Annotated in this window: 54 protein-coding genes and 1 tRNA gene (2 of these 55 only partly in view); 25 read left to right on the top strand and 30 right to left on the bottom strand. The window is 68.7% G+C overall.

From position 1 onward, the window contains the following. Window positions 1-456 carry the end of a PQQ-binding-like beta-propeller repeat protein gene (locus AB0J95_RS32830; RefSeq protein ID WP_364766606.1) on the top strand. It extends 789 nt beyond the left edge of the window, so only the last 456 of its 1,245 coding nucleotides appear in the window; its start codon lies off the left edge, out of view; the stop codon is at window positions 454-456. 33 nt (window positions 457-489) lie between these two features. Here the strand turns inward: AB0J95_RS32830 and AB0J95_RS32825 are convergent, their stop codons facing one another. After that, window positions 490-1,221, bottom strand: a complete 732-nt coding sequence (locus tag AB0J95_RS32825) for a sulfite exporter TauE/SafE family protein (protein WP_364766603.1) — start codon at window positions 1,219-1,221, stop codon at window positions 490-492. Between the two features lie 61 nt (window positions 1,222-1,282). Here AB0J95_RS32825 and AB0J95_RS32820 point away from each other — a divergent pair, with 61 nt between their 5' ends. Beyond that, window positions 1,283-2,194, top strand: a complete 912-nt coding sequence (locus AB0J95_RS32820; protein WP_364766600.1) for a LysR family transcriptional regulator — start codon at window positions 1,283-1,285, stop codon at window positions 2,192-2,194. Here the strand turns inward: AB0J95_RS32820 and AB0J95_RS32815 are convergent. From AB0J95_RS32815 to AB0J95_RS32800, 4 genes are read right to left on the bottom strand one after another with little or no spacing between them, the layout of a single operon-like run. After that, complete coding sequence (locus tag AB0J95_RS32815) at window positions 2,183-3,298, bottom strand: sulfotransferase (RefSeq protein WP_364766597.1); 1,116 nt, start codon at window positions 3,296-3,298, stop codon at window positions 2,183-2,185. The genes AB0J95_RS32820 and AB0J95_RS32815 overlap by 12 nt on opposite strands. Before the next feature lie 11 nt (window positions 3,299-3,309). Next, window positions 3,310-4,086 (bottom strand): SDR family oxidoreductase, encoded by a 777-nt coding sequence (locus AB0J95_RS32810; protein ID WP_364766594.1) that lies wholly within the window; start codon window positions 4,084-4,086, stop codon window positions 3,310-3,312. Beyond that, complete coding sequence (locus AB0J95_RS32805; protein ID WP_364766591.1) at window positions 4,086-5,249, bottom strand: hypothetical protein; 1,164 nt, start codon at window positions 5,247-5,249, stop codon at window positions 4,086-4,088. Before AB0J95_RS32805 ends, AB0J95_RS32810 begins: the two co-directional genes overlap by 1 nt. A 21-nt stretch (window positions 5,250-5,270) precedes the next feature. Then, on the bottom strand, window positions 5,271-5,741 hold the full coding sequence (locus tag AB0J95_RS32800; protein WP_364766588.1) for a nuclear transport factor 2 family protein: 471 nt from the start codon (window positions 5,739-5,741) through the stop codon (window positions 5,271-5,273). Between the two features lie 21 nt (window positions 5,742-5,762). On the opposite strand from AB0J95_RS32800, the gene cysD reads away from it, so the two are divergent. The 10 genes from cysD to AB0J95_RS32750 all read left to right on the top strand — a co-directional run bounded on the left by cysD (window position 5,763) and on the right by AB0J95_RS32750 (window position 17,748). Next, the gene (gene cysD, locus AB0J95_RS32795; RefSeq protein ID WP_364767013.1) at window positions 5,763-6,692 is read left to right on the top strand and encodes a sulfate adenylyltransferase subunit CysD; all 930 of its coding nucleotides are present in this window, start codon (window positions 5,763-5,765) and stop codon (window positions 6,690-6,692) included. Continuing rightward, complete coding sequence (gene cysC, locus AB0J95_RS32790) at window positions 6,692-8,503, top strand: adenylyl-sulfate kinase (RefSeq protein ID WP_364766585.1); 1,812 nt, start codon at window positions 6,692-6,694, stop codon at window positions 8,501-8,503. Before cysD ends, cysC begins: the two co-directional genes overlap by 1 nt. A gap of 409 nt (window positions 8,504-8,912) precedes the next feature. Continuing rightward, on the top strand, window positions 8,913-10,331 hold the full coding sequence (locus AB0J95_RS32785) for a family 2B encapsulin nanocompartment shell protein (RefSeq protein WP_364766582.1): 1,419 nt from the start codon (window positions 8,913-8,915) through the stop codon (window positions 10,329-10,331). Window positions 10,332-10,669: 338 nt separating this feature from the next. Beyond that, window positions 10,670-12,055, top strand: a complete 1,386-nt coding sequence (locus AB0J95_RS32780) for a family 2B encapsulin nanocompartment shell protein (protein ID WP_364766579.1) — start codon at window positions 10,670-10,672, stop codon at window positions 12,053-12,055. A 33-nt stretch (window positions 12,056-12,088) separates the two neighbouring features. Then, entirely contained in the window at window positions 12,089-13,126 is a 1,038-nt protein-coding gene (locus AB0J95_RS32775) for a family 2 encapsulin nanocompartment cargo protein polyprenyl transferase (RefSeq protein ID WP_364767010.1), read from the top strand. Window positions 13,127-13,137: 11 nt separating this feature from the next. Then, on the top strand, window positions 13,138-14,055 hold the full coding sequence (gene ispH / locus AB0J95_RS32770; protein ID WP_364766576.1) for a 4-hydroxy-3-methylbut-2-enyl diphosphate reductase: 918 nt from the start codon (window positions 13,138-13,140) through the stop codon (window positions 14,053-14,055). After that, window positions 14,052-15,800: a 1-deoxy-D-xylulose-5-phosphate synthase gene (locus AB0J95_RS32765; RefSeq protein WP_364766574.1), complete on the top strand. Its 1,749-nt coding sequence runs from the start codon at window positions 14,052-14,054 to the stop codon at window positions 15,798-15,800. The genes ispH and AB0J95_RS32765 overlap by 4 nt, the downstream gene beginning before the upstream one ends. 2 nt (window positions 15,801-15,802) lie before the next feature. Beyond that, window positions 15,803-16,888 (top strand): flavodoxin-dependent (E)-4-hydroxy-3-methylbut-2-enyl-diphosphate synthase, encoded by a 1,086-nt coding sequence (gene ispG, locus AB0J95_RS32760; RefSeq protein WP_364767008.1) that lies wholly within the window; start codon window positions 15,803-15,805, stop codon window positions 16,886-16,888. Between the two features lie 9 nt (window positions 16,889-16,897). Continuing rightward, window positions 16,898-17,206: a hypothetical protein gene (locus AB0J95_RS32755; protein ID WP_364766571.1), complete on the top strand. Its 309-nt coding sequence runs from the start codon at window positions 16,898-16,900 to the stop codon at window positions 17,204-17,206. A gap of 155 nt (window positions 17,207-17,361) precedes the next feature. Next, entirely contained in the window at window positions 17,362-17,748 is a 387-nt protein-coding gene (locus tag AB0J95_RS32750; protein ID WP_364766568.1) for a VOC family protein, read from the top strand. Here the strand turns inward: AB0J95_RS32750 and AB0J95_RS32745 are convergent. Then, the gene (locus AB0J95_RS32745) at window positions 17,740-19,164 is read right to left on the bottom strand and encodes an amidohydrolase family protein (protein ID WP_364766566.1); all 1,425 of its coding nucleotides are present in this window, start codon (window positions 19,162-19,164) and stop codon (window positions 17,740-17,742) included. The two genes, AB0J95_RS32750 and AB0J95_RS32745, sit on opposite strands and share 9 nt — an antisense overlap. 58 nt (window positions 19,165-19,222) lie before the next feature. Here AB0J95_RS32745 and AB0J95_RS32740 point away from each other — a divergent pair, with 58 nt between their 5' ends. Both AB0J95_RS32740 and AB0J95_RS32735 read left to right on the top strand, forming a co-directional pair. Continuing rightward, on the top strand, window positions 19,223-20,308 hold the full coding sequence (locus tag AB0J95_RS32740; RefSeq protein ID WP_364767005.1) for an MBL fold metallo-hydrolase: 1,086 nt from the start codon (window positions 19,223-19,225) through the stop codon (window positions 20,306-20,308). A 56-nt stretch (window positions 20,309-20,364) separates the two neighbouring features. Then, window positions 20,365-20,441 (top strand) — tRNA-OTHER (locus AB0J95_RS32735). Between the two features lie 87 nt (window positions 20,442-20,528). Here AB0J95_RS32735 and AB0J95_RS32730 read toward each other — a convergent pair. Beyond that, window positions 20,529-20,975 carry an Hsp20/alpha crystallin family protein gene (locus AB0J95_RS32730; RefSeq protein WP_364766563.1) on the bottom strand — a complete coding sequence of 149 codons (447 nt, stop codon included), beginning with the start codon at window positions 20,973-20,975 and terminating at the stop codon, window positions 20,529-20,531. Between the two features lie 107 nt (window positions 20,976-21,082). On the opposite strand from AB0J95_RS32730, the gene AB0J95_RS32725 reads away from it, so the two are divergent. Continuing rightward, a complete protein-coding gene (locus tag AB0J95_RS32725) occupies window positions 21,083-21,730 on the top strand; it encodes an HSP18 transcriptional regulator (protein WP_364766561.1) in 648 nt (215 codons plus the stop codon). On the opposite strand, the gene AB0J95_RS32720 is transcribed toward AB0J95_RS32725, so the two are convergent. Beyond that, the gene (locus AB0J95_RS32720) at window positions 21,690-22,646 is read right to left on the bottom strand and encodes a hypothetical protein (RefSeq protein WP_364766558.1); all 957 of its coding nucleotides are present in this window, start codon (window positions 22,644-22,646) and stop codon (window positions 21,690-21,692) included. The genes AB0J95_RS32725 and AB0J95_RS32720 overlap by 41 nt on opposite strands. Further along, window positions 22,643-23,149 (bottom strand): SigE family RNA polymerase sigma factor, encoded by a 507-nt coding sequence (locus tag AB0J95_RS32715; RefSeq protein WP_364766555.1) that lies wholly within the window; start codon window positions 23,147-23,149, stop codon window positions 22,643-22,645. Before AB0J95_RS32715 ends, AB0J95_RS32720 begins: the two co-directional genes overlap by 4 nt. Window positions 23,150-23,244: 95 nt before the next feature. On the opposite strand from AB0J95_RS32715, the gene AB0J95_RS32710 reads away from it, so the two are divergent. Continuing rightward, a complete protein-coding gene (locus AB0J95_RS32710) occupies window positions 23,245-24,309 on the top strand; it encodes a DnaJ domain-containing protein (protein WP_364766552.1) in 1,065 nt (354 codons plus the stop codon). Here the strand turns inward: AB0J95_RS32710 and AB0J95_RS32705 are convergent. Continuing rightward, window positions 24,302-25,552 (bottom strand): erythromycin esterase family protein, encoded by a 1,251-nt coding sequence (locus tag AB0J95_RS32705; protein WP_364766549.1) that lies wholly within the window; start codon window positions 25,550-25,552, stop codon window positions 24,302-24,304. The two genes, AB0J95_RS32710 and AB0J95_RS32705, sit on opposite strands and share 8 nt — an antisense overlap. Window positions 25,553-25,616: 64 nt before the next feature. Here AB0J95_RS32705 and AB0J95_RS32700 point away from each other — a divergent pair, with 64 nt between their 5' ends. Then, a complete protein-coding gene (locus AB0J95_RS32700) occupies window positions 25,617-26,153 on the top strand; it encodes a helix-turn-helix domain-containing protein (protein ID WP_364766546.1) in 537 nt (178 codons plus the stop codon). On the opposite strand, the gene AB0J95_RS32695 is transcribed toward AB0J95_RS32700, so the two are convergent. Further along, the gene (locus tag AB0J95_RS32695) at window positions 26,150-26,953 is read right to left on the bottom strand and encodes a siderophore-interacting protein (protein ID WP_364766543.1); all 804 of its coding nucleotides are present in this window, start codon (window positions 26,951-26,953) and stop codon (window positions 26,150-26,152) included. The genes AB0J95_RS32700 and AB0J95_RS32695 overlap by 4 nt on opposite strands. Before the next feature lie 247 nt (window positions 26,954-27,200). Between AB0J95_RS32695 and AB0J95_RS32690 the strand changes: the two genes are divergently transcribed. Next, window positions 27,201-28,154 (top strand): sigma-70 family RNA polymerase sigma factor, encoded by a 954-nt coding sequence (locus tag AB0J95_RS32690; protein WP_364766540.1) that lies wholly within the window; start codon window positions 27,201-27,203, stop codon window positions 28,152-28,154. Window positions 28,155-28,202: 48 nt separating this feature from the next. Here the strand turns inward: AB0J95_RS32690 and AB0J95_RS32685 are convergent, their stop codons facing one another. The 12 genes from AB0J95_RS32685 to AB0J95_RS32630 form a co-directional block, all read right to left on the bottom strand. Further along, complete coding sequence (locus AB0J95_RS32685; protein WP_364766537.1) at window positions 28,203-28,601, bottom strand: hypothetical protein; 399 nt, start codon at window positions 28,599-28,601, stop codon at window positions 28,203-28,205. A 139-nt stretch (window positions 28,602-28,740) separates the two neighbouring features. After that, window positions 28,741-28,977: a helix-turn-helix transcriptional regulator gene (locus AB0J95_RS32680; protein ID WP_364766535.1), complete on the bottom strand. Its 237-nt coding sequence runs from the start codon at window positions 28,975-28,977 to the stop codon at window positions 28,741-28,743. 1 nt (window position 28,978) lies between these two features. Beyond that, window positions 28,979-29,830: an ABC transporter permease gene (locus AB0J95_RS32675; protein ID WP_364766532.1), complete on the bottom strand. Its 852-nt coding sequence runs from the start codon at window positions 29,828-29,830 to the stop codon at window positions 28,979-28,981. Next, complete coding sequence (locus AB0J95_RS32670; protein WP_364766529.1) at window positions 29,827-30,711, bottom strand: ABC transporter ATP-binding protein; 885 nt, start codon at window positions 30,709-30,711, stop codon at window positions 29,827-29,829. Before AB0J95_RS32670 ends, AB0J95_RS32675 begins: the two co-directional genes overlap by 4 nt. 242 nt (window positions 30,712-30,953) lie before the next feature. After that, entirely contained in the window at window positions 30,954-32,633 is a 1,680-nt protein-coding gene (gene treZ, locus AB0J95_RS32665) for a malto-oligosyltrehalose trehalohydrolase (RefSeq protein WP_364766526.1), read from the bottom strand. Next, window positions 32,630-34,768, bottom strand: a complete 2,139-nt coding sequence (locus tag AB0J95_RS32660; RefSeq protein ID WP_364767002.1) for an alpha-amylase family glycosyl hydrolase — start codon at window positions 34,766-34,768, stop codon at window positions 32,630-32,632. Before AB0J95_RS32660 ends, treZ begins: the two co-directional genes overlap by 4 nt. A gap of 38 nt (window positions 34,769-34,806) precedes the next feature. Beyond that, complete coding sequence (glgX, locus tag AB0J95_RS32655) at window positions 34,807-36,924, bottom strand: glycogen debranching protein GlgX (protein ID WP_364766523.1); 2,118 nt, start codon at window positions 36,922-36,924, stop codon at window positions 34,807-34,809. A 73-nt stretch (window positions 36,925-36,997) separates the two neighbouring features. Next, window positions 36,998-38,902 (bottom strand): 4-alpha-glucanotransferase, encoded by a 1,905-nt coding sequence (gene malQ, locus AB0J95_RS32650; protein WP_364766999.1) that lies wholly within the window; start codon window positions 38,900-38,902, stop codon window positions 36,998-37,000. Further along, a complete protein-coding gene (locus AB0J95_RS32645; RefSeq protein ID WP_364766520.1) occupies window positions 38,899-39,276 on the bottom strand; it encodes a hypothetical protein in 378 nt (125 codons plus the stop codon). Before AB0J95_RS32645 ends, malQ begins: the two co-directional genes overlap by 4 nt. Window positions 39,277-39,498: 222 nt before the next feature. Continuing rightward, window positions 39,499-40,365 (bottom strand): non-homologous end-joining DNA ligase, encoded by an 867-nt coding sequence (ligD, locus tag AB0J95_RS32640; protein ID WP_364766517.1) that lies wholly within the window; start codon window positions 40,363-40,365, stop codon window positions 39,499-39,501. Beyond that, on the bottom strand, window positions 40,358-41,785 hold the full coding sequence (gene ligD, locus AB0J95_RS32635; protein WP_364766514.1) for a non-homologous end-joining DNA ligase: 1,428 nt from the start codon (window positions 41,783-41,785) through the stop codon (window positions 40,358-40,360). The genes ligD (AB0J95_RS32640) and ligD (AB0J95_RS32635) overlap by 8 nt, the downstream gene beginning before the upstream one ends. 38 nt (window positions 41,786-41,823) lie before the next feature. Continuing rightward, the gene (locus AB0J95_RS32630) at window positions 41,824-42,267 is read right to left on the bottom strand and encodes a hypothetical protein (protein WP_364766511.1); all 444 of its coding nucleotides are present in this window, start codon (window positions 42,265-42,267) and stop codon (window positions 41,824-41,826) included. A 304-nt stretch (window positions 42,268-42,571) separates the two neighbouring features. Here AB0J95_RS32630 and AB0J95_RS32625 point away from each other — a divergent pair, with 304 nt between their 5' ends. Then, the gene (locus tag AB0J95_RS32625) at window positions 42,572-42,976 is read left to right on the top strand and encodes a hypothetical protein (RefSeq protein ID WP_364766508.1); all 405 of its coding nucleotides are present in this window, start codon (window positions 42,572-42,574) and stop codon (window positions 42,974-42,976) included. Window positions 42,977-42,978: 2 nt separating this feature from the next. Then, window positions 42,979-43,758 carry a SigB/SigF/SigG family RNA polymerase sigma factor gene (locus AB0J95_RS32620; RefSeq protein ID WP_364766505.1) on the top strand — a complete coding sequence of 260 codons (780 nt, stop codon included), beginning with the start codon at window positions 42,979-42,981 and terminating at the stop codon, window positions 43,756-43,758. Window positions 43,759-44,116: 358 nt separating this feature from the next. Here AB0J95_RS32620 and AB0J95_RS32615 read toward each other — a convergent pair whose 3' ends face one another. The 3 genes from AB0J95_RS32615 to AB0J95_RS32605 all read right to left on the bottom strand — a co-directional run bounded on the left by AB0J95_RS32615 (window position 44,117) and on the right by AB0J95_RS32605 (window position 47,948). Further along, window positions 44,117-44,428: a WhiB family transcriptional regulator gene (locus tag AB0J95_RS32615; protein WP_364766502.1), complete on the bottom strand. Its 312-nt coding sequence runs from the start codon at window positions 44,426-44,428 to the stop codon at window positions 44,117-44,119. A gap of 131 nt (window positions 44,429-44,559) precedes the next feature. Further along, entirely contained in the window at window positions 44,560-46,722 is a 2,163-nt protein-coding gene (locus AB0J95_RS32610; RefSeq protein ID WP_364766499.1) for a 3-hydroxyacyl-CoA dehydrogenase NAD-binding domain-containing protein, read from the bottom strand. An 11-nt stretch (window positions 46,723-46,733) separates the two neighbouring features. After that, the gene (locus AB0J95_RS32605; protein WP_364766496.1) at window positions 46,734-47,948 is read right to left on the bottom strand and encodes an acetyl-CoA C-acetyltransferase; all 1,215 of its coding nucleotides are present in this window, start codon (window positions 47,946-47,948) and stop codon (window positions 46,734-46,736) included. 131 nt (window positions 47,949-48,079) lie between these two features. Between AB0J95_RS32605 and AB0J95_RS32600 the strand changes: the two genes are divergently transcribed. From AB0J95_RS32600 to AB0J95_RS32590, 3 genes are all read left to right on the top strand, one after another. Next, a complete protein-coding gene (locus AB0J95_RS32600) occupies window positions 48,080-49,255 on the top strand; it encodes a TetR/AcrR family transcriptional regulator (protein ID WP_364766494.1) in 1,176 nt (391 codons plus the stop codon). A gap of 6 nt (window positions 49,256-49,261) precedes the next feature. Continuing rightward, window positions 49,262-50,695, top strand: a complete 1,434-nt coding sequence (locus AB0J95_RS32595) for a cytochrome P450 (RefSeq protein ID WP_364766491.1) — start codon at window positions 49,262-49,264, stop codon at window positions 50,693-50,695. A 167-nt stretch (window positions 50,696-50,862) separates the two neighbouring features. Next, the gene (locus AB0J95_RS32590; protein ID WP_364766488.1) at window positions 50,863-51,087 is read left to right on the top strand and encodes a S1 RNA-binding domain-containing protein; all 225 of its coding nucleotides are present in this window, start codon (window positions 50,863-50,865) and stop codon (window positions 51,085-51,087) included. 36 nt (window positions 51,088-51,123) lie between these two features. Here AB0J95_RS32590 and AB0J95_RS32585 read toward each other — a convergent pair whose 3' ends face one another. Genes AB0J95_RS32585 through AB0J95_RS32575 form a run of 3 tightly spaced genes read right to left on the bottom strand, consistent with a single transcriptional unit; the run spans window position 51,124 to window position 54,048 of the window. After that, window positions 51,124-51,726: a TetR/AcrR family transcriptional regulator gene (locus AB0J95_RS32585; RefSeq protein WP_364766485.1), complete on the bottom strand. Its 603-nt coding sequence runs from the start codon at window positions 51,724-51,726 to the stop codon at window positions 51,124-51,126. Window positions 51,727-51,742: 16 nt separating this feature from the next. Further along, the gene (locus tag AB0J95_RS32580; protein WP_364766482.1) at window positions 51,743-52,900 is read right to left on the bottom strand and encodes an acyl-CoA dehydrogenase family protein; all 1,158 of its coding nucleotides are present in this window, start codon (window positions 52,898-52,900) and stop codon (window positions 51,743-51,745) included. After that, the gene (locus tag AB0J95_RS32575; protein ID WP_364766479.1) at window positions 52,897-54,048 is read right to left on the bottom strand and encodes an acyl-CoA dehydrogenase family protein; all 1,152 of its coding nucleotides are present in this window, start codon (window positions 54,046-54,048) and stop codon (window positions 52,897-52,899) included. Before AB0J95_RS32575 ends, AB0J95_RS32580 begins: the two co-directional genes overlap by 4 nt. Window positions 54,049-54,179: 131 nt before the next feature. On the opposite strand from AB0J95_RS32575, the gene AB0J95_RS32570 reads away from it, so the two are divergent. Further along, window positions 54,180-54,932, top strand: a complete 753-nt coding sequence (locus AB0J95_RS32570; protein ID WP_364766476.1) for a hypothetical protein — start codon at window positions 54,180-54,182, stop codon at window positions 54,930-54,932. 430 nt (window positions 54,933-55,362) lie between these two features. Next, window positions 55,363-56,160 carry a helix-turn-helix transcriptional regulator gene (locus AB0J95_RS32565; protein WP_364766473.1) on the top strand — a complete coding sequence of 266 codons (798 nt, stop codon included), beginning with the start codon at window positions 55,363-55,365 and terminating at the stop codon, window positions 56,158-56,160. A 73-nt stretch (window positions 56,161-56,233) separates the two neighbouring features. Here AB0J95_RS32565 and AB0J95_RS32560 read toward each other — a convergent pair whose 3' ends face one another. Further along, window positions 56,234-56,986: the 3' portion of a sucrase ferredoxin gene (locus AB0J95_RS32560; RefSeq protein WP_364766470.1), read on the bottom strand. Its footprint extends 207 nt past the window's final position; 753 of the gene's 960 nt are visible here — the last part of the coding sequence; its start codon lies beyond the right edge, outside the window; it ends in the stop codon at window positions 56,234-56,236.

The raw sequence follows: 56,986 nt of genomic DNA, 5'->3' as shown, positions 1-56,986 counted from the left end.
GCCGGGATCCAGCCGCTGTCGCCCAAGCTGGTCGCGGTGGACAAGGGTTACACCAGCAAGGCCGACCAGACGTTCGAGATCGAGGACCTGACCACCGGCAAGGCCCTCTACTCGCAGCAGATCGACAACGACTTCAGCTCGCACACCACCGTCGAGTGCTTCTGGGACCAGGCCGATGCGATCGTGTGCAGCGTGGGTTCCAAGGTCCTCGGGTTCGACGTGAACAACGTCGGCCCGAAGCCGCAGTGGGAGATCGCCAAGGACAGCTCGCGGACCCCGCCCAGCGTGACCGCGGCCTACCACGGGCTGGTCTACGGCGAGACGCAGAACGGCCCGCTGACGCTGGACGCGAAGACCGGCAAGGACTCCCCGGACGACCCGATCATCGCGCCGATCCTGGTGGACAAGTACGTCGGCATCACCATCAAGGGCGACACCCACGTGGCCACGAAGTGATGGCGTGGGCGCCGGTCGTAAGGCCGGCGCCCGTCACGCCAGGGCGAACTTGACCGCCGCCGCCAACCCCAGAGTGCCGATCGTGTACCGCAGGGGTGCGGCCGGGATGCGGCGGGACAACCGGGCGCCGATCGGCCCGGCGACCGCCGTGGACAGCCCGAAAACGATGGTCACCGGCCAGTTCACCGGTGCGATGAAACAGAACAACAGCCCGGCCACGCCGTTGGCCAACGCCTGCAACACCGTCTTGACCGCGTTGTGCTGGTGCGTGGTCCCCGGCGTGAACAAGCTCAGCAGGGCGAAGAAGATCACGCCGACACCCGTGCCGAAGTAGCCGCCGTACACCGACGCCACGAAGATCACCAGGGTCAACGGTCCATTGTGGACTTCGGTCGACCTGAGCTTGCGGTTCACCACCGGTTGCAGCAACACCAGCAGGGCACCGAGGCCGAGCAGGCCGGGCACAATGACCGTGAAGATCCGTTCCGGCAGCACGAAAAGCAGCGCCCCGCCGAGGATCGAGCCGAGCGCCGCGGGCAGGACCACCCGGCGCAGCACGGGTTTGCGGGTCCGCAGCTCCTGGCGGAACCCGAACGACGCGGAGATGTTGCCGGGCACGACGGCGATGCTGTTGCTGACGTTGGCCTGCAACGGGGTCAGGCCGAGCGAGATCAGCACCGGGAAGGTCAGCAGGGCACCGGCCCCGGCGATGGCGTTGATCATCCCGGCGGCCAGCCCCATTGCCGCCACAACGAGAAGGTCCACGTTCTTACCCTGATCGAGCAGCGGTCATGCGTCCAATGACAGTTGGCGATGAGATCGATGCGTGGTAGGCATAGGTGTGGAGATCGCCCAGCTCAGGTGGTTCGTCAAGGTCGCGGAGGGGCACACGGTGACCGCGGCGGCCGAGGCGTTGCATGTGTCACAGCCCGCGCTGTCCCGTGGTCTCGCGCGGCTGGAGCAGGAGTTCGGCGCGCCGCTGTTCGACCGGGTCGGCCGGGTGCTGCGGCTCAACACCAACGGCGCGACCCTGCTCGACGCCGCCCGCAAGGCGCTCACCGCGCTGGACGGCGCCGCCCGCACGATCGGCGCCGCCGCCGACCCGACGACCGGCACGGTTCGCCTCGCGTTCCTCAACACCCTGGGCACCGAGTTCGTACCCGCGTTGCTCAGCGGGTTCCGTTCGCGTTACCCCGACGTGGAGTTCGTGCTGCGCCAGGGCGGAACCTCGCGCAACGAACGGGAACTGCTCGACGGCGAGCTGGACATGGTGCTGGCCGCCGGTCCGCCAGACCGCGATGACATCGAGTGGCATGCGCTCGTCGACGAGCCGCTGGCGTTGGTCGTGCCGGCCGGGCACCGGCTGGCGAAACGGCGCTCGGTCCGCCTCGAGGAGGTCAGGGACGAGCCGTTCGTGACGTTCTCGCACGGGTTCGGGCTGCGGCCGATCACCGAACGGCTGTGCGCCGAGGCCGGGTTCAGCCCCACGATCGCGTTCGAGGGCGAGGACCCCAACACACTGCGCGGCCTGGTCGGCGCCGGCTCCGGCGTCGGCCTGCTCGCGCCCGCACCGGCCCCACTGCCCTACATCGTCGAGATCCCCGTGTCGCAACCGCGCTGCGCCAGGACCATCGGCGTGGCCTGGTGCCCGGACCACTACCGGCCCGCGGTCGTGGAGACCTTCCGCCAGTACCTGATCAGCGAATCCCGGCCACCCCGCTCGTGGTCACGCTTTTAGCGCGAAAGCCTGGTCGGCCTGTGCCTCGGTGAGCCCGAAGTCGGCCAGGGAGTACTTGTGCGCCCGGCGTTTGTCGCCTGAGCTGTGGATCGCGGTCATGGCGGCGCGGGTCGGGTCGGTCAGCGTCAGCCCGAAGTGCCGGTAGATGTCCTCGACCGTGCCCAGTGGGTCGGCGACGAAATCCCCGTACTCGACGTCGTAGAACTGCGCGGGGTCGTGCTTGGCTCGGTCCGCGTTGAACTTCTCCAGTCCGCGTGCCCACAGCTCCAGTTGTGTCCGGCCGATCACCTCACCCTTGAACACGGTCGACCAGCCCGCGGCGGCCTGCTCGGCGAGGCTGCACATGGACGCGATGATCGTGCTCGGCGCCCGGTGCGTCTGGATCACCAGGGCGTCCGGGTACGCGGTCATCAAGGCGTCCAAGGCGAACAGGTGCGACGGGTTCTTCAGCACCCATCGGCGAGAAGCATCCTGCTGGCCGATCAGCTGCAGGTTGCGGCGGTGCCGTTGGTAGGCCGGGGTCCAGTCCCGCTCCGCGAGCCACGATGAATATGTTGGCACGTAAGCAAGACACTCGAACGACAAGGACATCATCGACTGCCGCAGCAGCCGCCAGCACTCCTCCGCGATGTCGGCGGCGATGTAGTGCAGGCCCATGAACTCCGGGTTCTCCACGTGATGCTGCTCGTACCCGGCCTGGATCCGTTGGAACACCGGGTTGTCCGCCCAGGTCTCCCGCGGCGGCCGGGGCTGGGGGAAGTCCGTCAGCCACAGTTCCAGACCCTGGTGCGCGGGATCCTCGGTGAGCAACCGGTGCAACGCGGTCGTCCCGGTCCGGGGCAGGCCGGTCACGAAGATCGGCCGTTCGATCGGGATGTCCCGCATCGAGGAGAACCCGGCCTCGCTCAACGCCCGCGCGACCAGGGCACCGCGCAGCCCGGCCCGCATCACCCGTTCCCCCAACGGAGTCAGCGAGGACTCGCGCTGGTACGACTCCAGCAGCACGGACAGACCCTCGAGGTAGTCCTCCGCGCCGAAGTCGGTCAGGCCCGTGATCTTGGTGGCCGAGGCGTGCAGTGACTCGACCGTGCCCACACCGTCCACAGCAGACTCCCTCAGTGGTGGTACTCGCCGCCGTTGACGTCCAGGCACTGCCCGGTGATCGCACGGGCCAGGCTGGACGCCAGGAACACGATGGCGTCGGCGACCTCGTCCGGCTCGGGCAGCTTGCGCAGGTCGATGTTGCGCGCCTGCTTCTCGTAGATCTGCTCCGGCGTGACGCCCCGCTGCTTGGCCAGCATGTTGAAGTAGTACTTGACGTTGTCCCCCCAGATGTAGCCGGGCGCGACGGTGTTCACCCGTACGCCATCCGGCCCCAGCTCGGTCGCGAGGCTCTGTGCCATCGCGAGAAGCGCCGCCTTGGCCATCTTGTACGGGCCGAACGTGCGCTGGGAATGCCGCAGCACCATGGAACTGACCATCACCACGCAACCGCGGTTCTCGATCAGCGACGGCTTGAACAGCCGGGTCAGGTGCAGCGCCGAGAGGACGTTGGTCTCGAAGCCGCGCCGGATGCCGTCCGGGTCCACTGTGGTCAGATCTTCCAGCGGTGGGGTGGCGAAAGCGTTGTTCACCAACGTGTCCACTTTGCCGAACGCGTCCAAGGCGGTGGTCGTCAACCGCTCACAGTCCTCGGGCTTGCTGATGTCGGTAGGCACGGTCACCGCACGGCGACCAAGATCCGTGACCTCCTTGGCCACCTCGGTCAGCCGCGACTCGGTCCGCGAGGCCAGCACGATGTCCGCGCCCTGCCGCGCGCACTGCACCGCGATCGACCGGCCCAGCCCCGGGCCGACCCCGGAGACGACGACAACCTTGTCCCGCAGCAGCATCAGCCCACCATCCTGGTTGCGACCGCGGCCTGGCGCGCGGCGATCCGTGCGGCCCACTCCTGGGGCGTGATCCGGGCCTCCGAGTGGAACGGCAGCCGGCGGTCCAGCTCGTCCACTGCCACCACCTCCACCTCGGGGCCGTCGGCCGGTCCGAGGTCGCGGGACAACCGCTGCCAGCGAATCTGCAGGTACCCGCGGGCGTGCCCGGTGCGCTCGATCCAGTTGGCGAGGCCCGGGTCGCGTTCGCTGACCACGTACCGGATCCGGCCGTCCGGATCGGGCCGGGCCTGCGCGGCGGTCAGGCTGGTCTGGTGGTTGATGTAGTCCAGCGACACGTACCACATGCTGCCCAGCTGGAACCCGTGGTAGGGCGCATCGGACACCGGCACCGAGATGATCATGGCCTGGTCGTCGTCCAGGTCGTAGTGACCGACGGAGGAGTACTGGGTGGCCAGGCCGCCGGGCGTGAGCCGCGGCTCGGTCATCGTGTTCACCGGCAGCTTGAGGTAGAACCACTCCGGGAACGCCAGGAACGTCTTGATCCGGTTGACCAGGATCTTGCCCGCGACCCCGAACCGCCGCTCCAGCGAGTCCTGGCGCAGCGGCGGCGGCGCGGTGCCGGCGGTGTCGTCGCGGTGGATCCGGATCATGCCGCGCTGTTCGCCGGTCCAGTCGCTGTAGACCTCGCGCACGATCAACATCGCCGAGCCGGGGCCGAGGGTGAAGTAGTTCGGCCCGGCGGGTCCCGGGCCGAACCGGATCTCGAAGCTCCCGTCCGGCGCGATGTCGAACGCGCGGTCGTCGAACGCGGTGAGGCTGTCCGGCACCTCCACCGGGGAGTAGTCGCCGTTGAGGACCTGGAAGCTCAGGTCCGCGGTAGTGCCCCGGCGCCCGGTGACCACGTACTCGGCGTCCTCGCGGATGTAGGCGTGGAAGTAGAGCGTGTCCGGGTTGTCCAGGGCCATCTTGGTGTACGGGCCGGTGGACTGGGTGAAGTACGGGTAGTCGCGCTGGTAGGCCCACGCCATCTGCAGCGAGGCGCGGATGCTGCCGGCGAGATAGTCCAGTCCCTCCACCAGATCCTGGTCGGTCCGGACGTGCGGGGCGTCCCGGATGACCTTCTCGGCCTCGGCGATGGCGGCGGCGAAAGACTCAGTCGACACCCGGTCACAGTAGAACGTGTTCTAGCCGGTGGTCAATTGCAGGCTCGGCAGGTCGTCCAGCGAGTGCGTCATCTCGAACGTCCGCACGTACTGGATGTGCGCGATCCGCCAGCCCGCCCCGGGATCGCGGACGTAGCGCTCCTCGTAGTAGGCCGCGCCCTTGATCACCAGCCGGTGGTCCTTGACGATCACCGTGTCCTCGAACGCCCAGGTCCCGGCCGCGGTGTCGCCGTCGACATCGATCTCCGGCTGACCCGCGAAGTGGAACGTGGTGATGTTCGTTCCGCCAAGCGCGTCGCGCATGAACTTCAGGATGGTGTCGCGGCCTTCCAGCTTCAGCGGCTTGCCCATGGCCGGCGTGCCGTAGTCGGCGACGGCGTCCGGGGTGAGCACGCTTTCCAGCTCGGCCCAGTTCTTCTGGTCGACCGCGCGCAGGTAGCGGTACTTGACCCGGCGGATGTCCTCAATGGCGAGCAGCTCCGAGATGTCCATCGTGCCAGCTTGACGCGCCGGTTGACCGCGCGCAAGAACCTGTTCTACTTTCGCCTCGTGGCCACCACGTACGAACTCACCCACCTGCGCGCCCTCGAGGCGGAGTCGGTGCACGTGCTGCGCGAGGTCGCGGCCACCTTCTCCCGGCCGGTGCTGCTGTTCTCCGGCGGCAAGGACTCGGTCGTGCTGCTGCACCTGGCGGCCAAGGCGTTCTGGCCGGCGCCGGTGCCGTTCCCGGTGATGCACGTCGACACCGGGCACAACTTCGACGAGGTGATCGAGTTCCGCGACCGGGCCGTGCGGCGCCACCAGGTCCGGCTCGTGGTCGCCAGCGTCCAGGACGACATCGACGCCGGCCGGGTGGCCGACGAGCCTAGCCGCAACCGCTTGCAGACCACCACGTTGCTGCGCGGGATCACCGAGAACGGCTTCGACGCGGTGTTCGGCGGCGCGCGGCGGGACGAGGAGAAGGCCCGCGCCAAGGAGCGCGTGTTCAGCTTCCGCGACGAGTACGGCCAGTGGGACCCGCGCAACCAGCGTCCCGAGCTGTGGTCGCTCTACAACGGAAGGCACCGCAAGGGCGAGCACATCCGCGTCTTCCCCCTGTCGAACTGGACGGAACTGGACATCTGGCAGTACATCCTGGACGAACGGATCGAACTGCCCTCGATTTACTACGCACACCGCAGAATGGTGTTCCAGCACGACGGCATGCTGTTGGCGCACACCAGGTTCCTGGAACCCGCCGAAGAGCCCTACGAGGCGCTCGTGCGGTTCCGCACGGTCGGCGACGCGACCTGCACCGGTTGCGTGGAGTCCGCCGCGGAGACGCCGGAGGCGGTGGTCGCCGAGATCGCGGTGACCCGGGTGACCGAGCGCGGCGCGACCCGGGCCGACGACCGGATCTCCGAGGCGGGCATGGAAGACCGGAAGAAGGAAGGCTACTTCTGATGTCGCAGCTGCTTCGACTCGCCACGGCAGGCAGCGTCGACGACGGGAAGTCAACCCTCATCGGCCGGCTCCTGTTCGACTCCAAGACGGTCTTCGAGGACCAGCTCGCCGCGATCGAGCGCACCAGCCGGGATCGCGGTGAGGCGCAACCGAACCTGGCGCTGCTGACCGACGGCCTGCGGGCCGAACGCGAGCAGGGCATCACGATCGACGTGGCCTACCGCTACTTCGCCACGCCCAAACGGAAGTTCGTCATCGCGGACACGCCGGGGCACATCCAGTACACGCGCAACATGGTCACCGGAGCGTCCACAGCGGACCTCGCGCTCATACTCGTGGACGCCCGCAAAGGCCTGCTGGAGCAGTCGCGGCGGCACGCGTTCATCGCCAGCCTGCTCGGCATTCCGCACATTGTCCTGTGCGTCAACAAGATGGACCTGGTCGGCTGGTCGCGCGAGCGGTTCGCCGAGATCCGCGAGGAGTTCCGCCGGTTCGCGATGAAGCTGGACGTGCCGGACCTGACGTTCATCCCGATGTCCGCGTTGCACGGCGACAACATCGTGCACCGCAGCACGTCGATGCCTTGGTACGAGGGCACTTCCCTGCTGCACCACCTGGAGGAGGTGCACGTCAGCTCGGACCGCAACCTGATCGACGCCCGGTTCCCGGTCCAGTACGTGGTGCGCGGCAACGACCACCGCAGCTACGCGGGCACGGTCGCGGGCGGGATCTTCAAGCCCGGCGACGAGATCCTGGTGCTGCCCAGCGGGTTCACCTCGACGGTCAAGGCGATCTGGGGTCCTGGCGGCGAACGAGTCGCCGAGGCGTTCCCGCCCCAGGCGGTCACCTTGCAGCTCACCGACGAGCTCGACATCGGCCGCGGCGACGTGATCTGCCGTCCCGGCAACCGGCCGCACAGCGGGCAGGACGTCGACGCGATGGTGTGCTGGCTGACCGAACGCGCCGAGCTGACCCCGGACGCCCGCTACACCATCCTGCACACCACCCGGGCCACCAAGGCGCAGGTGAAGAAGCTCGACTACCGGCTGGACGTCGACACCCTGCACCGGGTCGAGGGCGCGCAGTCGTTGCGGCTCAACGAGATCGGCCGGATCACCCTGCGCACCCAGCAGCCGCTGCTGTTCGACGCCTACCGCCGCAACCGCACCACCGGCAGCTTCGTGCTCGTCGATGAGACGACGAACAACACCGTCGCCGCCGGGATGATCACCGGCCCGAGCCAGCCCGTGGTCTGGCATTCCACCGCCGTCCGCCGTGAGGAACGCGGCATGCGTGGTGCGACGGTCTGGCTGACAGGTCTTTCGGCATCCGGGAAATCCACTGTGGCCGTTGAGGTCGAGCGCCGGCTGGTGGCGTCCGGCCGGCCCGCGTACCTGCTCGACGGCGACAACCTCCGGCACGGCCTGAACGCCGATCTCGGCTTCAGCGCCGAGGACCGGGCCGAGAACGTCCGCCGGGTCGGTGAGGTGGCGAAGCTGTTCGCGGACGCGGGCGTGATCGCCGTGGTGTCGTTGATCAGTCCGTACCGCGAGGACCGCGACCAGGTGCGCGCCGCCCACGAACAATTGGGCCTGTCGTTCTTGGAGGTCTTCGTGGACACTCCCCTGGAGACCTGCGAACAGCGCGACCCCAAAGGGATGTACGCCAAGGCGCGGGCCGGTGAGATCCGCGGGTTCACCGGCGTCGACGACCCGTACGAGCCGCCGGTGTCCGCGGAACTGGTGCTGCGGCCGTCAGACGGTGACCCGGCGGCGATGGCCAACGCCGTGCTGGGCTTGTTGGCGTTCTGATAGGCCAACACGGTCGAACAGCGGCTGCCCCGGATGGAGCAATAGCGGGCTCCGCACGCCCGTGCCCGTACACACGTATGTCGCAACCACTTGATGCGGTCGGGTGAACGCCGATCACACTTACCCACCGTCAGTTCGTTTTTCCTGTCCTCACAGCGGAAAAACGCACGTCACCGCATGACTGTTTTCCACTGCCCGGGGCACGCTTTTGGGTGACTGTCCCGCACCATGGCCGGTGCTAGCCTCCGTTGAGGCACCTGACGAACTTCGATCATCCGGCAGCATCGCGAACATTTCGACCGGCACCGACATTCACCCGGCACGGCGGCGCCGGAGAATCTCCCGAACCAAAATGCGGTACCCCCATGTCTTTTCACCCACTCGATACGAATAGGAATGGCGGCGCGTTGTGACCGACACGGTGGAGTCGAATCCCGGTGTTGAGAACCCCCAGCAGAGTCTCGCCACCGCGGCCGCGCGGAACCTGGCGACGACCACCAAATCCGTCCCGCAGATGCAGGGCATCACCTCCCGGTGGTTGCTGCGGGTGCTGCCCTGGGTGCAGGCGCAGGGCGGCGTGTACCGGGTCAACCGGCGGCTGAGCTACTCGGTCGGCGACGGCCGGATCGCGGCGACCAACGTCGGCGCGAACGTCCAGTTGGTCGCCCCTGACCTGGTGGAACTGCCGGTGCTGCGCGGGTTCGACGACGAGGACCTTGACGTGCTGAGCGCGCTGGCCGACCGGTTCGAGCAGCGCGAGTACGCCCCCGGCGACGTGATCGCGGAGTTCGGCCACCAGGCCGACGCGGTGTATGTGCTGGCGCACGGCAAGGTCAACAAGCTCGGCACCGGCGAGTACGGCGACCAGACCGTGCTCGGCACCCTGGTCGACGGCGACTTCTTCGGTGACGACGCGCTCGTGCAGGATCAGAGCATCTTCGAGTGGACCGCGAAAGCCGTCACCCCGTCGACAATTCTCACATTGTCCAGGCGCGCGTTCCAGGAACTGCTCGACCAGTCCGACGAATTGCGCGCACATGTCGAGTCCTACCTCGCCAACCCGGTCAAACCGCAGAACGCGCACGGTGAGGCGGCGATCGATGTGGCGTCCGGTCACGATGGTGAACCGGATCTGCCGGGCACGTTCGTGGACTACGAGTTGCGGCCCAGAGAATACGAGCTGAGCGTCGCGCAAACGGTGCTGCGGGTGCACACCAGGGTGGCCGACCTCTACAACCAGCCGATGAACCAGACGGAGCAACAGCTGCGGCTGACCATCGAGGCCCTGCGCGAGCGCCAGGAACACGAGATCGTCAACAACCGCGAGTTCGGCCTGCTGTGCAACGCGGATCTCAAGCAGCGCATCCCGACCCGCTCCGGCCCGCCGACGCCGGACGACATGGACGAGTTGCTGGCAACGGTGTGGAAGGACCCGACCTGCATCGTCGCGCACCCGCGCGCGATCGCCGCGTTCGGCCAGGAGTGCAACAAGCGCGGCATCTACCCGGCCAGCGTCGACATCAACGGCCACCAGGTGCCGTCCTGGCGCGGCCTGCCGATCCTGCCGTGCAACAAGATCCCGGTCACCAAGACGCGTACCACGCAGATCATGGCGATGCGGGTCGGCGAGCAGAACCAGGGCGTGATCGGCCTGCACCAGACCGGCCTGCCGGACGAGTACCAGCCGGGCCTGTCGGTGCGGTTCATGAACATCAACGAGAAGGCGATCATCTCCTACCTGGTCAGCGCGTACTACTCGGCCGCCATCCTGGTGCCGGACGCGTTGGGCGTGCTGGAGAACGTCGAGCTCGGCCGCACCGATGACTGACGTGGCAAGCACGACCGGCATGGGCGGGTAGCTCCCGCCATGCCGCCGCTGAACCCGTTCGTCCACAATGGACATGGCCGATGCCACGGCATGTCCGGCATGGCCGGCATGGTCTCCCGTGCTCCCGCCTGCCGGCCCGCCGCCCGGGCCCACCGTGGTGCCCCCACCGGCCGACCGGGGACGAGCGGGCGCTGGCCGATGCCGGGCCTCCCACCGCGCCCGCCATGCCGGGGTGGGGCCCGCTGCCAAGCATCGGCCAGCGTCACAGATCGAGTGCTCGCACGATTACCGGGCCGGCAAAAGTTCAATAGTTCAACTAGGAATAGGCGGTTCGCAACGTGACACAGGTCGAGAACAGGCAGTCGCAGCTGAGCCTCGGCACCGCCGCGGCCCGCAACCTCGCGACGACGACCAAGTCCGTGCCGCAGATGCAAAGCATCACCCCACGGTGGCTGCTCCGCGTGCTGCCCTGGGTGCAGGCCGAAGGCGCCGTCTACCGGGTCAACCGCAGGCTGACCTACACCGTGGGCGACGGCCGGGTGAGCTTCGCCAACGTCGGCGCCGCCATTCAGGTCGTGCCGCCGGAGCTGCGGGAACTGGCGCTGCTGCGGGACTTCGATGACGACGGCGCGCTGGAGGCACTGGCCGGCCGGTTCGAGCAGCAGGAGTACGAGCCCGGCGATGTGATCGTCCGGATAGGACAGCCTGCCGACCGGCTTTTCCTGGTCGCGCACGGGAAGGTGAACAAGACCGGGATCGGCGAGTTCGGCGGGTCGACCACACTGGGGACGCTGGCCGACGGTGAGCAGTTCGGTGAGCAGGCGCTGTTCGGCGAGGCCCGGTCCTGGGACTTCGCCATCAAGGCGCTCACCCGGTGCACCGTGCTCTCGTTGCCACGACAGGCTTTCGACCAGGTCGCCGACCAGACCGGGACGCTGCGGGCGCACGTGAACAACGTGCTGGCCAACCCGGAGAAGCCGAGCAACCACAAGGGTGAGGCCGAGATCGAGCTGGCCTCCGGACTGGACGGCGAGTACGTGCTGCCCGGCACGTTCGTGGACTACGAGCTCACGCCGCGCGAGTACGAACTCAGTGTGGCGCAGACGGTCCTGCGCGTGCACACGCGTGTCGCCGATCTCTACAACAACCCGATGAACCAGACCGACCAGCAGCTGCGGCTGACCGTCGAGGCCCTGCGCGAACGCCAGGAGTGGGACATGGTCAACAACCGCGGCTTCGGCCTGCTGCACAACGCCGACCTCAAGCAGCGCATCCACACCCGCACCGGCCCGCCCACCCCGGACGACATGGACGAGCTGATCAGCCGCCGCCGCAAGACCAAGTTCATCCTGGCCCACCCGCGCGCGATCGCCGCGTTCGGCCGGGAGTGCAACAAGCGCGGCATCTACCCCAACCAGACCACAGTGGACGGTCAGCGGGCGCAGGCCTGGCGCAACATCCCGATCCTGCCGTGCGACAAGATCCCGGTCACCGAGCACGGCACCACGTCGATCATCGCGATGCGGGTCGGCGAGGACGCCCAGGGCGTGATCGGCCTGCACCACACCGGCCTGCCGGACGAGTACGAGCCCGGCCTGAACGTGCGGTTCATGGGCATCAACGAGAAGGCCGTGCTGTCCTACCAGGTCAGCGCCTACTACTCGGTCGCCGTCCTGGTCCCGGACGCGCTGGGCGTCCTGGAGAGCGTCGAGCTCGGACGCTGAACAGTGACACTCAACGACGCGTCGACCCGTGAGCTGGCCACAGAGCCACCGGCGGAGGGCCGCAGGCCGCGTGAGGTCCTCGCCTGGAGCAGGACCCTGGTGGATCCGGCGCTGCGGGCCGCGGTGGACTCGCTGTCCGGGACGATGCGCCTGGTCGCCGGGTACCACTTCGGCTGGTGGGACGAGCACGGGCAGCCCGCGTCCGCCGACAGCGGCAAGGCGTTACGCCCCACGTTCACCCTGCTCGCGGCCGAGGCGGTTGGCGGTGCCGCCTCGGCCGCACTCCCGGCGGCGGTCGCCGTCGAGCTGGCGCACAACTTCTCCCTGCTGCACGACGACGTGATGGACGGCGACGTCACCCGGCGGCACCGGCCGACCGCGTGGACCGTGTTCGGCCGCAATGCCGCCATCCTGGCCGGGGACGCGTTGATCGTGCTGGCTTTCGAGGTTCTGGCCGCCTCCGGTCACCCGGACGCCCAGGCGGGCATGCGGATGCTCGCCGCGGCCGTCCAGTCGCTTGTGGACGGTCAGAGCCAGGACGTGGAGTTCGAGGAACGCGCCACCGTGGACCTGGCCGAGTGCCTGGGCATGGCCCGGCGCAAGACCGCGGCGCTGATCAGCTGCTCGACCGGGATCGGCGCGCTGTTCGGCGGCGGGCGCTCGGCCCAGGTGGACCACCTGCAGGCGTTCGGCGACGAGCTCGGCCTGGCGTTCCAGCTGGTCGACGACCTGCTGGGGATCTGGGGCGACCCGGCGGTGACCGGCAAACCCGTGTACTCGGACCTGCACAACCGCAAGAAGTCCCTGCCCGTGGTGCTCGCGCTGACCTCGCCGACCGCGGCGGGCCGGCAGCTGTTCGAGCTCTACCAGGCCCAGCGCTCGCTGACCGGGCCGGAGGTCGAACGCGCGGCCGAACTGGTCGAGCTGGCCGGCGGCCGGGCGTGGAGCCAGGAGCAGGCCGACGAACGGCTGGGCCGTGCGGTGCGACGGCTGCGGGCCGCGGACCCGGACGCCCGCGCGGCCGCGGAGCTGGCCGGGCTGGCGCGGCTGGCGACCCGGCGCGATCGATAGGAGCCTCGGCCATGAAGGTACTGCTGGCGTCGCCCCGGTCGTTCTGCGCCGGGGTGGAACGCGCCATCGAGATCGTGGAACAGGCGCTGCACCACCGCGGGCACCCGGTCTACGTGCGCAAGCAGATCGTGCACAACAAGCATGTGGTGGCGGGCCTGGAAAAGCGCGGCGCGGTGTTCGTCGACGAACTGGCGGAGGTGCCCGAGGGGGCCACCGTGGTGTTCTCGGCGCACGGGGTCTCCCCCGCGGTGCGCGTCGAGGCGGCCGAGCGGGGGCTGGACGTGATCGACGCGACCTGCCCGCTGGTCACCAAGGTGCACGCGGAGGCCCGCCGGTTCGCCGCTCGAGGGGACACAGTCGTGCTCGTCGGACACGCCGGGCACGAGGAGGTCGAAGGCACCATGGGCGAGGCTCCGGACCGGACCGTGCTCGTGGAGACCCTGGCGGACATCGAGGACCTCGACGTCACCGACCCGGCGAAGGTCTCCTACCTCCTGCAGACCACGCTCGCCGTCGACGAGGCGGCGGACGTGGTGGCCGGGCTGCGTGAACGATTCCCCGCGCTGCGCGGCCCGGCCTCAGACGACATCTGTTACGCCACGACGAACCGGCAGGACGCGCTGACCGCCATCGCCGAGGAGGCCGACCTCGTGCTGGTGGTGGGGTCGGCCAACTCGTCCAACTCGGTCCGGCTGGTGGAACTCGCCCGCAGGCACGGCACCCCGGCCCACCTCATCGACGATGTCCGCGACATCGAGCAGTCCTGGCTGTCCGGCGTCCGGACGGTCGGCCTGACCGCGGGCGCGTCCGCGCCACCGGGCCTCATCGACGAGGTCGTGGCCGTCCTCGAGCCGTCCTCGGTCGAGGAACGGGTCACCGCCCGGGAGACCATCCGGTTCACCCTGCCGTCCGCTGCGAGGCGCCCATGACCACCACCGATCCCGGCCATACCCGGTTCGTCTCCGGCCCGGAGGACCTGGCCGGCCTGACCCCCGCGGAGCTTTGCGCGCTGGCCGAGCAGATCCGCGAGTTCCTGGTCGCCAAGGTCTCCCGGACCGGCGGGCACCTCGGGCCCAACCTCGGCGCGGTCGAGCTCACCATCGCGCTGCACCGGGTTTTCCGTTCGCCGCACGACGTTCTGCTGTTCGACACCGGGCACCAGGCGTACGTGCACAAGATCCTCACCGGGCGGGCGGCCGACTTCGACTCGCTGCGCCAGGCGGGCGGCCTGTCCGGGTACCCGTCCCGGTCGGAGTCGGAGCACGACTTCATCGAGAACTCGCACGCCTCGACCGCACTGTCCTATGCGGACGGTCTGGCCAAGGCGTTCGCGTTGCGGGGCAGCGAACGCCAGGTCGTGGCGATCCTCGGCGACGGCGCGCTGACCGGGGGCATGTGCTGGGAGGCGTTGAACAACATCGGCGCGGCCCCGGACCGGCCGGTGGTCATCGTGCTGAACGACAACGGCCGGTCCTACGCGCCGACCGTCGGCGGGATCGCGAGCCACCTCGGCGAGCTGCGGTTCTCTGGCGAACGCAACCTGTTCGAGGACCTCGGCCTGGCCTACATCGGCCCGGTCGACGGGCACGACATCCCCGCGCTGGAACACGCGATGAGACAGGCGATCCGGCTGCGGCTGCCGGTCGTGCTGCACTGCGTGACCCGCAAGGGCAAGGGCTACACCGCCGCCGAACAGGACGAGGCCGACCGCCTGCACGCCGTCGGGCCGTCCGGCGGCGTCGCCAGACCGAGCTGGACCTCGGTGTTCGGCGACGAGATCCTCGCGATCGGCGCGGACCGGCCGGACGTGGTGTGCGTGACCGCCGCGATGGCCGAACCCGCGGGCCTGGCCCGGTTCGCGGCCGAATATCCACAAAGGACGTTCGACGTCGGGATCGCCGAGCAGCACGCGGTGACCTCCGCCGCCGGGCTGGCCATGGGCGGGTTGCACCCGGTGGTCGCGATCTACGCGACCTTCCTGTCCCGCGCGGTGGACCAGCTGCTGATGGACGTCGCGCTGCACCGGTTGCCGGTCACGTTCGTGCTGGACCGGGCCGGGGTCACCGGTCCGGACGGCCCCAGCCACCACGGCATGTGGGACGCCTCGTTCCTGCCCATCGTGCCCGGGTTGCGCCTCGCGTGCCCACGGGACCCGGCCCGGTTGCGAGAACTGTTGCGAGAGGCCGTGTCCGTCACCGACGGTCCCACGGTCGTCCGCTACCCCAAGACAAGCGCGGGCCCGGACATCCCCGCGCTGCGACGGGTGGGCCAGACCGATGTGCTGCGGGAGGATCCCCGGCCGGAGGTGCTGCTGGTCGCGGTCGGCCCGTTGACATCGGAGTGCCTGACCGCCGCCGATGAGCTGGCGGAGTTGGGTGTCGCGGTGACGGTGGTGGATCCGCGGTGGATCGCCCCGGTGGACCCGGCGCTGCTGAAGCTCGCCGCCGCCCACCGGCTCGTGGTCGCCGTCGAGGACACCACCACCCCGGGCGCCTTGGGCGGACGGATCGCACAAGCGTTGGCCGCGGTGGGTTGCGAGACCTGCGCGGCGACTTTCGCGCTGCCCTCCCGGTTCCTGCCGCAGGCCTCCCGCTCCGAGATCCTGCGCGCCCACGGCCTCGACGCGGCCGGCATCACCACAACCGTGCTCAAACGCCTGGAGGCCCTGTCGTGACCATGGTCCAGCTCGGACCGACGCGCCTGCGCCGGCAGTCCCGTCAAGTGCTCGTCGGCAGCGTCCCGGTAGGCGGGGACGCGCCGATCTCCGTCCAGTCCATGACGACGACACTGACGTCCAATGTGGACGCGACCCTGCGGCAGATCGCCGAGCTGACCGCCGCGGGCTGCCAGATCGTCCGCGTCGCCGTCCCCTCCCAGGACGATGCCGACGCACTCCCCCAGATTGCCCGCCGGTCCAAGATCCCAGTCATCGCGGACATCCACTTCCAGCCCAGGTACGTGTTCGCCGCCATCGACGCGGGCTGCGCGGCCGTCCGCGTGAACCCGGGCAATATCCGCCAGTTCGACGACAAGGTGCGCGAGATCGCCCGGGCCGCCTCGAACGCGGGCATCCCCATCCGCATCGGCGTGAACGCGGGCTCCCTGGACAAACGCCTGCTCGCCAAGTACGGCAAGGCGACCCCGGAAGCCCTGATCGAGTCGGCCCTGTGGGAATGCTCGCTGTTCGAGGAGCACGGCTTCCGGGACATCAAGATCTCCGTCAAACACCACGACCCCCTCACCATGATCGCCGCCTACCGTGGCCTGGCGGCCCGCTGCGACTACCCATTGCACCTCGGCGTGACCGAGGCCGGCCCGCAGTTCCAGGGCACCATCAAGTCCGCGGTGGCGTTCGGCGTCCTGCTCGCCGAGGGCATCGGCGACACCATCCGGGTGTCGCTGTCCGCGCCGCCGGTCGAGGAAGTCAAGGTGGGCAACCAGATCCTGCAGTCCCTGGGCCTGCGCCCCCGCCAGCTCGAGATCGTGTCGTGCCCGTCCTGCGGACGCGCCCAGGTCGACGTCTACAAGCTCGCCGAGGAGGTCACCGCGGCCTTCGACGGCTTCCCGGTGCCACTGCGCGTCGCCGTCATGGGCTGCGTCGTCAACGGCCCAGGCGAGGCTCGCGAGGCCGACCTCGGCGTTTCGTCCGGCAACGGCAAGGGCCAGATCTTCGTCCGCGGCGAGGTCGTCCGCACCGTCCCGGAGAGCAAGATCGTCGAAACGCTGCTCGAGGAGGCCCTCAGCCGCGACTGGACCACATAGGGTGTCCCCGTGCGCGAAGTTCAGGCAAAAGTCGCCCAGGCCGCCGACAAACTAGGCCTCCACGCGAACGCCCCCACCCTCACGTTGACCCTGCAGACCGACATCGGCCGGCTCGCCGAGGAGGTCCTCGCCGCCACCGGCGGCGGCCGCCGCCCCTTCCGCCCCACCGAAGGCTGGGAGCAGCGCCTCGCCGACCTCACCTTCACCCTCGTCAACCTCGCCGACCAGACCGGCGTCGACCTCACCACCGCCCTCGACGCGGCCATCGCCCGCCACGAAGCCAACGCCAAACCCCTCGACGACCTCCCCGGCTGGTAACCCCCACCCCCGCGTGTCCCCCTTTCCTCCACCCCGTGTCCCCTTTTCCTCCGAACCGTGTCCCAGCCACGTTCCAGGCGGCGCGCCAACCCAAGTTGGCGCCGCCCCCGCGTAACCGATTTGACGCCCCTACCCCCGCCGTAAAAGATCGCGTCATGGCATCCCACATCCACAACTTCTCCTTCAACAGCGCCAACCCCTATGCCCTCGCGGAGTTCTGGAGCAAGATCACCGAACGCCCCATCCACGAAGGCGACAAGCCCGGAGACCCCGAAGTAGCCATAGACCTGGGCAACGGCACCAACCTCTTCTTCCAGCTCGACCCGAACCCCAAGCCGGAAGCCGACCGCAACCGCCTCCACGTCTGCCTCCGCCCGGATGACCGCACCCGCGACGAAGAGGTCGACCGCGTTCTCACCTTCGGCGCGACTTTGTTCGACGACCGACGCAACCCGGACGGCACCGGCTGGGCAGTGATGCGCGACCCGGAAGGCAACGAGTTCTGCCTCGAGCGCAGCGAAGCCGAGCGGGCCTCAAGCTAGGTAAGTCGGGCGCCCACCGGCAAACGTCGCCACCACCGAGATGTCGCGAAGCTCCTGAGGCGAAACAGTACTGGGGTCGACAGCCGTCACCATCAAGTCCGCGACATCCCCAACGGCGACGCCCCTACGCCCCTTACTCGCCGCAGCCAACGCCGTCTCCAGATCAATAGCCTGTTCCGGGTGCCAGGGCGGCCGGGTGTCATCCGTCCTGGTCACCGCGGAAGCAATGCCGTCCCACGGGTCGAGCGGTGCGACCGGCGCGTCCGACCCGATCTCCAACGTCGCCCCGGCCCGAAGCAGCGCAGCGTAAGGAAAAGCGCGCCCCGTACGCCCAGCCCAATGCTGGTCGGCCACATCCCGGTCATCCGGCTGGTGCGCAGGCTGAACGCTCGCGATCACACCCAGAGCAGCGAACCGCCCCAGGTCCGACTCGCGGACCAGCTGAGCGTGCTCGATCCGCCCCGGGCAGCCGACTTTCTCGAACGCGTCCAGCGCGATGGTGTTCGCATGGTCACCGATGGCGTGCACAGCGGGGCTGAGCCCATGCCGGAAAGCCTTGTCCATCAACGAGACCAGTGCGTCGAACGGCAACTCCAGCAGGCCGTGGCCGTCCTGCCCCGGATACGGTTCGTGACAGTAAGCCGTGCGGGTGTTCAACGACCCGTCCACGAAAAGCTTGTACGGCCCCACAGTGATCCCCGGGGCGACGACATCGCCGGTCCGGTGGCCACGGGCGATCGCGGTGTCCAGCAGCGGCCGCGAGATCACGGCGGCGACCCGCACCCCGAGTGGCCGCAAAGCCAGGCGCCGCAACCAGTCCGCGACGGTGTCCGAGTACTCGTAGTCGACGATCCCGGTCACACCACGGGCCGCCGCCGCGTCGGTCGCCTCCAGCACCCACTGGTCCAGCGTGTCGACCGACGCCGACGGCAGCTCCGCAGTCGCTGCCATACAGTCGTTTTCCAGCAGTACCCCGGTCGGATGAGCCCGGCCGATCAGCCGCAGCGCGGCCGGGCTGAGCCACAGGGTGTGCAAGTCGTTGCTGAACAAGGCGACCGCGCGGCCGGGCAGCGCGCGCTCCAGCATGTCCTTGTGCGGCAGGTCCGGCCACGTCCCGTCGCGGAAGCCATGTCCCATCACCAGCTCATTCGCACCCGCCTCGCGCGCCACGGTCGCCACCGCGGCGGCCGCGGAAGTGGCGCCCGCCAACGAGATCCGGCGGCGGGAACTTGCCCACTGGGTCGCGTGCACGTGCGCGTCCACCAGGCCGGGCAGCACCGTGCCGCCCCGCCCGTCGACGACCTCGTCGCCGGCCAGGCCCGGGCCGACCGCCGCGACACGCCCGTCCTCGATCAGCACGTCGGCGCGGGAACCGCCCAGACCGAGGCGGACGTCACGTAGCAGTAACCGGCTCACCACGGAAACGGTACACGGCGGCCCCGGGTAGTCTTGGTTTGTGGGAAGAACAAAGAGGATGGTCGCCGGGGCGCTGGGCCTGACGGCGCTCGGCCTGCTCGGGCGGGCCGTCCGGGGCGTGCCGGACGCGATCGGCGCGGCACCGGAGGGTGAACGTGCGGAGCGGATGCGTCGCTCTCCGCAGTTCCATGACGGCGTGTTCCGCAACACGCGGCCGAGCGGGACCCTCCAGCCGGGGGACTTCCCCGAGACGATGCGCCGCCTGCTGTTCGGCCGGGAGAAGCGCAAGCCCGCCGGGCCGGTGCCGCTGGTCAGCACTCCCCCGCCGGCGGAGTCGGACGGCCTGCACATCACGTGGTACGGGCACGCCTCCGTGCTGATCGAGATCGACGGCTCACGCGTGCTGTTCGATCCTGTGTGGAGCGACCGGGTGTCACCATCCGCCGTGCTGGGCCCCAAACGGCTGCACCCGGTGCCGGTGCCGCTGTCCTCGCTCGGCCGGATCGACGCCATCGTGATCTCGCACGACCACTACGATCACCTTGACCTGCCTACGGTTCGCGAGCTGCTGCGCACCCAGCACGCGCCTTTCCTTGTCCCACTGGGCATCGGCGCGCACCTGGAGCACTGGGGCGTGCCGGGCGACCGCATCGTGGAACTCGACTGGGAGGACAGCGCCGAGGTCGGCCCGCTGCGGCTGACCGCCACCGAGGCGCAGCACTTCTCCGGCCGTGGTCTCAAGCGGGACGGAACCCTTTGGGCCTCTTGGGTTGTGGCCGGGCCGGAGCACCGCGTGTTCTACACCGGCGACACCGGGTACTTCGACGGGTTCGCCATCATCGGCGAGCGGCACGGGCCGTTCGACGCCGCCCTGGTACAGGTCGGCGCGTACGACCCGGCGTGGCCGGACATCCACATGACGCCCGAGGAAGGCGTTGCCACGCTTGTGGACGTGCAGGCGCACGTGCTGATTCCCGTGCATTGGGCAACATTCAACCTGGCCGTGCACGCCTGGACCGAACCCGTGGATCGCTTGTGGCGTGAGGCAAAAGCCCGTGACGTGCGACTGGCTGTACCCAGACCGGGTGAACGCATCGACGTTTCGGACCCGCCGATCGTCGACGGATGGTGGCAGGCGCTGTAGCGGATGCACTCGAAAGGCCGCTAGGAAATCGTTGTGTGCGGAGCGAAAATATGGCTCTCGCCATAGCTCAAGTGGGAGAGCACTCCGGCTCACGAGTGCGGAGAGGACGTCGGTTCGATTCCGGCTGGCGAGTCTCACACCGCGGGACCGGCCACGTGCGGCCGGTCCCGCGGAATGTCCACTTTGTACTGTCGGTAGCCGAAGCCACCTCACCGTTGACCTAGTCAGCCCGCCCCGCGCTGATCCGCGCGGGCTCCGGCGACTCGTGCGCGATCTCGATCCGCCGGGGCTTGGCCCGCTCGGCGACCGGGATCCGCAGGGTCAGCACGCCGGTGTCGTAGGACGCCTTGATGTGGTCGGTGTCCAGGCTCTCGCCGAGGAACAGCTGCCGGCTGAACACGCCGAGCGGCCGCTCGGAGACCTGCAGCTGCACGTCCCCGGTGTGCGCGGGGCGGCGTTCGGCCTTCACGGTGAGCACGTTGCGCTCGACGTCCACCTCGACCGCGTCCGGGTCGACGCCCGGCAGGTCGAAGTGCACGACGAAGTCGTCACCCTGGCGGTAGGCGTCCATCGGCATCGAGGCCGGGCGGCTCCACGTCCCGGCGGGCTGGAAGAACTGCTGGGTAAGCCGGTCGAGCTCGCGGAAGGGGTCGGTGCGCATCAACATCGGGGTCCCTCCTTGTCGATCAGTCCTGGAGTTGTCACGCACTGACCCAGTTATAGCGCGTCGTCATTCCGTTGACAAGAGGCTGCGTCATCATCATGATGACAAGCGTGGACGAGTACGCGAACGCCCAGCGGTACCTGGGCGAACAAGGCTGGAGCGAGGGCGTCTCCCCTGCGGCGCAAGCGATGCATCTGGTCCAGGGGGTGGCCGAGGGCGGCGCCAGGCCGTCGGCGGCCGAACTGCTGGCGGCCCTCGTGGTGCTGCGGGAACTGCGTGACGACCTGGCCCGGTGGGAGCCCGCGCTGATCGCCGCCGCCCGCGAGCTGGGGACCAGCTGGGCGGCGATCGCGCCCGCGCTCGGCCTGGCCAGCCGGCAGGCCGCGGAGCGCCGGTACCTGCGGATGAACCAGTCCGGCCGGGACGGCGCGACCGGCGAGGAGCGGGTGCGCGAGGTGCGTGACCGGCGCGCGGGCGACCGGGTGGTCACCGAGTGGGCGCGGCAGAACGCGGCGGTGCTGCGGCAGCTGGCCGGACAGGTGATCGGCCTGCCCGGGCCGCGGCCGCGCAAGCTCGCCGCCGCGTTGTCCCAGGACGATCCGGCCGCCCTGCTGGAACCGCTGGCCGGCCTGCAGGCCCGGCTGCGGCCCGAGCACCCGGAGCTGGCCGACCGGATCGGTGCGGTGACCAGTCAGGCCGACCAGCTGCGCGCGGCGACTAGCGCCGCCCGAGCCAGGGGAACGACAGACCGTCGCTGATCTCGAGCGTGCCGGCCACCCGCACGAGCTCGTCGGGCGCCAGCCCGGAGACGATCAGCCACCGGCCGGTGTCGTACTCGACGACGAGGGCGTTCGGCGCCTCGGGGTTCGGGCCGATCCTGCCCTGCTTGCCGCGCACGACCACCCCCATCCCCGGCATCTGCGGCGGCCGGGTGGTGATCTGCACACCGACGGTCCGCCTGCCCGAGCTGGTGACCCGGACGTCCCAGTGGTCCGCCGTGCCGGAGACGGACTGCGGTGCCGTGCCCTTCGCGTCCTCGGGCAGCCAGCCGAACCGGACCGGCGCCGGGATCACCGTGACGCCGTCGGGCCGCACCGACCGCGCCAGCTTGACCAGTTCGTCGCGGGCGCCGGGCAGGCTTCGCGACATCAGGTACAGCGGCGTCCGCCCGTCGGGGGCCCAGACCAGCTCCGCCTGGGTGTCGTCGCCGGTGAAGAACCCCTCGACACCGGCGCTGATCTGGACGACGACCGGGGTGTGGCTGCCGTGCACGACGTTCGGGCCGCTGCGCTCGAAGACGAGGTGCGGCGAACCCGGCGGGCCGTCCCACGTGCGGCGCAGCGATCCGTCGGCCAGCACCTCCCGTTCCGACTCCACCAGCCGGTCCGGCAGATACCCCAGCTGGAAGGGCATGACCTCACCGGGCAAGGGCTTGGCCGGTGAGGTCGTCCGGACGGCAGGCGCGGGACCCACGGGCAGCGCCACCGGAGCGCGGACCAGCACGATCGGCACCGCGACCGCCACGGCCACCCCGGCGCCGATCAGGCTGTACAGCAGCGCGCGGCTCCGGCGTTTCGCGGTCCTCGCCAGCACCCTGGTCAGCACGCGCATGTGGTCGGGAGCGCGACCGGCCTGGCGCCGGAACGCGTCCTTGATCAGCTCTTCGGTGCTCATCGGTCATCTCCGTTCGAGACCGGTTCGAGGGCCGGCGTGATGCGCAGGGTGGACAGGGCGCGGGAGATGTGACTGCGGACGGTCACCACACGGCAGCCCATCAGGCCGGCGATCTGTTCGTCCGGCAGGTCGCTGAAGTACCGCAGCACGAGCGCGACCCGTTGGCGCCCGGGCAGCCGGGCGATCCGGGCGAGCAGCTCGTCCCGGTCGTCGACCCGGGTCATGGCGTCGTTCGCGGCCGTGCCCAGCTCGATCATCTGCTGCGGTGACCTGGGCGCCTCGTTCCAGGATCTGCGTCTGCGCCAGGACAGGAACTGGTTGGTGACCATCCGGTGCACGTAGGCCTCCGGGGCGGGCGCGTCCCGCACGCGTTTCCACTTGCGGTGCACCTTGAGCAGGACCTCCTGCACGATGTCCTCCGCCAGGTGCGGATCGTTGGTCAGCACGGTCGCGTACCGCAGCAGGGCCGGCAGCCGGGCCGTGGCGAAGTCCTCGAACGTCACTGGGCCTCCTTCTCACCCCCTTTACGCTCCGAGCGCCGTGCTTCGTTGAACGGGTGGGCGCTTATTTCCCGGTGTGGACCCAATATCGTGTCGGCGTGCACGGGGTCGACTACTACGAGCTGCTTGGCGTCGCGCCCGACGCGTCAACCAGCGAGATCCGGTCGGCCTACCGGGCGCTGGCGAAGGTCATGCACCCGGACGCGGGTGGCACCGCGGGCACGTTCCGGCTGCTGCGCGAGGCGTACGAGACGCTGTCGGATCCGGTGCGGCGGGCGGAGTACGACCGCGAGGAGCAGGACGAGCAGGACGAGCCATCCGCGCCGGTCGCGGTCCGCCGCGCGCCGATGCGGATCATCCGCGACGACCCGGCGTACGTGCCGGTGGTGGCCGACATCCCGGTGGACACCATCCCCTGGTGGTACACGGTCGACGCGAACGTGGTGATGTCCGGGATGATCCGGCACGAACGCGAGGTCGTGGCGGGCGCGATCGCCGGCTGGGGCCTGCTGCTGCTGGCGTTGTTCGTGGTCTCGCCGCCCGCGCCGCTGTTCATCATCTGGCTGCTCACCCTGGCCGGCTCCGGCGCGGCGCTGTTCTCCGCCGTGCGCAGGCACTTGAACGGCCAGCCCAACGGGGCCTTCATGGCGCACAAGGTGTTCGGCCGGCCGGAGAGCGGCAACGAGCACCGCGCCCAGCAGCTGACCGCGAAAGTGCTGGCCAAGTACCTGACCCGGTTACCCGCGGCGCGGATCTTCCACGGCCTGTCCGAGCCCGGCTCGGTGTTCGTGGACGTGGACCACGCTGTGCTGTGCGGGCACCGGCTGGTGCTGATCGAGTCGAAGATGTGGCTGCCCGGGCACTACGAGGTGGACGAGGACGGTGAGATCTGGCGCAACGATCACCCGTTCCGGGGCGGGTCGACACGATTGGGGGACCAGCTGGAGACGTTCCGCGAGCTCTGGCCGGACCTGGAGATCCGTGGCGCGCTGTTGCTGTACCCCACACGTCCGGGTGAAATCACCACCGAACCGTTCGACGCCGAGATCCCGCCGCTGACCCCGGACGGCTTCATCCGGGAGATCGGCGAATGGCTGGCCACCGATCCCACGTCCGTCGACAAGAAGGCGATAGCGGCGGTCCTCGACCGAGTGGTCAGCTAGTGCTACCCGCCCACACAGCGAAAGCCTTCTGTACCTCTTCGGGTGAATGTGCCAGCGCGTCGGCGTCCGGGTGCGCAGGGGAGACGCTCGGCAGGTGGATCAGGGCGTCGTAGGCCCGCAGCACGTCGATATCGCAGTCGTAGAAGCCGAACCGCTGCCGGGTGACGGCGTTCAGGGTGTCGCGGTCCTCGTCACCGAGGGACTTGAGGTCTACCGCGAACAGGCCATCATGACTGGCTGCCATCACCCCGTCGAGCGTTTCCGGGTCCGGATCACCGAGATCCGAGAACAGCGTGCCCGCGTAGAACTCCGGCCCGTTCGTGAGCGCTTTCCCGCCGCCCGTGGTGACTCCGATCGGCACGTAGGCGTCGCCGAGCCGGTTCGCCAGGTGCAGGCCCATCGGCGTGATCGGGCCCATGCCCGGCAGCGTGCCCTTGTGGCGCTGGATGTGACCGTTGTGCGCGGCGACGATGATGCGATCTTCGTTGCGCAGCAAGTGTTCGACGGTGTCCGCGATGGCCGCGTCGCGGTAGAGCATGACCGCGTTCATGTTGCCGTTGGCCGCTTCGTGGGCGACGGCGTCCAAGGTCATCGTGAGGCTCATCGCCCGCAGCGCGCGCTCGTAGGCCGCCCTGCCGGTGATCTTCTCGTAGTCGGCGCGGCTGGCGGCGAGGTGCGTCTGCAGGCGGGAAAGGCTTGCGGTGAAAGCATCTTTGTCGTCCAGCTGGGCGTAGGCGGCCACCGCCGCGGGCGCTGAGAACGGTGAGATCGCGCCGTAGCTCGCCGACTCACGCAGCTTCGGGTCGACCTCGTAGCCAACGCTCCGCAGGTACGCGGCGACCGCCTCGAGTCCCGGCCCGAGGTTGGCGTTCGAGCCGGGCAGGTCGATCCCGGAGAACCGGCCGAGGGTCCTGAGGTGGTCACCCATCTCGGTCCACAGACCCATCAATCCGGTGAACCCGTTGGCCTGCACGTCGCCCAGATCGCCGCCGCCGTCCAGCCACGCCTGGACCCGCTGCGACTCGACGTAACCGGTTTCCATCGCATAGAGGGAAAACCCGTGGCGTTCGTGCAGGTAGCGCTGGATGCGGTGGCGCAGCCGGTAGGTCTCGCCGTTGTAGTGCGAGCTCTCCCCGATCGCGACCACCCGGGCGTCGCCAACCAGGCCGTCCAGCCAGCTCAGGTCGTCCAGCGGGTCCCGCGGGTCGAGCGTGGACATCGGAATGACGGCGTTCAGCTTCATGACCAACCCCCTAGCGGTGCGTTCCCAACTTTGAGAACGGTACCAGATGTGGGATCGTTCCGGTGTGGACACGCTCGACCTTCTCCTGCACCCCGTCCGGCTGCGCATCGTGCACGCCATGTCCGGCGACCGGACCCTGACGACATCCGACCTGGTCACCAGGCTGCGCGACGTCCCGAAGACGAGCGTGTACCGGCACGTCGCCCTGCTCGCCGAGGCCGGGATCCTCGAAGTGGTCGACGAACAACGGGTCCACGGCGCAGTGGAACGCCACTACCGGCTCCGCCGGGACCGGACCGCGATCGACATGGAGGCCGCGGCGAGGATGACGCTGGAGGACCACCGCCAGGGGTTCGCAGCGGCCATGGCGGTGCTGCTGGCCGAGTTCAACGCATACCTGGACGAGGAGGGCGCGGATCCCGTGGCGGATGCGGTGGGTTACCGCCAGGGCATCATCTGGCTGAACCCCGAGGAATGCATGGCCCTGATCGAGGAGGTCACCGCCGCGTTCCGGGCCCACGCCGGGAACGGCCCCGCTCCGGGCCGCACTCCCCGCCTGCTCAGCGCCATCCACTTCCCCATCGCGGAAACCCCCAGCTAAGCGAGCTGCGCGAAGTACTCCGCCCGCTCGGCCTCGAGGAACGCGTCGTTGTCGTTGCGCTTGTGCAGCCAGTACCCGCAGAAGTAGATCTGCTTCTTCGGCACGCCCCGCGCGACGAGGTGCCGCCGGGCCGCCTTGACCATCCCCGCCTCGCCCCCGATCCACACGTACAGCCCCGCGGGTTCGATCGGCACCGACGACAGGTGGGACACCATCAGCTCGCCGGTACCGCGAGCGGGCCCGTCCCGGTGGATCCACCGGACCGAGGCCTTCAACGGGATCTCGTCCTGGGCGCCGTTGACCTCGGCGAGCAGTCGCGCCGAACCGTCCTGAGCGTCGAGGATGGCACCCGCGGCGGGCAGCGCCGTCTCGTCGGCGATCAGCAGCCGGGAGGTGGTGCCCTCGGGTTCGTTGTAGCCGTGCCCGTCGGTCAACACCCCGATGACATCACCCGGTTGGGCGGCCTGGGCCCAGCGGGAGGCCGGGCCGGTGTCACCGTGCAGCACGAAGTCCAGATCAATTGACCTGCGGGCGGGAAGAAATCGCCGTATCGTGTAGTTGCGAACAACGGGACGGATGTCCTCTGGCAACTGCTGGTACTCAGTCCACCAGTCGTCACTCAGCGGAACCACCGGGACACGCTGGTGGCTCTGCGGGAAGAACGTGCGGACCAACTGGTCGGGTCCGGTGTGATCGAAGCCGCTCAGACCGTCCAAATGCAGGGTGATTCTGCTCATGTGCGGGGTGAGCCGGCGCACGCCGCGGACCTCCGCGAGGATGACCTTGCTGGCTGTTGGCACGTGCGTTCCCCCTGCTCAGAGCGATGGACTTAGGTAAGGCTCACCTTACCGTAGCTCGACCAGGTGACGCCGGCTACACCTGCGTCATGCGTCTGTGTGTCCATCGTCGCAGAAGAGGAATACCAACAGGCCAGGTAACGTTGAACGCTGCGTAACCGGTATCCGGTGAAGACATCGTTCGAACCCACGCCCGGCAGGTACACGCGGGGCGCGGGCGAACACCTGCGCGCCCTGAAAGGGGGAGACCATGTCCGTCGAGACGACCAAGGCCGTTGTGCGCCCTAGGGAAGACGCCGATCTGGTTGGATACTACCTGGCCGAGGTCGGAGCGACACCACTGCTCACCGCCCAGCAGGAAGTCGAACTGTCCAAGCAGATCGAAGCAGGACTATACGCCACCGAGCTGCTCCGGCGCGCCGAGGAGGGCGAGCAGATCGCCCACGACCCGGCCGAGCTGAAGATCATCGCCAGGGAGGGCCGCCGGGCCAAGGACCACATGATCCGTGCCAACCTGCGGCTCGTGGTCTCCCAGGCCCGCAAGCGCTCGCAGGCCGGCCTGCCGATGCTGGACGTCATCCAGGAGGGCAACCTCGGGCTGATCCGAGCGGTGGAGAAGTTCGACTACAGCAAGGGTTTCAAGTTCTCCACCTATGCCATGGCGTGGATCAAGCAGGCGATCGGCCGGGGGCTGGCCGAGCAGACCCGTACCGTGCGGCTGCCCGTGCACGTGGTGGAGGAGCTCGCCAAGTTCCGCCGCGTGGAGCGCAAGCTGGAGACCAAGCTGAACCGGGACCCGACCCCGCAGGAGCTGGCCGAGGAGGTCGGCACCACCGCCGAGCGCATCATCGAGCTGCGCCGGGCCGGGCGGGACGCGGTCAGCCTGGACACCCCGGTCGGCGAGGACGGCGACTCCAAGATCGCCGACCTGGTGCCCGACATGGAGGCGGAGAACGCCGCCGAGATCCTCGAGCGCGAGGAGCTCTACAGCGAGCTGCGCAAGCAGATCGCGACCCTGCCGCAGCGCGAGGCGTTGATCATCTCGCTGCGCTACGGCCTGCACGACGGCCACGAGTACACGCTGCAGCAGGTGGCCGAGCGGATCGGGCTCACCCGTGAGCGGATCCGCCAGCTGGAGAAGCACGCGCTCGCCGAGCTTCGCCACCCCGCCCGCAACCAGGGCCTCTTGGCACTGGCGGGTTAGTCAGCCACAGGCGCGGCCAACGGTGGCCGCGCCTTGGAGTCGTGTTCGTCAGCCTTCCGGCGTCCTGCCCGGCCACACGCACGGCGATGTGGCGGTGAGCAACAGGGCGCCGTTCTTGTTGGCCTGCACCGCCATCCGGAACCCGTCCGCCGCGTTCTCCACCCACACATAGAGTCCGACCGGGCGGGCGTCATGCAGGATCTCGAAACCGTTGGCGGTCCACCAGGTGTGCAGGGTGTCCACATGCCGCGGGTAGTCGGCCGGGGCCAGGTCCCAGATCCGGTACTCGGCCACCGCCATGAACTTCCCCGACGGGCCGCCGTCGTACGGGTCGTCGCAGGGTGAGGGTTCGCCGGAGAGCTTCTCCGCCTCGGCCGAGGACAACAGGGACATCGCGTGCTGGGCGAGATCCTCGACGCGACGGGTGGCCTCTTGCAGCGTGAACACGTGTCCTCCCGAAGTACAGCCGACAACGGGCGAAAAACGTCCACCAACGGGCATACCATGCGCACGTTCGAATGCGACTATATGTCCCCCGAAAGAGACCCTCCACTGTGGATTTATCGCTGGGTTTGTCTCGGCCGGGTCACGCTGTTCGGCCGGTGCCGATCCGTGGGAAGGGCGCGGTGGAGAAGATGACCTCCACCGGCACCTCGAAGTACTCCGCGATCCGCAGCGCCAGGTGCAGGCTCGGGCTGTACTCGCCGCGTTCCAGGTAGCCGATCGTCTGGTAGTGCACGCCCAGCGCGTCCGACAGCTGCCTGCGGGAGATGCCGCGTTCGGCGCGCAGCATGGCGATGCGGTTGTAGATGACCTCGCTCATGTCATGTGACCCGCTTCATCGCCTTCTCGCGCAGGCGTTCCATGTTCGACCCGGACTCGCGGCGGGCCATGCGGCGCAACACTACCGGTGCCAAGATCAGGCCCGCGACGGCCCACGCGGTGAGCACGAGCACCATCTCCACCGGCCGCCACGACCCGCCGATCTCGACCACCTTCAGCGAGTCCGGCAGCAGCGCGTGCCGCATTCCCAGGCCCAGCCAGTAGATCGGGAAGACCTGCGCGAGGTCCTGCAGCCAGCGCGCGGCCTCCGAGAGCGGGAAGAAGATCCCGGAGATACCGACCATGCCCATCATCGGCAGCGTCATCAGGTTGGCGTAGCGCGGGTTCTTGAACATCGCGCCGATCACCGCGCCCAGCGGCATGGTCGCGACCAAGCCGATGAGAAGCACGAGGGCCAGCAGCAGCCAGGAACCCACCGAGCCGAGGGCGAGCCCGTCGAACAGGAACGCGCCGGGGACCAGCAACAGCAGCAGGCCGATCACGCTGCCGACCGACACCGAGAAGACCTTGCTGATCAGGTAGGCCTGCATGCCGTTCGGGGTTGCCTTGGCGCGCAACAGGGTCCCGTCCTCGCGCTCGACCGCCATGCTCTGCGCCAGCGCCATCAAGCCGCCGAACGCGACGCTCATCCCGATGCTGCTCGGCAGGGTGGCGGCGCCCAGCGAGAAGCCGGTGGTGCCGATCGTGGAGCCACGCATGAACAGCATGACCACCAACAGGATCGCCGATGGGAAGAGCATCCCGGCGAGGTCGGTGTAGGAGCGGAGCGACTGCTTCAGCTCGATCAGGCCGCGGCGCACCCCGATGCGCGCTGTCGTGGCGAACGTGCTCACCGGGCCACCTCCAGCTGGTTCGTCTCGAAGCGCATGACCATGGCCATGTAGGTGTCCTCCAGGGAGCCGCGCCGGACCTCGAGGTCCTCGACGTCGTCCCCGTACTGTTTGAACAGGTCGTGCACGAACTTCGTGGCCTCGGTGGTGGCGTGCACGAACCGCTGGCCGTGCACGGTCCACTTGACCTCGGACTCGGTGGCCATCTGCAGCGAGAGCTGGTCGGCCGAGCCGTCGGCGATCACGGTGCCGCCGGACAGGATCATGATCCGGTCGGCGAGCTTCTCCGCCTCGGCGAGATCGTGCGTGGTCAGCAGGATGGTGGTGTCCTCATCGGACAGACGGTGCACGAGCTCGTGGAACTCCCGCCGCACCGCGGGATCGAACCCCACCGTCGGCTCGTCGAGGAACAACAACTCGGGCCGCCCCACAATCCCACACGCCACATCCAGCCGGCGCCGTTGCCCACCGGACAACCTGTTGATCTTCTTCAGCGCATGTTCGGTCAGCCCCACGACCTCGATGAGCTCGTCGACATCCCACGTGCGGTGATAAGGCGCGTAGTAACTGGCCTGGTGCATGAGCATCTCGCGCACCTGCCACTTCCCATGATCACGCCAAGACTGCAGCACGATCCCCAGCCGCGCACGCCAAGCCTCATCCCCCTTGGCCGGATCCACCCCCAGGACCCGGACATCCCCAGCGGACCGCATCCGGAACCCCTCAAGGATCTCGATGGTCGTGGTCTTCCCAGCCCCATTGGGCCCAAGAAGAGCGACAACCTCCCCCCGCTCGGCCCGGAAGTCGATCCCCCTCAACACATCATTGGTGCCATACCGCATCCGTAACCCACGAACCTCGATAACAGACCCGTCCCCAGCCATAGCTCCCTCCCCATCCAACGTGTAGCTCAGAATGTAGCACATGTACTACATCCCGCAAGAGCCCTGCTGCGAACTGTTTACGGCGGTGAGATCGTGCTGGGAGGCAAGAGGCAGTGCCGGTGGGACACCCGGGACCAACGCGAGACACGGGCCCGGAGCAACGTGACGCACGAAGGCGCCGACGGGACCCTTGTCAAACCGAACCGCGCCCCAGCCACGCACGCCCCCAGTGGCGCCAGTCCCTACTCCGCGCGAACAACCACGAAGCTCTCGCTCGGGATGTCCTCGGCGTCCGCTGACGCCAGAAGGACTTTGCCTGGGGGACGCGGGATTGCGGAAGAACTCAGGTTGCAGATGACCTTGATGGCACCGCGGTGCAAGGTGATCACGCGGTCGTCCTGGTCGACGACGAAGTCCTCCAGCCGGGGATCGGTGAGTTCGGGGTACTCACGGCGGAGGCCGATGAGGGCGCGGTAAGTCTCGAAGAGGTCTTTGTGCGCCGCGTCTTCCAGCTCGGACCAGTCCAAAGTGGAGTTTCTGACCGTCTGGGGGTCCATGGGGTCGGGGACTTCGGATTCGCCCCACCCGTGCTCGGCGAACTCGCGGCGGCGGCCGGTGCGCACGGCGTCGGCCAGCTCTGGGTTGGGGAAGGACGCGAAGAACTGCCACGGCGTTTTGGCGCCCCACTCCTCGCCCATGAAGATCATGGCGGTGTACGGGGAACACAGCACCAGGGCGGCGCCGCAGGCGAGGACGCCTGGGGACACGGTGGCCGACATTCGGTCGCCGGTGGCGCGGTTGCCGATCTGGTCGTGGTTCTGCAGGAACGCCAGGAACCTGTGCGCGGGGGTCACCGCTTTGTTGATGGGGCGGCCGTGGGTGCGGTCCCGGAACGAGGACCAGGTGCCCGCGTGGAAGAACGCGTTCTCGAGGGTGGTTTTCACTGCGTCAGGGGCGGCGAAATCGGCGTAGTAGCCCTGGCTTTCGCCGGTGAGGAACACGTGCAGCGCATGGTGGATGTCATCGCACCACTGCGCGTCCAGGCCGTAACCGCCCGCGGCCCGAGGCGTGACGTGCCTGGGATCGTTGAGGTCCGACTCGGCGATCAGGGTCAACGGGCGGCGCAAACCCGCCGACAAACCCTCGACCTCTTCCGCCAGCTCCTCGAGGATGTGCTTGGCGCGGTGGTCGACGATCGCGTGGATGGCGTCCAGGCGCAGCGCGTCGACATGGAAATCCCGGAACCACATCAAGGCGTTGTCGATGACATACCGGCGCACCTCATCGGAGCCAGGGCCATAGACGTTCAGCGCCGCGCCCCAGATGTTCTGGCCCGCGAAATACGGGCCGAACCGGTCAAGAAAAGCACCGGAAGGGCCCATGTGGTTGTACACAACGTCAAGCACAACGCCCAAACCGCGGGCATGAGCGGCGTCGACGAACCGCTTGAACCCGTCAGGCCCGCCATAGGGTTCGTGCACAGCGCCCCAAAGCACGCCGTCGTAGCCCCAGCCCGCTGTGCCATCAAAGGAGTTGACGGGCATGACCTCAATGAAGTCCACACCCAGCGAAACCAGGTGATCCAGCCGCGCGATGGCCGCGTCGAACGTGCCGGATGAGGTGAAAGTCCCGATGTGCAGCTCATAGATGACACTGCCCGGCAACGCACGCCCGGTCCAGCCGGAGTCCGTCCACGGGAAAGAGTGGGAATACACCTGGGAAGGACCGAACACGCCGGTCGGCTGACGCAGCGACCGCGGGTCCGGCAGGGGAGTCGGGTCATCGTCCACGAAGAACGAGTAGTCCGTCCCGGAGACGTCCGTGGACCACCAGCCGCCCTCCCCCGAAGTCATCGGGTGCCGGACGCCGTCGACCGAGATCTCCACCCGGGTATGCCCGGGTGCCCACACCGAGAAGGTCACTGTTCACTCCGCACCAGCAGCGCGACGGGATACCGGGAGAAAACATCGGCCACAGCAAAGGAATCGACGACGCGGTCGGTGATCACGTCGGTCCACGTCCCGGAAAGGGGCAGCGCGGTGTCGTGCCAGCCGCCCGCTTGTTCCAGCCCCGCAGGCAAACGAGTCACCGCGGTCACGAGATTGCCTGAGCCACGGGAGAAAGCGAGCACGTGGGAGGCCGCGGAGCCGGTGGCGGACAGCGGCGAATATCCGGTGAACAGCTCGGGCCGCTCCCACCGCAGACGCAACGCCTGCGACACAACGCGAAGCTTGGCCGCCCCGGACGCGTCGATCGCCGGGACCTCCTCCTCGACCCGGGCCAGGATCTCCCGGCGCAGCTCGAAGTCCACCGGCCGGCGGTTGTCCGGGTCGACCAGCGAGTAGTCCCACAGCTCGGTGCCCTGGTACACGTCCGGCACACCGGGCATGGTCAGCTGGACCAGCTTCTGCGCCAACGAGTTCGACCAGCCGTGCCACTGGATCCGGGCGACGAACTCCTCGATCTCCCCGCCCAGAGCGGCGAACACCTGCGCCGGCCAGGCGGCCACCGCGGCGTCGAACTCCTCGTTGCGGTCCGTCCAGCTGGTGGCGATCTTGGCCTCACGGGAGGCTTTCTCCAGGTATGCCCGCAGACGCTCCTCGGAGATCGGCCACGCACCAACGACTGTCTGCCACGCCAACAGGTTCAGCGTCGGCTCCGGCAACGGAACCTTCGAGGTCCACCGCTGCACCGCCGAAGCGAACTCCGCGGGGATCTCCGACAACACGGCCAGCCGGGCGCGGACATCCTCGGACCGCTTGGTGTCATGAGTGGACAGTGCGGTCATGCCGGACTCGAGAGCGGCCGAGGCCTTGGTGTGGAACTCCTCCACCGAGACACCGAACCGGCCCGGATCGCTGCCGACCTCGTTCAGCGCCACAAACCTGTTGTAACGGTAGAAAGTCGTGTCCTCGACGCCCTTGGCCATCACCATCGCGGCGGTCTGCTCGATCCGCGAGGTCACCTCGCTGTCCGGCCGGGCGAGCATCCGCTCCCCCACATCGCCCACCGGCAAGGCGTCCTTGATGCCATCGGCCAGATAGGACCGGTACACCTGGTACCGCGGCAGGTAGTCGATCACGGCCTCTTCGGGCACACCCAGCCGCGAGATCCGCCGGACCTCGGCGCGCAAGAGGTGCTCGGCGACCCAGCGCTTGCGCTCGGTCTCCATCGCGTGCAGGTCCTGGTCCCCCGCGAGGGCGGACAACGGGGCCTCGCCCGCGGGGTCGATGAACACCCCGCACACCAACCGAAGCGCGTCATACCCCGTCGTCCCGTCGACCGGCCAGGTCGACGGCAGCGTCTCATCCGGACCGAGGATCTTCTCGACCACCAGCCAGGTATCCGGCGCGGCAGCCCGCAACCGGCGCAGGTACTCACCCGGATGCGTCAACCCGTCCGGATGGTCCACCCGGATCCCGGTGACCTCGAGGTTCTTCACCCACCGCAACACGGCCGCGTGCGTGGCCTCGAACACCAGGGGGTCCTCGACCCGGACGGCCGCCAGGGTCGTGATGTCGAAGAACCGCCGGTAGTTCAGCTCGGTGTTCGCCCGCCGCCAGTTCACCAGCCGGTAGTGCTGCCGATCGTGAACCTCCTCGGCGCTACCACCAGAAGTGCCGGGCGCCAACGGGAAACGGTGGTCGAAGTAGCGCAGCTCATCGTCCTCGACGGACAGATCGGCCAGCGAGTCCGACCCCAGCACCGGCACCAGGATCGGGCCGGCCTCCCAGTCGATGTCGAAGTACCGCGCGTACCGCGAGGACCGCCCGTTGCGCAGAACGTCCCACCACCAGGGGTTCGACGGCGGGTCCGCGATGCCCATGTGGTTGGGCACGATGTCCACCACGAGCCCGAGTTCCAGCTCCTGCAGCTCGCCCGCCAGCCGCATCCGGCCCTCCTCGCCGCCGAGGGCGGGGCTGGCCTGGGTCGGGTCGACCACGTCGTAGCCGTGCGTCGAACCCGGTGCCGCCGCGAGGACCGGCGACGCGTACACCGCTCCGACGCCAAGCGCGGCAAGGTAGTCCGCGATCTCGGCGACGTGGTCGAACGTCATGTCCGGCCCGAGCTGCAGCCGGTAGGTCGAGCTGGGGATCACTCCTGTTCCTCCGTGCGCTCCAGCACGACCAGGGATCGTGCGACGACCGTGAGGGTGGACTTGGCCGGCACGGTCGGGCCGGCGCCCACCTCGCCGGTCGCGGTGTCCACCACGACTGTCCATTTCTCGGCGTAGTCCCCGTTGGGCAGGGTCACGTCGATGTCCTCGTGATGTGCGTTGAAACACAACAAGAACGAGGTGTCGGTGACGGTCTCGCCCCGCTGGTCCAGGTCCGCGATGCCCTCGCCGTTGAGGAACACCACGATGCACCGCCCGAAGCCGGACTCCCAGTCCTGCTCGGTCATCTCCTGCCCGCCGGGCGTGAACCACGCGATGTCGCGCAGTTCGTCGCTCCGGCGGATGGGCCGCCCGGCGAAGAACCGGCGGCGCCGGAACACCGGGTGCTCGCGGCGCAGCTTGGTCAGCGCCGCGGTGAACGTCTTGAGGTCGTGGTAGTCCTCGGCCAGCTCCCAGTCCACCCAGGACAGTTCGTTGTCCTGGCAGTAGGCGTTGTTGTTGCCGTGCTGGGTCCGGCCGATCTCGTCGCCGTTCAGCAGCATCGGCGTGCCCTGCGACAACAGCGTCGTCGCCAGCATGTTCCGCCTTTGCCGCGCCCGCAACGCGAGCACCTCGGCGTCGTCCGTCGGGCCCTCGACACCGCAGTTCCACGAACGGTTGTCGTCGGCGCCGTCCCGGTTGTCCTCGCCGTTGGCGATGTTGTGCTTGTCGTTGTACGACACCAGGTCGTTCAGCGTGAACCCGTCGTGCGCGGTGACGAAGTTGATCGACGCGAACGGCCGCCGCCCGTCGTCCTGGTACAGGTCCGAGGAACCGGTGATCCGCGAGGCGAACTCGCCGAGGGTCGCGGGTTCACCGCGCCAGAAATCGCGGACGGTGTCCCGGAACTTGCCGTTCCATTCCGTCCACAGTGGAGGGAAGTTGCCCACCTGGTAGCCACCGGGGCCGACGTCCCACGGCTCGGCGATCAGCTTGACCTGGCTGATCACCGGGTCCTGCTGGACGATGTCGAAGAACGCCGCCAGCCGGTCCACGTCGTAGAACTCACGGGCCAGGGTCGCGGCGAGGTCGAACCGGAACCCGTCGACGTGCATCTCGGTCACCCAGTACCGCAACGAGTCCATGATCAGCTGCAACGTGTGCGGGTTGCGCACGTTCAGCGAGTTCCCGGTCCCGGTGTAGTCCATGTAGTACCGGCGGTCCTCCTCGACCAGCCGGTAGTAGGCCTGGTTGTCGATGCCGCGCATGGACAACGTCGGACCGAGGTGGTTGCCCTCGGCCGTGTGGTTGTAGACCACGTCCAGGATCACTTCTATGTTCGCCTCGTGCAGGTCGCGGACCATCGCCTTGAACTCCTGCACCTGGTTGCCCCGGCCGGTGGCCGAGTATGCCGAGTGCGGCGCGAAAAAGCCGATCGTGTTGTAGCCCCAGTAGTTCCGCAGGCCCCGCTCGGCCAGCGCGTGGTCGGTGATGAACTGGTGCACCGGCATCAGCTCGACCGCGGTGACGCCGAGCTTGGTCAGGTGCTCGATGATCACCGGGTGCGCCAGGCCCGCGTACGTGCCGCGGATCTCCTCGGGCACGAACGGGTGTTGCAGTGTGAGACCGCGCACATGGGTCTCGTAGATCACCGACTCGTTGTACGGCGTCTTCGGGTGCCGGTCGTTGCCCCAGTCGAAGTACGGGCTGACCACCACTCCCATCGGCACATGCCCGATGGAGTCGGCGTCGCTGCGCCCATCGGGGTCGCCGAACGGGTAGCTGAACAGCGACTCGTGCCAGTCGATGTTGCTGCCGGCCACGGCTTTCGCGTACGGGTCCAGCAGCAGCTTCTGTGGGTTGCACCGCAGGCCGCGCGCCGGGTCGTAGGGACCGTGCACGCGGTACCCGTAAAGCTGCCCAGGACCGATCGTGGCGAGGTAACCGTGGTGCACGAAGCCATCCACCTCGGGCAGCCTGATCCGCGTCTCCACGCCGTCGTCATCGAACAGGCACAGCTCGACGAACTCGGCCACCTCCGAGAACAGGGCGAAGTTGGTGCCGGCGCCGTCGTAAGTGGCGCCGAGCGGGTAGGGGGATCCGGGCCAAGGCCGCACGCTCGCTCCTCGTGTTGCTTTGCGATGACCCTAGAGAAGGCCGGAACGGGCCCGGCAGGGGCACGCGGGTACGTCACGCAGGGTCAGCACCCGATCCCAGAGCGTGCACCACCCTCCGCACGCTGGCCTGCGAAAACAGCTCCTCGACGGCTACCGGCAGCGGAATTCGCCAGTTGGGGTACTCGTCCACGGTTCCCGGCAGGTTCGGCTGGCGGTGTTCCATCAGCGCGTCCGGCGGCGAGGTGAGCAGCAACGCACTGCGAGCGCGCGTCAACAGAGCGTGCATGGCGACGACTATGTCCTCGTCCGAGGCGTCCGGCGAGTCGAGCACGCCCTCCTTGACCATGAACTCGATCAGGTCCCTGCGTTCGGCCGCGACCCGCGCGTACTCGGCCGGCACGTCGCCGACCAGGCCCAGCTCCACGCGCACGCGGACGTTCTCGGCGGTGAGGAACCCGGCCGCGGTGGGCAGGTCGTGGGTGGAGATGCTGGCCATCGAGTGCGGTTCCCACGACTGGAGGGGCACGAACGGGTGACCTTCGGTCCGGTAGTCACGCTGGAAGTACAGAACGGCGGAGCTGAGCATTCCCCGCTCGTGCAGTGTCGTGGTGACGTGCGGTTGCACCGTACCGAGGTCCTCGCCGACCACCACGGCGTTGTGCCGGTGCGCCTCCAGAGCCAGGATCCCGAGCATCGCCTCGGAGTCGTAGTGCACGTACGTGCCGCGGCTCGGCGGCTCGCCCGGCGGGATCCACCACAGCCGCCACAACCCGGCGACATGGTCCACCCGGATGCCGTCCGCGTGCCCCAGGACACTGCGTAACACCTCGATGAAAGGCTGGTAACCGGCCGCGGCCAGCCGGTCCGGGCGCCACGGCGGCAGCCGCCAGTCCTGGCCCTGCTGGCTGAACGCGTCCGGCGGCGCCCCGACGGTGACCCGCGAGGCGAACACGTCCTGCAGCGCCCACGCGTCCGCGCCGCCCGGGTCCACGCCGACCGGCAGGTCGTGCACGATCCCGACGGACATCGCCGACGCGGCCGCCCGCGCGGAAGTGAGCTGCTGCTCACACAGTTCTTGTAGCCACGCGTGGAAAGCGATGCGTGGCGCCAGCTCCCGGCGTGCGGCGGTCACCTCCGGGCTGTCCGGGCGCCGCAACGCGAGCGGCCACTCCCGCCAGTCGCCACCGTGGATCTCGGCCAGCGCGCAGAACGTCGCGAAGTCGGCGAGACCCGGCTGCAGCGGCCGGATCTGCCCGGGCCACAACAGTTCCAGGGCCGCGCGCTTGGCGGTCCAGACGGCGTCGTAATCGATCAAGTCGCCCAGCGGCCCCGGAGCCAGCGCCAGCACCCGGTCCCGGACATCGGGCGGCGCCTGCTGGAACTCACGGGTCGCGGTCACCTTGATGTACAAGGGGTTCGCGAACCGGCGGCTGGACGGCGAGTACGGCGACCGGTTCACCGGGACCGTCGGCACGATCGCCTGCACCGGGTTGACCAAGATCACCCCGGCGCCCTCGGCGGACCGCGCGAACGACGCCAGATCGCCGAAATCCCCCATGCCCCAGGACTCCCGCGAGTGCAGGGCGTACAGCTGCAGCATCCAGCCCCACGCGCGCGGCACCTCGGGCAGCCGCGCCGGGGTCACCGCGAGCGGGATCTCCCGGTCCTCGGCCTCCAGGACGTGCCAGCCCAGCGGGAGGTCCGGGGGCAGGACATCGGTGACCGCGTACCGCGTGCCGTCCTCCGCGCGCACCACAGCGCGGCCGGTCCGGAAACGGGCGCCTTGCCGGACAACGACGGTGTCCGGCAGTCCCTTGCGTCGCGCACTTGCCCCCGGGTCGACCTCGAGCTGCTCGAGCACCTCGAGGACGACCGTCCGATCAACCTCGACCCGGCGCTGGTCGGCGTCCTCGTACCAGGTCGCGACCCCATGGGCCGCCGCCAGCGCCGCGAGGGCCTCGTCGACACGCTCGCTCAGGGGGTGTCCTTCGGGATGGCGCGCAGGGTGAGGCGCTCGCGGGCGGTGGTCAGCGCCACGCGCGCCTGGCTCAGTTCGGACGCCTGGAGGTGCTCCTCGGCCGCGTGCACGGCCTGCACCGCCGAGGCGACCATGCACGTCTCGCCGATCGCGGCGGTGTGCGCGAGGGCGCCGTGCAGGTTGTCGTTCACCCGGCGCATGGCACCGAGCATTTCGGACCGTTCGGCTGACGAAACCTTCTGCAGCTCGAGCAGGGCGGTGTCCACCGCCCGGCGCAGCTGAACGCCGGGGATCAGGGCCAGGGTGGGTCTTGGCAGCTCGGGCCGCGGGCGCTCGGTATGCACCCGGCGCTGCTCTGGCGGCGTTCGTGGCATGACGTTATCGATGACCTGCGCCGCACCCGGGCGCTGTCGAACCATGTGGAACCACTTCCCTTCGCGCCGAACCCCGTTGGGAGATTACCCCTGTTTTTCCTTGGTGGTACCCACCAACCGCGTCCTTCGCTCCAACGTGTGGGCGAGGAGTTAACGCACAGTTTCCTAGTCAGGACGGCGCAACCGCGCCGTCACCGAATGGGAGTCCCTAGGTGAACAAGACTACCTGCGGTAATCGAGCAGGTCGCCGAACTCCTCGACCCGCGCGCGGACTTCGTCGGCGACAAAGGTCAGGTCGTCGACGTGCCGGCAGTCCTCGACCTCCTGCCATGTAACAGGCGTTGACACAGTTGGACGTGGCCGCGCCCGCATCGAGTAGGGCGCGATGGTGGTCTTGGCCGGCTTGTTCTGGCTCCAGTCGATGAACACCTTGCCGTCCCGCTGCGCCTTGGCCATCGTGGCGACAACTTGCCTGGGATAGGCCTTCGCGAGCCGCTCGGCGAGTTTCTTGGCGTACTCCCAGGTGTCCATCTCGTCCGGCTCGACCGGAACGTAGAGCTGCATCCCCTTGGAACCACTGGTCTTCGGGTACGCGGGATAGCCGCCTTCGTCCAGTTCCTCCCGCAGCCACAACGCGACCTGGCAGCACTCGACGACCGTCGCGGGCGGGCCCGGGTCGAGGTCGAACACCAGCAGGTCCGGGTCGTTGCCGATGGTCCACTGCGGAACGTGCAGCTCCAGCGCCGCGAGGTTGGCCACCCATGCCAGCGTGGCCAGGTCGTCGACCAGCACGAAGTCGAGGAACTCGTTGCCCTTGGAGCTGCCCGGGGTGGGCAGCCGCTCGGTGCGCACCCACTCCGGCGCGTGCCGGGCCACGTTCTTCTCGTAGAACGACTGGCCGTCCACGCCGTTGGGGTACCGGCGCAACGTCACCGGCCGGTCCTTCAGGTGCGGCAGCAGCACCGGCGCGATCCGGGCGTAGTAGTCGATCACCTGTCCCTTGGTGAACCCGGACTCCGGGTAGAGCACCTTCTCCAGGTTGGTCAGCTTGAGCCGGCGGCCCGCCACGTCGACCAGCTGATCACCCATTCAGCCTCACCTCTCCGGGTGACTTGTCGGACCGCAGGCCGCGCCAGACCGGCGCCCGCATCCGGTTGTCCGGGGTCCAGATCCGGAACACCACTTCGCCCACCAACGTAGGTTCCACCCATTTCGCACCGCGCGCCCGCTCGGGCGGCAGCTTGCCGTTGAACGGGGAGGTCTTGCGGGCCAGCGGCCGCAGCGTCTCGGTCAGGCTTTCCAGATCCGCGTCGCTGAAACCGGTGCCGACCGAACCGACGAACCGCAGCCCGTCGCCTTCCGGGATGCCGAGCAGCAACGCGCCGAGCACGCCCTCGCGCCGCCCCTCCCCCGGCCGCCAGCCGCCGATGACCACCTCCTGGGGACGCACGTCGGCGACCTTGATCCACGCGGTGGACCGGCCGGGTACATAACGTGAGTCCAGCCGCTTGGCGATCACACCTTCGAGCCCTTGTTCCCGGCTGGCCTTGAGCACCGCGTCACCGGCCCCCGGGTAGGACGGCGAGGTGTACCAGTTGGGCCCGCGCAGTTCGAGCTTCTCCAGCAACGCGCGGCGGTCGGCGAACGGCAGCCGCAGCAGTGACCGGCCCTCGAAGTGCAGCAGGTCGAAGATCAGCAGGCTGACCGGGACCTGGCCGGCCACCTTGCGAGCCTGTGCAGAGTTGCCAATATGCATACGTTTCTGCAGTTCGGCGAAGCTCGGCTTGCCACCGGCGAACGCGACGATCTCGCCGTCCAGCCAGGCCTGCGCGCTGCCGAGCTGTTTGCCCAGTTCGGCCAGATCGGGGTAGGTGGCCGTGACCTCGTTGCCCGCGCGGCTGAAGATCTGCAGCCGCCCGCCCTCCACCCGGACCAGCGCGCGCACTCCGTCCCACTTGAACTCGTACGCGTACTTCTCCGGGTCGCCCGGCATCTCGCCGACAGTCGCCAACATCGGTTCGAGCTGTTCGGGCAGCGACTCCCAGCCCGGGTCCTGCGGCGCGCCCCGCCGCACGACCATCCAGCCCTCGCCGCCCTTGAAGAAGGTGAACCGGCCCCGCACGCGTTCGCCGCGCAGGACGACGTCGACCTCGGTGTCCTTCCACTTCAGCGTCTCGTAGGTGCCGCGGTCCCAGATGGTCATCTTCCCGGCGCCGTACTCCCCCTTCGGGATCACGCCCTCGAAGGTGGCGTACTCGAGCGGGTGGTCCTCGGTGTGCACGGCCATCCGGACCACCTTGGGCTCCGGCGGCAGGCCTTTGGGCACGGCGAAGGACACCAGCACGCCGCCGCGTTCCAGCCGGACGTCCCAGTGCAGCTGGCGGGCGTGGTGCTCCTGGATGACGAACGTGTCGTCATTGCCGTGCGGCAGAACGCCATCCTGCGGCATCGGCTCCGGAGTGCGCTTGGCGTCGCGTTTCCGGCGGTAGTCGCTGAGATCACCCGGCACGAACCCCACCCTGCCTGCAGGAACAACCCACCGCAAGCCTATGCCGCGAGACCCGCACCCCTAAGCCATTCGGGCGCCTCGATACCCTGTTCCTCGCACCACTCCAGCATCCCAATGGTCCACAGTAGAGCGTGCACGACCACTTCCAGGGTCGCCTCCAGGTCGATGTCCCGCAGCGCCAGCTCCAGCTGGAACCGGGCGTCCTCGGGATGGCCGTTCAGCTCGGCCAGCAGTGCGCGGATGGTCGCGCGCAGTGGCGGCTCGAGGTGGTCGATGGCCACCGCGTGGTCGGCGTCGTCGCGAATGTCCACGGCGAACAGCGTTTCCGCTGGTACGGCACCCGCACGTGTGGAGACCATCGCGACCGCGGCGGACAACAGCTCGCCCACGATCAGATGCGGGCCCGGGCCGCCCCGGGCCTGTTCCGAGATGAGCACGTCCAGCGCGTCGACCAGTCCCGCGGTGTCCCCGTCACGTGCCATCACAACGAGTGCTCTGGCCCGTGTCCGGATCCGCGCAAGCTCCTGATCAGCGGGCGGACACTCGTCCTTCATCTTCGTCCACCTCCCCAGGCGTCACGGTTCGACTATGTGATCGGCCAACGACCCGCTGTCGTTTCCATTGTTACCCCGCAATTCACGTGGTGAACCTCTCGATTTCGACATCGTCACCGACGGTAACGCCCGGCAGGGGTTTGCCCCGGCGGGCGCCGGGGAAACCGGACCCGGTGGACAACCGGCACGCGCGGGAGGGGCGGTGGTCATGACGGCGACCAATGAGTCCTCAATGGACAGTATGATCGGCATGGGCGACATCGAGCTGAGAGTTCCGGCCGAGGCCCGGTACCTGCCGATCCTGAGGTCGCTGGCGGCCAGCATCGCCCTGCGCCAGGACTTCGACCTGGACTACGTCGAGGACTTCAAGCTCGCGGCGGACGAGGCCGGGTCGATGCTCACCATGGCCGCGTGGCCCGGTTCCGAACTGCGCTGCAAGTTCCGGGTGGGGGCCAACAGCATCAGCCTGCAGGCGTCCACACTGTCCACAGTGGAGACACTGCCGGACCCGGCTGCGTCGTTCGGCTGGCGGGTGCTGACCACCCTCACCGACACCGCGACCACCCGGGTCGAACAGGTGCCCGGCGGCTACCGAGTGGTCATCGAACTGACCAAGGCCGGCAGAGCTGAGGGGTGAGCGTGACCGCACGAGCCAAGGGCCGCAACAGCTACGAGCACCTGGCGCCGCTGTTCGACGAGCTGGCCGGGCTGGCCGAGGACGACCCGCGCCGCGCCGAGCTGCGCGAGGAGCTGGTCACCGGGCACCTGCCGGTGGCCGAGCACATCGCGCGCCGGTTCGCCCACCGCGGTGAGGCCAGCGAGGACCTGGTGCAGGTGGCCACGGTCGGCCTGATCAACGCGGTGGACCGGTTCGATCCCGCGCGCGGCACGGACTTCCTGTCGTTCGCGGTGCCCACGGTGATGGGCGAGATCCGCCGGTACTTCCGCGACTCCAGCTGGTCGGTGCGGGTGCCGAGGCGGCTGAAGGAGCTGCACCTGTCCATCACCGCGGCGGGCAACGAGCTGTCCCAGCGCCTGGGCCGCGCCCCGGCGCCCAGCGAGATCGCCGCCCACCTCGGCCTGACCAAGGAAGAGGTGTACGAGGGCCTGGAGGCGGGCAACGCCTACCATTCGGTGTCCCTGGACGACATGCTGACGCAGGACTCGGACAACACGTCGCTGGGCGAGATGCTGGGCGAGCCGGACACCGGCCTGGAGGGCGTGGACAACCACGAGTCCCTGCTGCCGCTGATCCGGGACCTGCCCGAACGCGAGCGGACCATCCTGCTGCTGCGGTTCTTCGGCAACCTCACGCAGACCCAGATCGCCGAGAAGATCGGCATCTCGCAGATGCACGTGTCCCGGCTGCTGGCGAAGACGTTGGAGCAATTGCGATCCGGGATGCTCACCAACGACTGACGTGAGACCGCCCGTGGCGGAACCGATGTCACGGCGGTCGCACCGCGGACTGGGCCGTGGAACAGTCGCAAGGGGACGATCGGCACGGCCGCCTTCCGCTCCACCAGAACGAAAACGACGATCAGTGCGGCCCCGGCCAACAGGAGCTTCGCGGCATAGGTGAGTGCCAGCAGGATGACCGAGATCCCAGCGGTGAGCAGTAACACGCCCTCCGTGTCGAACCGGCCGGTTCCTGGTGTGGCGGGCGGATCGAAGGCATGCTGGGCTGGATCCACCGGGCCAAACCCAGATACCCCTCGTGAGTGGGTCGGTCGTTCTGACGACCGACCCACTCACGAGGGGTGAGCTGGGGAAACGTTCAGGCGGCTGGCTGCTGTGAGGTGTGCGAGGTGCGGTGGCGGCGGGCGAAGATCGCCCTGCGTTCGTCCTCGTCCAGCCCGCCCCAGACCCCGAACGGCTCGCGGGCCTGCAGGGCGTGCTGACGGCACTGCACGATGACCGGGCAGGTCTGGCACACGGCCTTGGCCTTCGCCTGCCGGTTCCGCCTGGCCGGGCCGCGCTCGTTGTCGGGGTGGAAGAACACCGCCGACTCCTGGCCCCGGCAGGAGCCGTGCAACTGCCAATCCCACTGCTCCACCACTGGTTTCGGCAACCGCTTCGTGTACGTCATCACTGCACTCCCCACCCGGAAAACAACCTCTTGCGCCTCCGGGTACCCAAGGAGATCCAAAAAACAACCTGAGAAAACAGTGATGGCCCCGACACCGCCATGTCGAGGCCATCACCGCAGGTCAGGGGTAGTTATTCGATGATCTGCCCCTGCTGCGCCTTGGCCACCAGCGAGGCTGGTGGGGTGAACCGGTCCCCGTAGCGTTCGGCCAGCTCACGGGCCCGGGCGACGAACCCGGCGACGCCGCCGGCGTAGTTGTTGATGTACTGCACGACACCGCCGGTCCAGGCCGGGAAGCCGATGCCGGTGATCGAACCGATGTTCGCATCCGGCACCGAGTTCAGCACGCCCTCGTCGAAGCACTTCACCGTCTCCAGTGCCTCGGCGAACAGCATCCGCTCCTTCATGTCCTCGAACGGGATCTGCGTGGAGCCGGAGTTGAACGCATCCTTCAGACCGGGCCACAGGTTCGTGCGCTTGCCGTCCACGTACTCGTAGAACCCGGCACCGCCGGACCGGCCCTTGCGGTCGAACTCGAGCACCAGCCGGTCGATGACCTGCTCGGAGGGGTGCGCGACCCAGGTGCCGCCGGCCGCCTCGACGCCCGCCTTGGTCTCCTCGCGGATCTTGCGCGGCAGGGTCAGGGTCAGCTCGTCCATCAGCTGCAGCGGCGGCGCGGGGTAGCCGGCCTGGTTGCCGGCCTGCTCGATGGACGGCGGCGCGATGCCCTCGCCGACCATGGCCACGGCCTCGTTGAGGAACGTGCCGATCACGCGGCTGGTGAAGAAGCCGCGGCTGTCGTTGACCACGATGGGCAGCTTGCGGATCTGCTGCGCGAAGTCCATCGCCTTGGCCAGGGTGGCGTCGGTGGTCCGGGCGCCGCGGATGATCTCCAGCAGCGGCATCTTGTCCACCGGGGAGAAGAAGTGCAGGCCGATGAAGTCCTCCTGGCGCTGCACGCCCTCGGCCAGACCGGTGATCGGCAGCGTGGAGGTGTTCGAGCCGAGCAGCGCGTCCGGGTTGACCACGCCCTCGATCTCCTGGAACACCTTGTGCTTCAGCGCCGGGTCCTCGAACACCGCCTCGACCACCAGGTCGCAGCCCGCGCCGTCCTCGGCCTTGTCGGTCGGGGTGATCCGGGCCAGCAGCTCGTCACCCTTCTCCTGGGTGATCCGGCCGCGGGACACTGCCTTCTCGACCAGCTTGACCGAGTAGGCCTTGCCCTTCTCCGCCGCGGCAAGGGAAACGTCCTTGAGCACGACGTCGATCCCGGCCCTGGCACAGCAGTACGCGATACCCGCGCCCATCATCCCCGCGCCCAGCACGAGAACCTTCGTGAACGTCGTCTTCTCGAAGCCCTCCGGGCGCGAGCCGCCGGAGTTGATGTACTGCATGTCGAAGAAGAACGCCTTGATCATGTTCTTCGCGACCGGCCCGGTCAGCAGGTCGACGAAGTAGCGCATCTCGATCAGGAACGCGGTCTCCAGGTCGACCTGGGCGCCCTCGACGGCCGCGGCCATGATGTTCTTGGGCGCGGGCATGTTCGCGCCCTTGAGCTGCTTGCGCAGGTTCGCCGGGAACGCGGGCAGGTTGGCCGCGAACGCCGGGTTCGACGGCGTGCCACCGGGAATCTTGTAGCCCTTGACGTCCCACGGCTGCACCGCGTCCGGGTTGGCCTTGATCCAGGCGCGGGCGTTGGCCAGCATCTCCTCCGGAGTGGCCGCGACCTCGTGCACCAGGCCGAGCTCCAAAGCCTTGGCCGGCTTGTGCTTCTGGCCCTGCAGCAGGACGTTCAGCAGCGCGTTCTGGATGCCCAGCAGGCGAACCGTCCGCACGACACCGCCGCCACCGGGCAGCAGGCCGACGGTGACCTCGGGCAGGCCGATCTCGCTGCCCTTGGCGTCCAACGCGATCCGGTGGTTACAGGCCAGCGCGATCTCGTAGCCACCGCCCAGCGCGGCGCCGTTGATCGCGGCGACCACCGGGCGCGGCAACAGTTCCAGGCGGCGCAGGTCGCCCTTGAGCTGGCTGACCCGCTCGGTGGATGCCTTGGCGTCGTCCGGGCCGGCCATGCGCATGGTCTTCAGGTCGCCGCCGGCGCAGAAGGTCTTCTTGGCCGACGTGATGATCACGCCGGTGATGTCGTCCTGCTCGGCCACCAGACGGTCCACAGTGGAGTGCAGCGAGTCCAGGAACCGGGCGTTGAACGTGTTCGCGGACTGCTCCGGGTCGTCCATGGTCAGCGTGACGATGCCGTCCGCGTCCTTGGCCCAGCGGAAGATGTTCTCGGTCAAGGGTCCGCTCCTCAGACGCGCTCGATCAGGGTGGCCAGGCCCATGCCGCCACCGATGCACAGGGTCACGACGGCCCGGCGGGCCTCGCGGCGCTCCAGCTCGTCCACCATGGTGCCGGTGATCATCGCCCCGGTGGCGCCCAGCGGGTGGCCCATGGCGATCGCGCCGCCGTTGACGTTCAGCTTCTCGTCCGGGATGTTCAGGTCCTTCTGGAACTTCAGCACCACGGACGCGAACGCCTCGTTCAGCTCGAACAGGTCGATGTCATCGACGGTCAGCCCGGCCGTCTTCAACAGCTTCCGGGTCGCCGGGGTCGGGCCGGTGAGCATGATCGTCGGGTCGGAACCGGTGACCGCGGTGGCCACGATCCGGGCCCGCGGGGTCAGGCCGAGATCCTGGCCGACCTGCTCGTTGCCGACCAGCAGCAGCGCCGCACCGTCCACAATGCCGGACGAGTTGCCGGCGTGGTGAACGTGGTTGATCTTCTCGACCCAGTGGTACTTCTGCAGCGCGACCGCGTCGAACCCGCCCATCTCGCCGATCCCGGCGAACGACGGCTTCAGCTTGGCCAGGCCCTCCGCGGTGGTGTCCGGGCGCATGTGCTCGTCGTGGTCCAGGATGGTCACGCCGTTGCGGTCCTTCACCGGCACGACGGACTTCGAGAAGTAGCCGCCCGCCCAGGCCTTGGCCGCGCGCTCCTGCGAACGGATCGCGTAGGCGTCGACGTCGTCGCGGGAGAAGCCCTCGATGGTGGCGATCAGGTCGGCGCCGATGCCCTGGGGCACGAAGTAGGTGTCGTAGTTGGTCTCCGGGTCCAGCGCCCACGCGCCGCCGTCGGAGCCCATCGGCACGCGGGACATCGACTCGACGCCGCCCGCGATGACCAGCTCGTCCCAGCCTGCCCTGACCTTCTGCGCGGCCTGGTTGACCGCCTCGAGACCGGACGCGCAGAACCGGTTGACCTGGACGCCCGCCACGGTGTCCGGCAGCTGGGCCACCAGCGCGGCGGTCCGCGGGATCACGGCGCCCTGCTCGCCCACCGGGCTGACCACGCCGAGGATCAGGTCGCTGACCCGGTCGGTGTCCAGGTTGGGGTGCCTCGTGCGCAGCTCGTCGATCAGGCCCACCACCAGCGACACCGGCTTGACGCCATGCAGTGAGCCGGTGTTCTTGCCTCGGCCGCGAGGCGTCCTGATCGCCTCGTAGATGAACGCTTCTGTGCTCACGCCGTCGTTCCTCTCACCCGCGCCGGTGCTAATGCTGATTCACATAATGGAACGAATCCGCAGCTTGTCAAGCATAAGACCGTCATTTAGCGTGTAAGTACCAGATTTCCGAGACGGAGGTCACAGGACAGGTGGCAAGCCGGCCGCGCAACCGCAAGGAGCAGCTGACCGACGCTGCCGCGGAGCTGTTCCGGCGGCACGGCTACCACGGCGTGAGCGTCAACGACATCGCCGCCGCGGCCGGGGTCACCGGGCCCGCGGTCTACCGGCATTTCCGCGGCAAGCAGGACGTGCTGGCGCACGTGCTGCTGTCCGGGATCGACCGGTTCGGGCTGGTCACCGACCAGGCGCTGGCCCGCGACGAGCCGTTGAACTCGCTGGTCGAGGCGGTGTCCGCGCTCTCGGTGGAACGGCGTGAGGTCACCGCGCTCTGGCGCTGGCAGGGCCGCCACCTGGACAAGGCCGACCAGACCAAGATCCGCAAGCGGGGCGCGGAGCTGCTCGGCCACTGGATCTCGGCGTTGCGCGACGCCCGGCCCGCGCTGTCCTACGACCACGCGGAGATGTTGTGCTGGGCCACGTTGAGCGTGTTCGGCAGCGTGGCCGACCACCACGTCACCGTCCCGCGAAGACGGTTCGAGCAGTTTCTCGGCGGTCTGGCCCACGGGGTGCTGGCGGGCGAGATCGTCACCGCCGAGCCGGTCGCGCCGCCGGCCTGGAAACGCCCGGCGAGCGTGCCCTCGCGACGGGAGGAACTGCTCGCCGCGGCGACGAAGTTGTTCCGGGAACGCGGGTACCGCGACGTGAGCATGGAGGACATCGGCGCGGCGGCCGGGATCGCCGGGCCGAGCGTGTACCGGCACTTCGGCGGCAAGGCCGAGCTGCTGGCCGCGGCGGGCTACCGGATGGCCGACCGGCTGATGGTCGCCGCCCGCGGCGCCATCGAGAGCGCTTGCGCACCGGACCAGGCGCTCACGGGTCTCGTTCGGTCCTATGTGGACATCGTGTTGCGGTCGGAGGACCTTCTGGGGGTGTTCGCCGGCGAGGTCGCCGAGCTGGCCGACCGCGACCGCAAGGAACTGGTCCGCGTGCAGCGGGCGTACGTCGCCGAATGGGTGACGTTGCTGAGAACCGTTGCGCCGGGGCTGGCCGAGCCGGAAGCTCGGATCACGGTGCACGCGGCACTGACGATCGTGAACGACCTGACGAGGACACCCCGGATCGCCGCCCGGCCAGGGCTGGTGGCCGAGCTGACCGGCCTGTCGATGGCGGTGCTGACCGCGGGCGGGTCGATGACGAGAGGCTGATACCCGATGTCTGCTTCACCGAACCTGAGCACCGCGGTCCGGAGCACGAGCCACACCCCCGGCGCGACCAGCTTCGACAAGTGGTTGCTGAACAAGGACTGGCCGGTGCGCGAGCTGGCCGGCCCGCCGTCCGGTTCGCAGCTGCTGCCGGTGCGCGGCGACAACGGCGTCCCGCTGATCGGCCACTCGCTCGAGGCTTTGCGGCTGGGCCTGGACTTCGCGCTGGCCCGCTACCAGACCTTCGGGCCGGTGTCGTGGATGCGGGCGTTCGGCGTGAAGATCGTCGCGGTCGCCGGCGGGGACGCCACCCAGGCCATCCTGACCAACAAGGACAAGTCGTTCTCCCAGCAGGGCTGGAGCTACTTCATCGGCCCGTTCTTCCGGCGTGGCCTGATGTTGCTGGACTTCGACGAGCACATGTTCCACCGCAGGCTGATGCAGCAGGCGTTCACCCGGCCGCGGATCACCGGGTACCTCTCGCACGTCTCCTCCACCGCCCGCGACGGCGTTTCCGCCTGGCAGCCAGGGAACTTCACCGTCTACCCGGCGATGAAGCAGCTGACGCTGGACATCGCGGCCCGGGTCTTCATGGCGTCGGATTTCGGCGGCAAGGAGGCCGAGCTGACCAAGGCGTTCATCGACACCGTCCGCGCGGGCACGGCATTGGTGCGGTTCCCGGTGCCGGGTGGACGGTGGAACGCGGGGCTGCGCGGGCGCAAGGTGCTCGAGGAGTTCTTCCGCCGCAACGTTCCGGCGAAACGCCAGAGCGACTCCAACGACCTGTTCGCCGGGCTGTGCCACGCCCGCGACGACAACGGGGACGCGTTCACCGACGACGACGTCGTGAACCACATGATCTTCCTGATGATGGCCGCACACGACACGTCCACCATCACCACCACTGCGGTCGCCTACTACCTGGGCAAGGATCCGGCGTGGCAGGACCGGGTGCGCGCGGAGTGCCTCGCCGCCGGGCCGGGCCCGCTGGACATCGACGCGCTGGAAGGCTTGCGGGACTTGGAGCTGGTCATCAAGGAGGCGCTGCGGCTGGTGGCGCCGGTGCCCTCGCTGGCGCGCAGGACCGTGCGGGACACCGAGCTGCTCGGCCACTTCGTGCCGGCGAACACGATGGTCGCGTTGAGCCCGTGGGTGAACCACATGCTGCCGGAGTACTGGAGTTCACCGGACCTGTTCGACCCCGAGCGGTTCTCCGAGTCGCGGCGGGAGGACAAGTCGCACCGGTACGCGTGGATGCCGTTCGGCGGCGGCGCGCACAAGTGCATCGGGATGCACTTCGGCATGCTCGAGGTGAAGACGTTGCTGCACCAGATGTTGACGAACTACCGGTGGACGATCCCGCCGGAGTACGTGGTGCGGTGGGACGCGACCGCGCTGCCGTTGCCTTCGGACGGCCTGCCGGTGGTCTTGGAACGCCTGTGAAGCTCTGCTAGGGTCGTGCCCGTGACTGCCGGGTCGGCCAAGTGCCATTCACAGAACGGTAATCCGGCTCTGTCGTGACCACCCCGCGGGCCCGAGGCCCGCCGTCTCCGCCCAGATGTTGACGCAGTGCCGTCGCACTGGACCGGGAGGCGAGAGGAGGTGAGAACATGACAGAAGCCCCTGATTTCAGCAAGTTCGCCGCCGAGCACGCCGCCGGTGACGTCCTGAGTGGACGCGTCGCCGAGGTCGTGTCGTTCGGTTCGTTCGTCGAGCTCGAAGGCGGCGTACACGGCCTGCTCCACGGCCAGCAGCTCGACCGCGACATGGCCGTGCGGGTGCAGATCCTCGAGATCGACGCCGTCAAGCAGCGCACCAGCCTGAAACTGGCCTGACGTAAGGGATCGAGGCAAGGCGCCTTGCCTCGAACCCTAGCGCACGGCCGTGTTCAGGGCCTGCTCGAGCATCTCCGCCCAGCGCTGGACGATGCCCGCGCGGCGCTTGCTGTCGTCGGTGAGCAGGTTCGCCAAACCCAGGCCACGCGCCAGATCCAGCGTCGCCTGCACGGTTTCCCTCACGCCCGGCGTGGTTTCGTCCACGCCGAGCAGCTCCACCGCGAGCTTGTGCGCCTCGCGGCCGACGTGCGCCTCCAGCGGGACGACGAGCTCACGCAGCTGCTCGTCCGAGCTCGCCGCCACCCACAACTGAAGTGCCGCACGGAAAACCTGGCCGGTGTACATCCGCACCACCAGGTCGACCACCGCGCGCGTGCGTTCGGCACCAGAGGGCAGGTCCGCGCTGTGCCGGCGGATCCACTGGGTCCGGACCTGGCTCACGTACTGCACCGACGCGGCGAAAAGGTCTTCCCGCGTCGGGAAATGGTGCTGCGCCGCGCCACGGGACACGCCCGCGCGCTCCGCGACGACAGCCACAGTGCTGCCTGCCCAGCCGAGCTCGGCCAGGCACTCGATGGCGGCTTCCAGCAACCGTTGCCGGGTGGCCCGGCTGCGGTCCTGCTGTGGCTCCCGCGCCATTTCGCTCCTCAGCGGACTAATAGGACTTGGGCAGGCCCAGACTGTGCTGGGCGACGAAGTTCAGGATCATCTCCCGGCTGACCGGCGCGATCCGGCTCACCCGGGCGGCGACCGCGAGCGCCCCAAGACCGTACTCGCTCGCCACCCCGTTGCCACCGTGGGTCTGCAGGGCCTGGTCGGCGGCCTTGACCGCGGCCTCACCGGCGGCGTACTTCGCCATGTTCGCGGCCTCGCCCGCGGCCATGTCGTCACCCGCGTCGTAGAGCGCGGCGGCCTTCTGGGTCATCAGCCGGGCCAGCTCGATGTTGATCCGGGCGTCGGCCAGCGGGTGTGAAACCCCTTGGTGCGCACCGATTGGCGCGCCCCACACGCTGCGGGTCTTGGCGTACTCGACCGCTTTGTCCAGCGCGAGACGGCCCAAGCCGGTCGCGAACGAGGCGGCCATGATCCGTTCCGGGTTCAGGCCCGCGAACAGCTGCGCCAGCGCGGCGTCCTCGGAGCCCACCAGCGCGCTCGCCGGCAGCCGGACGTCGTCAAGGAACAGGGTGAACTGCCGGTCCGGCGACACCATGTCCATCTGGATCTGCTGGTAGGTGAACCCGGGCGCGTCGGTCGGCACGATGTACAGGGCGGGCTTGAGCTTGCCGGTCTTGGCGTCCTCGGTGCGGCCCACGATCAGCACGGCGTCGGCGTTGTCCACGCCGGAGATGAACACCTTCTGCCCGCTGAGGATCCAGTCCCCGCCGTCCCGGCGGCCGGTGGTGGTCAGCTTGTGCGAGTTGGAGCCCGCGTCCGGCTCGGTGATGCCGAACGCCATGGTCACCGTGCCCTCGGCGAACTTCGGCAGCCACTCCCGCTTCTGCTCGTCCGTGCCGAACCGGGCGATGATGGTCGCGCAGATCGCCGGCGACACCACCATCATCAGCAACGGGCAGCCGGCCGCGGACAGCTCCTCGCAGACCGCCGCGAGGTCGCCGATCCCGCCACCGCCGCCGCCGTACTCCTCGGGCACCGCGACACCGAGGTAGCCGAGCTTGCCCGCCTCCCGCCACAGCTCGGTGGTGTGCCCGCCTTCGCGGGCGATGCGGTTGTAGTACTCGTGGCCGTAGCGCTTGCCCAGGTCGTAGACGGCCTTGCGCAGCGCCTGCCGCTCCTCGGACTCGACGAAGTTCATCCCGTGTACCCCAATCGCTTCGCGGCCAAGCCTGTCAGGATCTCGGTCGTGCCGCCGCCGATACCCAAGATCCGCATGTCCCGGTACTGCCGTTCGATCTCCGACTCGCGCATGTAGCCCAGCCCGCCGTGCAGCTGGACCGCCTTGTCCACCACCCACTCGCCCGCCTCCACGGCGGTGTTCTTGGCGAAGCAGGCCTGCGCGATGACCTCCTCACCGGCCACGAACCGCTCGGCGATGCTGCGCGTGTACGTCCGTGCCACGTCGATCTTGCGAGCCATGTCGGTGAGCGTGTGCTGCACGAGCTGGCGGGAGATCAGGGGACGACCGAACGTCTGACGATTGCGGCACCACTCCAGGGTCAGGTCCAGCGCGCGTTGGGCGGCCGCGTAGGCCTGCACCGCCAGCGACAGCCGTTCGGTGACGAAGTGCTGCGCGACCTGGATGAACCCCTGGTTCTCGGCACCCACGAGGTTGGCCGCGGGCACCCGGCAGTCCACAAAGGACAGCTCGGCGGTGTCCGAGCAGAGCCAGCCCATCTTGGCCAGCTTGCGGGAGACCTCGAAGCCGGGCGTGCCGCGCTCGATGACCAGCAGGGAGATACCGTGCGCGCCCGGCTCACCGGTGCGCACCACGGTGGTGACGAAGTCGGCGCGGCAGCCGGAGGTGATGAACGTCTTGGCGCCGTTGACGATGTACTCGTCGCCGTCGCGTTTGGCGGTCGTGCGGACGTTGGCCACGTCCGAGCCGCCGTCGGGTTCGGTCACCGCCAATGACCCGATCAGGCGACCTTCGAGGGTCGGCCGGACCCACCGGTCGATCTGCGCGCGGTCTCCCGCGGCGGCGATGTGCGGGACCGCGATGCCGCAGGTGAACAGGGACGCGATCAGGCCGCCCGCCGCGCCCGCGTAGAGCATCTCCTCGGCCACGACGAGGCCGTCCAGGTAGTCGCCACCCCCGCCACCGGCTTCGGCCGGCAGCGCCACGCCCAGCAGGCCCAGCTCGCCGGCCTTGCGGTGCAGCTCACGCGGGAGCTCGCCCGCTTGTTCCCATTCGTCCTGGTAGGGCAGGACCTCGGCGGCCATGAACCGGCGCACGGTGTCCCGCAGGTCCACGCGCTCGGGCGTGGCGAAGACGTCGGCGGTCACGCTGCAACCGTGGCACGCGGGGTGAACAAAATCAAGCACGCATGCTTGTTTTTCCGCCGCCCGCCGGTGCGCACCGAGCCGTATACTCCTCACGGTTTGTTCGGGAGGGGCTGCGGCACGAAGGAGAGCTCGTGCCTGCGTACGTTCTGGTGGTCGCCGCCGTGGTGGCGCTCGCCGCCATCAGCGTGGCCGTCTCGTTTGCCCGCCGGGCCACGATGTGGCAGAAGCGCGCCGAGCGCGACCAGCGGCTGCTGGGACACTACTGCGACATCCTGCAGGACAGGTTCAGCTACTGGCGGATCAAGGACTGGGACGAGCGGGTCGTCATCGACGCCAAGGGCAACGCGCGGCAGTACATCACCGTGCGGGTGCTCGTCGAAAGCGAGGACGTCGATTTCTTCCGGGTCCGGATGGGCGCGCACTGGAAACAGCCGCTCAAATACCGGAAGAAAGTAAAGGTGTGGGTGCGCAGCCTGCAGGTCGACGGCCTCGGCGGAACCCGTTCGGACATCACCACGACGTGGCTGCACGACAACCGGATGGAAGTGCTGACCCATTTCAGCTCCCCGGTGGAGAAGAACGAACTGATCAACCTCACCATGGAAATCGACTGGCCGCGCAAGTGCGCGCCATTGATGAGCGGCAAGCCCGACGATTTCACCATGCGGTTCACCCGGCATATCGAGCGCACGAACTACGTGGTCGTGCTGCCGCCGGGCACCGAGGTGTACATGGACCCGATCGGGCTGCGCACGGGCGAGGACAGCTACGAGGTCACCCAGCGGGTCGACGGCGACGGGAACACCGAGGTCCGGCTGCTCGCCAAGGACATCGAGCCCTACCGGCGGTTCGGCGTGCGACTGGACCAGAAGCAGCGCGCTTGACGGACGGGAGGACCGTCAAGCGCCTCCGCGGGTCCGCTACGCGTCCCCGCTCTCACCACCACCCATGCGAATGAACACTGTTATTTACCTAACTGTTCAGGGAACCGGAAAACGATCTTGAAACGCTGTGACCTTAACAGCGGGGCGCTTGCTCGGGCAAGCTATCAGATCACCTTATTGGGCGATATTCAAGCGCTATCACCGACGGTCGGTCAGAAAACAGCGTGGCGAGTATATCGGTAGCCGGGACGCCCGTTTCATTCGGGGCCACCTACCGACGGGTCAATGAGGCTGGTAGCTTCGTTGTTTCCCATTCCTCCCTGGCTCCCGCGCGGCCTGGGAACCCGTCGCTCGAATGCGTGATTCCTTGTCCCACGGGCATACGACAGGTTTGTTGTCAGCCTTCGTATCGCATGAGATGGGGAACTCCATGGGGATCACGCCCGAGCCGAACTTCCACGGCCGCCGCCTGATTCGCGAGCTGCGCTCGTTGCGGCTGCGCACCGGCATGAACCAGCACGAGGCCGGCGCCCGCGCGCACATCGACCTGCAGAAGCTGAGCAGGATGGAGACCCGCCAGCTTCCGACATATCACGAACTTTGCACCATGCTGGACATCTACGGCGTGCTCAGCTCGGACTGGGACCCCTACATCGAGCTGTGGGACCTGGCCCGGCGGCCGCCGTGGTGGCGCCAGTTCGGCGTGAAGGACCCCCGGTACCTGCGGATGGAGGACGAGGCGATCCTGCTGTACGAGTTCCGCCTCGGCCACATCCCGGAGCTGCTGCAGACCCGGGAGTACGCCCGCGCCATGCACGCCGGCCTGGGCGAACCGGCCGCGAGCACCGTCGTCGAGGTGCAGCTGCGGCGTCAGCAGCGGGTGCTGGACGGCAAGCTGGCGGTGTACGCGCTGATCCACGAGCCGGTGCTGTACCAGGGCGCGGACCGCGACCAGCTGATCCGGCTGGTCGAGCTGGCCCAGCTGCCCACCGTCACCATGCAGGTCGTGCCCCAGTCGACGGGTCTGCACGGCGGCCTGCGCACCAGCCTCAGCCTGCTCAGCTTCGCCGACGACGAGCCGGACATCGCCTTCACGCCCACGCTCACCGGCGTGGCGGAGACCCAGGAGCCCGCCGACATCACCCTGGTCAAACGCATCATCGACAGCCTGGCCGCGCAGGCGATGACACCGCGGCTGTCCGCCGTGTTCATCAAGGACATGCTCTGACCCACCGGACCAACGGGGGACACACCCCGGAGGAAAGGGGGACACGGGGCGGAGGAACGGGGGACACGCGGGGTCAGGACACCTGGGTGATCGACTCGGTGATGTAGCCGGACGGGGCGACCAGGGCGTTGCAGCGGCTCGGGCCCTGGCCGATGGTGGTGCGGCGGCTGATGACGAGGTCGAACGCCGCCGTGCCGGCGCGCAGGTGCACGAGGCGGGCCTCGGACTCGAGGCCGGTGGTGACCACCGTGTCGGACAGGGCCTGGACGTCATCCAGGCCGCGCAGGCCGGTGTGCCGGCGCAGCGCGATCTCGGCGTACTGGTGCCACTGGTTGGTGGCGCCGGTACGGCCACGGAGGTGCTCGGGTTCGACCTCGCCAGCCATGGCGGCGGCCGCGACGTTGGCGGCCTCGGCCGGGTCGAGCTGGCCGTGCAGGTACCCGTCCGGCACGACCAGGAGGTTGCCGGCCCAGCGGTCGCCGCCGACGTGGCTGACCTCCCACGCGCGGCCCGGGTGGATCCCGCTGAGCGACGCGGCGAGCGGCCGGCCCAGCAGCGCGCAGCACATGTCCTTGGTGCCGTGCGTGCAGACCAGGAACATCGGGCCGGACATCGGCGTGCCGACACCGCCCCGGCCGGAGGCGATCGCCCGCAGGTCGAGGGAGTCCAGGTCGGACAACGAGTCGATGGTGAACGACTCCATCCACCGGCCGTCGGGCCCGTCGCCGCCGACGAAGATCCGGCGGCCGTGCAGCTCGACATCACGAACGTGCTTGCCCGGCTGGCGGATCAGCAGCGGGCGCAACCCGGCCGTGCGCAGGTCCTC

The organism is Actinocrispum sp. NPDC049592 (genome assembly GCF_040675465.1).
Lineage (GTDB): Bacteria > Actinomycetota > Actinomycetes > Mycobacteriales > Pseudonocardiaceae > Kibdelosporangium.
Note: the sequence above shows the minus strand (reverse complement) of the source record. Positions and strands in the feature narration are given on the sequence as shown.

Excerpts from the sequence above, each read along its gene's own strand:
- cysC (WP_364766585.1), top strand. The coding sequence starts at position 6,692 with ATGTCGCAGCTGCTTCGACTCGCCACGGCAGGCAGCGTCGACGACGGG.
- AB0J95_RS32630 (WP_364766511.1), bottom strand. The coding sequence starts at position 42,267 with ATGGCACGTGACGGGGACACCGCGGGACTGGTCGACGCGCTGGACGTG.
- AB0J95_RS32660 (WP_364767002.1), bottom strand. The coding sequence starts at position 34,768 with ATGACGTTCGACCACGTCGCCGAGATCGCGGACTACCTTGCCGCGCTT.
- AB0J95_RS32680 (WP_364766535.1), bottom strand. The coding sequence starts at position 28,977 with ATGAGCGAGGTCATCTACAACCGCATCGCCATGCTGCGCGCCGAACGC.
- AB0J95_RS32750 (WP_364766568.1), top strand. The coding sequence starts at position 17,362 with ATGGCATCCCACATCCACAACTTCTCCTTCAACAGCGCCAACCCCTAT.
- AB0J95_RS32800 (WP_364766588.1), bottom strand. The coding sequence starts at position 5,741 with ATGGACATCTCGGAGCTGCTCGCCATTGAGGACATCCGCCGGGTCAAG.
- AB0J95_RS32580 (WP_364766482.1), bottom strand. The coding sequence starts at position 52,900 with ATGAACTTCGTCGAGTCCGAGGAGCGGCAGGCGCTGCGCAAGGCCGTC.
- AB0J95_RS32625 (WP_364766508.1), top strand. The coding sequence starts at position 42,572 with ATGGACAGTATGATCGGCATGGGCGACATCGAGCTGAGAGTTCCGGCC.
- AB0J95_RS32595 (WP_364766491.1), top strand. The coding sequence starts at position 49,262 with ATGTCTGCTTCACCGAACCTGAGCACCGCGGTCCGGAGCACGAGCCAC.
- ispG (WP_364767008.1), top strand. The coding sequence starts at position 15,803 with ATGGTCCAGCTCGGACCGACGCGCCTGCGCCGGCAGTCCCGTCAAGTG.
- AB0J95_RS32765 (WP_364766574.1), top strand. The coding sequence starts at position 14,052 with ATGACCACCACCGATCCCGGCCATACCCGGTTCGTCTCCGGCCCGGAG.
- AB0J95_RS32705 (WP_364766549.1), bottom strand. The coding sequence starts at position 25,552 with ATGAAGCTGAACGCCGTCATTCCGATGTCCACGCTCGACCCGCGGGAC.
- AB0J95_RS32810 (WP_364766594.1), bottom strand. The coding sequence starts at position 4,086 with ATGCTGCTGCGGGACAAGGTTGTCGTCGTCTCCGGGGTCGGCCCGGGG.
- AB0J95_RS32670 (WP_364766529.1), bottom strand. The coding sequence starts at position 30,711 with ATGGCTGGGGACGGGTCTGTTATCGAGGTTCGTGGGTTACGGATGCGG.
- AB0J95_RS32690 (WP_364766540.1), top strand. The coding sequence starts at position 27,201 with ATGTCCGTCGAGACGACCAAGGCCGTTGTGCGCCCTAGGGAAGACGCC.
- AB0J95_RS32730 (WP_364766563.1), bottom strand. The coding sequence starts at position 20,975 with ATGTTGATGCGCACCGACCCCTTCCGCGAGCTCGACCGGCTTACCCAG.
- AB0J95_RS32645 (WP_364766520.1), bottom strand. The coding sequence starts at position 39,276 with ATGCCACGAACGCCGCCAGAGCAGCGCCGGGTGCATACCGAGCGCCCG.
- ispH (WP_364766576.1), top strand. The coding sequence starts at position 13,138 with ATGAAGGTACTGCTGGCGTCGCCCCGGTCGTTCTGCGCCGGGGTGGAA.
- AB0J95_RS32590 (WP_364766488.1), top strand. The coding sequence starts at position 50,863 with ATGACAGAAGCCCCTGATTTCAGCAAGTTCGCCGCCGAGCACGCCGCC.
- AB0J95_RS32615 (WP_364766502.1), bottom strand. The coding sequence starts at position 44,428 with ATGACGTACACGAAGCGGTTGCCGAAACCAGTGGTGGAGCAGTGGGAT.
- AB0J95_RS32585 (WP_364766485.1), bottom strand. The coding sequence starts at position 51,726 with ATGGCGCGGGAGCCACAGCAGGACCGCAGCCGGGCCACCCGGCAACGG.
- AB0J95_RS32740 (WP_364767005.1), top strand. The coding sequence starts at position 19,223 with ATGGTCGCCGGGGCGCTGGGCCTGACGGCGCTCGGCCTGCTCGGGCGG.
- ligD (WP_364766517.1), bottom strand. The coding sequence starts at position 40,365 with ATGGGTGATCAGCTGGTCGACGTGGCGGGCCGCCGGCTCAAGCTGACC.
- AB0J95_RS32720 (WP_364766558.1), bottom strand. The coding sequence starts at position 22,646 with ATGAGCACCGAAGAGCTGATCAAGGACGCGTTCCGGCGCCAGGCCGGT.
- AB0J95_RS32565 (WP_364766473.1), top strand. The coding sequence starts at position 55,363 with ATGGGGATCACGCCCGAGCCGAACTTCCACGGCCGCCGCCTGATTCGC.